The organism is Thiohalomonas denitrificans (assembly GCF_900102855.1).
Taxonomy (GTDB): Bacteria; Pseudomonadota; Gammaproteobacteria; order Thiohalomonadales; family Thiohalomonadaceae; genus Thiohalomonas; species Thiohalomonas denitrificans.
Genome location: NZ_FMWD01000003.1, coordinates 386,825 through 440,385 on the forward strand (window position 1 = coordinate 386,825; position 53,561 = coordinate 440,385).

Here is a 53,561-nt window from a genome sequence, read left to right on the forward strand (position 1 = left end):
CCAGTCGAGCGAGGCGTGAGCATACCCGTTGAGATGGACGATGTCGGGACGAAAGCGTTGTTGAACGGTTTTCAGCCAGCGACCGGCCGCAGCAACATCGCCCCAGGGATCGTCCATCCATTCCAGTCGATAAAGGCTTTCGTATATCTGCAGGCGAGGAATACCCTTGACCTGCTGCCACTGCGGCCCGGAAAGCGGCGCCCCCATGGTGGCAAGGGCTACTTCCGCTCCGGCCTTGCACAGACTCTCCGCGAGATCCACTGAATAGGTCCAGACTCCCCCGACGGTGTCGCTGGTCATCAGTATGCGAAGCCCATTCGGCACCATCAATCAGCTCCCGCGCTGCTGCCGTTCTGTGACAGGGCTGGTGGGCCGAAGTCCGGGTGAGTGGGGTTGTTCGACATTCGTACTCCGGAAGTTTCCGTATTGTTAACGATGGGTTCCGGTCCCGGACCCGCCTAGACTCTGGATCTCCATCCGCTTCAACGGAGGTGTGCCATGCCCGGAGAAAACCACGTGACGACCAATCACGAAGTGATTCAGCGTTGGGCCGAATCGCGCGGTGGTCACCCCGCCTTTGTTCAGGCTACGGCCTCCGCCGGCGACCCGGGAATCATTCGCATCGATTTTCCGGGTTACAGTGGAGAACAGAGTCTTTCGCCCACATCCTGGGATGAGTTCAGAAAAGAACCTCGCCTTTGTCTATCAGGACAAAACCGCCAACGGTGAAACCAGCCGATTCTTCAAGCTGGTGGACCGAAATTCGATCCACTGACGTGTTCCGTTCCGCTTGTTGACACCGTGGTTGTCCGGGCGGCGAGTTCAGCCGTCCGGGCAGCATCAAATCCTTCCAGAATGCTTTCCACCTGTTCAGCACGCCGCGAATAGGTGTGCTCCGCCAGTACCCGGCGACGTGCAGCCTCACCCATGGCTCGAGCCCGTTTACGGGTGAGACCGTCCAGATGAGCCGCAACATCTTCGGCACTGTGGGCCACCAGCACCTCCCGCTCCGGCTCCAGGAAATCCTCAATCCCGAGCCACCAGTCGGAAATGAGGCAGGCACCGGCCCCGGCAGCCTCGAAGATGCGGGTCGCCGGTGACCAACCGTTTTTCGCCATGCTGTCGCGGTTCACGTTGAGTACTGCGCGAGGTGTGCAGTTGAAGGTGTTGTGGTCCCGGGTATAGATGTGTCCGAGATAGTCGACGTTGCCGGGCATGGGCTTGTCCTGCCAGCCGTTACCGCCCAGCAGGAAATGCAGGTCAGGGCGCAGGGCGGCTGTTTCCAGAAAAAACCGTTCGACCCGCGTCTCCCGGTCCGGAAGACGGTTACCAAGAAAGCCCAGGTCGGCGTCAAACCTTGGATCGGGCTCGACCGGGTGGTGTGTTTCGGGATCGACGGCATTGTAAACCGGTATGCATTCACGAGCCCCAAGCTCAAGGAAGGCATCGATGACCGGTTGACCGCCACCGTAAGTCAGCACGAGATCGTACTCGGGGATCAGGTTGCGCATCGGGTCGCCCGCATCGGCGGCAATGCGACCAAGAGTGGCGGGGGCGTCCACATCCCAATAGATGCTGACCGCATCGGCGCGTTTGATCTGCGGTACCGCGGCCTCGAGCAGTTCATCGAAGACACCGACGCCGCTTGCCTTGACGATGACGTCGGCGTTCGAGCCGTCGGCGAGCGCCTGCCATGCACCCTCTTCGGTTGGTTTGTAAACGAACACCCGTGCCCAGTCCGGATCGGCAATGTCGCGGTGTATCTGCCGGTCGTAGGCGTCCGGCTCATAGAACGTAACCCGGTGTCCTCGCCGTGCAAGGGCATGGATAATCCCGCGGTAATAGGTGGCGGCCCCGTTCCAGTAGGCCGAGACCAGACTGGAGCCGAAAAAGGCGATATCGAGTCCGACTTTCATGATTTTGTTTCCCCTTGGTGTACTGCTTCATGCTAAATAGCGCTTTCAGAGCCCTCCGAAAGCGCCAGGACAAGGCGCAGCGCGCAGGCAATGGTTTTTCCCTTGTCAAGCGCTGCAACGCCGTAATGGCGTTTTCGGGGGGCTCCCCCTGGGCGAGCCGCTGGCCGGCCATCTGCGGCGTTGCGCTTGCTTGAAAGGGGCCCGCCATTCCTGCGCAAGCGCGCCTTGCATGTGGCCGGCCAGTGACTCGCTGAAAGCGCTATTTAGCATGAAGCAGCACACTGGTTGCGAAAGACATCGGTCATGCCCAGTTCGCGGCAGATATGCAGCAATTCATCGACGCGATGGGCACAGGTATGACGTTCGAGCAGGGTCCGGTGCCCCTGCATGCCGAGTTCCGAGGCCATGGCGGGGTCGTGGATCAGGTCGCGGAGGTGACGGCGCATTTTATCGCCGCTGCTTGCCACCAGATAATCCGAACCGGCATGAAACAGGCCTTCGCTGTCTTCCCAGGGCGAGGTCACCAGAGGTATGCCGCACGCCATGGCCTCGAACGGGCGGATAGTGGGGATGCCCGGCAATGACTCCACGTAAGGCCGCCGTGGGATATGCACCGTAACCTTGTTGCGCGCGAAAGCCCGAGGGACATCGAAGTTGGCGAGCCAGCCGCCATAATCGATGCCGCAGGCATCCAGTTGTTCCAGTGCTGTTCGTGGGTAGCGAACGCCATGGATACGGGTACGAAGACCCAGGTCGGACGCCGGTTCGAAAAGAAACTCTGCCAGTTCCGATGTGCGCTCGTCGTCTCCCCAGTTGCCGACCCACACCAGGTCACCTTCCAGTGGCTCATTGACCAGGGGTCGAAAGACCCTGGTATCCGCCGCCTCATGCCATGTCCAGGCCCTCTCGCACCAGCCGTGCTCGAGATAACGGTCGCGAATCACCTCACCGAATGCCAGCACACCATCGTAGTGGCGAAGATCATACCGGGCGATGTCCGCGTGTCTGGTCAGGGAACGGTGGTGCGTGTCGTGGAAAAGCAGCCGATAGCCACCGTTGCGCGCCCGATGTTCACCGATGCGGGCCACCAGATCGTGTTCATTCCATTCGTGCACGATGACCAGGTCAAAACCATCCAGCTCCTGCTCGAGGTCCAGTACCTCCGGCCGGTAGAGTCGTGGTTCCAGGTTGGGGTATATGCGCGAAAACGCGGCGAGGGCATCCGGCCCTGCATCCTGCAGCAAATTGGCCACACTCCAGGCGTCTTCGGGTTCGAAGGTTTGCACCGTATGCCCTTGCGCGATCAGCTCCGAGGCCACGCCCCGTAAAAAATGGGCGTTGCCGTGATTCCAGTCGGAACGGATCGAGTGATAGAACAACGCGATGCGCATTCGATTTCCCTTGCAATACCCTACAGCGGACGAGGCAGCTCCAGCTCCTCCAGCGGCAGCGGCTGCTGTTCCTGAATGTCGGAAAACTCGCCGTACCTATCAATGTAGTAGCTGACGGCGCGTTCCCAAGCTTTTTCGTCCGGGAAGCCGAATCGGTGGACGTAACCGGGTGAACCGGGGTAGGGAAACATGGGAACCGGTTTGTTGGCCCAAACGCCGTACTCGAGGACTTCCTGACGCCATCTTTCGACGGCATCGAGGTCTTCACCGCCTGAATCAATCAGGCTGGCTTGCACGAAAGGAACACTCTTTTTGGCGTGGATGAGTCGGTCGCGCAGCTGCGCACCGGAGAGTTTGCAGCGCTTGTTGAGCAGGTCGCGCCCATCATCGGAGATGCTTTCGACGCCGGCTTCGATGGAGACACAGCCCGCCTCACCGAGGCGGTCGAGCATGTCCGGTTTCCACAGATCGATTCGGGTCTGCACGCCGAACTCGATGTCACGCTCTTCAAGCGCATCCAGCAGTGCACCGTCGGGGAGCAGGATTTCATCCACAAAATAGACGTAACCGACGCCCTGCTCGATGAGTCCATCCAGCTCGTCCAGTACCGTTTCCAGAGGGCGGCGCCGGTACTTGTCCCGGTAATTGTCCTTGGCGCAGAAGGTGCAAGCGTAGGGGCATCCCCGGGAAACCTCCATTTCGGCGCCGAGGCCGTGTCCTCCATCGTCGAAACGGTGGTGGTGGTGCTCGTGGAGCACTTCGCGAGGCCAGCGAAGTGCCGGCAGTGATGCCATATCGACGGCCCGGGGACCGCCGTTGACGTGAATGCGGCCGTCGTTGCCACGAAGGGCAAGGCCCTCCATCGATGACCAATCCCTGCTTTCGGCAAGCCGTGGCAGGATCGCTTCGCACTCCCCCATCACTGCTGCATCCGCGTCGACCTTGTTCAACAAGGCTCGTGGAGTCGTCGACCCGTGGGGGCCGACCAGAACAATACGGCCCGCGCTCTCCCGTACCGCCTCGGCCACCTCTTGCGGAACACGCAGTTCCGGAGGCGGGCAGCGCCAGAACAGGTAGGTGGGAGCTGTCCCGATCACAGTGATGTCGGGGCCGTATCCGGCCACAGCGGCTGCCAGCACTTTCGTCGACCAGCCGAAGGCGTGAGTATCGAATAGTGCCGCGTCGTGCCCTTCCGCTTCCAGCAGGGCCTTTGTATAGCCCAGTTCCAGGGGTAGATGCCGTTCGTGACAGCCGAAATAGATGCTGCCATCGAAGCGCCAGGGCGGATTGATAAGCGCATACCTCACAGGACCATCCTCTTTTGCCGTGTCGGGACGAGCCCGCTTTGGGCGGCAAGCCAGTCGTAGAGCCGGTTGAACCCTTCCACGACAGGGATTCGAGGCTGCCAACCGGTCGCTTCAGAAAACTTTTCCACGTTGGAAACGTAGTAGCGCTGATCGCTGGTTCGCCAGTGTTCGAAGCGGACTTCGGGCGGCTCTCCCTGCCGCTCTTCCAGTAAGGTCAGTAACTGCTTCAGGCTGAGAGTGTTCGAGGGGCCGCCGCCGATGTTGAATGCCCTCCCGGAAATTCGGGGCATGTGTCGGTGTGCCAGCAGTATGGCGTCGATCAGATCGTCGACAAAGAGCACGTCGCGAACCTGCAGGCCGTCGCCGTAGATGGTGATGGGCTGCTGACGAAGCGCGCGAATGAGAAAATGAGCCACCCAGCCCTGGTCTTCGGTACCGAACTGACGTGGTCCGTAGATGCAGCTCATGCGGAACACGGCCGCGGGGAGCCCGTAGGTGCGCGCGTAATCCAGCACATACTGGTCGGCACTTCCCTTGGAGCAGCCGTAAGGGCTGCAAAACTCCAGTTGTCGCTCTTCACCCACTCCCGAGTGGCGGATGCTCCCGTCTTCGGGCTCATAACCGGTATCGGTGGCGCGGAGCGAAATGTCTTCCAGGCCGCCGTACACCTTGTTGGTCGAAGTAAAGAGCAGTGACGGCGGATCGGAGCGGGCCCGGAGTGCTTCAAGGAGATTCAGGGTTCCGCGACTGTTGACCTCGAAATCGTCGAGTGGGTCATCCAGACTGGTGGTCACTGCCACCTGTGCTGCGAAGTGATACACCTGATCGGCACGATCGACGACCTCCCGGACGGTATTCGCATCACGTACGTCGCCGAGCCGGAACTCCAGCGATTCAGGATGCCGTTCCTGAAGCCATTTCAGGTTCTGTTCGGTACCGGGGCGCGCCAGGTTATCGAGAATCAGCACTCGCCGCCCCTCCGAAAGGAGTCGGTCGGCGACATTGGCGCCGATAAATCCGGCACCACCAGTCACCAGCGCAATTGGGTTCCCATCCACTGGCTTCATAGCGCCAGTCCCCGTACGGTCAGCTCGCGGGTCGCCTCGGCCACCCGGTCCTCCGCATTCTGATCCTCCAGCCACGCGCTCAGTGAACGAATACCGGCATCAAGTCGGATCTTTGGTTCAAAACCCAATTGCTCCTGTGCCAGGGAGATATCGGCGAAACAGTTGCGGATGTCTCCGGTGCGGTACTTGCCGGTTACCAATGGTTCGATGTCGCGACCCAGTGCCGCCGCCACCCGTTGTGCCACTTCGGTCACCGTGACATCGTGGCCACTGCCGATATTGAAGGCCCGGCCAACGGCCTCATCCCGCTCAAGGGCGAGAGCACAGGCATCGGCAACATCATGAACACTGACGAAGTCGCGGCGCTGGTGGCCATCCTCGAAGATTTGGGGAGGGTTTCCGTTCAGCAGGCGTGAGGCAAAGATGGCCAGCACGCCGGTGTAGGGATTGGAAAGCGCCTGACGCTCGCCGTAGACATTGAAGAAACGCAACGCGGTGGTCGGGATGCCGTAGGTCTCGCCCAGCATCAGGCTCATGCGCTCCTGATCCAGCTTTGACATGGCATAGATAGACGCAATAGAGGGCGCTTTATCTTCGGTAGTGGGGACCGGGCTCAGTGGTTCTCCTTCGGGACCATAGGCTTGCCAGTCGCCTTTTTGCAGGTCTCCGTTTTTGCGGCTTCCCTCGACCAGTCGGCCATCATCCGTGCGATACATGCCTTCGCCGTAGATACTCATGCTGGAGGCCATTACCAGCCGGTCGACAGGGTGTCTCATGAGGGCTTCGAGTAAGACACCGGTGGCGGTTATGTTGGTGTTCAGATAGTCGGCCACCTCGTACATGCTCTGGCCGACTCCCACCTTGGCGGCAAAATGAAATACCGCATCGATCCCCTCCAGCGCCTGTTTGACCGTATCCGGATCCCGGATGTCGCCAATGATCAGGTCCACTTCGGGGTCGAGATAGTCGGGGCGTTGTCGCTGTTCACCGTGAACCTGCGGCGAGAGGTTATCGAGCGCGCGTACCCGGTAACCTTTCGCTAACAGACGGTCCGCCACGTGCGAGCCGATGAAACCGGCACCGCCGGTGATCAGAACGTGTTTGCTCATGATGGTAACCGTCCTATGGTTTTTTCGTCCCTGGATACAATTTCACACAATGGGTCGTTTCGGCCGCTGTGGGCCTGGAAGTCGCCGACCAGTTTCGGTGAAACAGGAATGGAGTAGGGGAGGAGCGTGTGCGGAACAGCAGTTCTGTGCGTATACCGGGAGGTGGTCCCGAGCATTTCGGCTTCGGCAAAATCGTCCACTGCATTCCCTTGCCTGGCAGCTGGCGGCTCTCCACCGCGTGTTCATGATGAAGCTGTTTTAAAAGGTAGCTGCAATAATTGGCTTTGCAACAGCCGGTTACAGCAGCAGGACGGTAACCACGATAAGGGCGACGACAAATGCGAGGGTCCAGGTTGTGCTCCGATGGGTCACCATCCAGAACTGAAGACTGCGCTCTTTGGCACTCTCGTCGAAGGGGCCGTAACGGCCGAAATCCCCCCGGGCGGGATGAAACAGATTGTCCGGGCGCTCCTCGTCCAGCGGCCAATCGGTCATCTGTCCACTGTAGGCCTTGTCTGCCAGATAGCGGTCCAGATACCCGGACAGGAGCCGACTTCCGATGATGGTCTTGAGTGTGGGTCCCCCAACCCATAACTCCCGACGCTGATGGTAAGCGGCAAAAACAATCCCGCGCGCTGCCAGTTCCGGCTGGAAGATCGGTGGTAATGGCTGGGGGTGCCGGTCGATGTGGGTCCGTGACCACTGGAACTGGGGAGTGTTGAAGGCCGCTAGCTGGACCATGGTGATGTGGACAGGAGAATGGTCATGGATCAATTCACTGCGCAGCGAATCGGTAAAACCCCGGATGGCGAACTTTGCACCGCAGTAGGCGGATTGCAGCGGAATGGACCGATAGGAGAGTGCCGAGCCAACTTGCACGATGGTGCCCCGGCCGTGGCGCTTCATCCTCCGCAGTGCGGATAGCGTGCCATGCACGGTGCCCAGATAGGTCACTTCGGTCACGCGGCGTATCTCTTCGGGCGTCAGGTCGTCGATGGCCGAGAACACCGTTACCATCGCCGAGTTGACCCAGATTTTGATCTGCCCCAGCTCCCCCTCGACCCGTTGCGCGGCACTCTCCACCTGTTCCGGATCGGAGACATCCGCAGGAATGACCAGGGCTGAACCACCGGCGTGAACTACTTCGTGTCGAGCACCTTCGAGGCCTTCGATACCCCGTGCCAACAGTGCGACGCGGCAGCCGCGGCGACCGAACTCGATGGCGGCCGCCCGACCTATTCCGGCGGAGGCGCCGGTGACTACAACGACATCGGAACGCGCCATTCACCTATCCCTGTGCAAACTGGAATCCGAAGCCGAACAGTATCCCGGGAACGGGCCGTGATCGACATTCTGTAGCAGCGGAATCCATGTTTTTCCGGTTTCCGGTTTCCGGTTTCCGGTTTCCGGTTACCGGAAGAGTAGCAACTCGAGCGGCCCTGCCGAGTTCCTATTGCTGATCCTATTCCTGTTTCCGTTTCTCGAACTCCGTCGGGTAGGGGCGTATGGATCGCACCTTGAGATGCAGCGCCGCCTTCGCCAACAGGTGTGCACTGACCGGAGCGGTCATGAACAGGAACAGGGCCACCAGCAGTTCGTGTAGGCTGAGCTGCCCGGTCTGGACAGAAAAGTAAATCATCGAGGCGATCAGCATCCCGCCGATCCCGAGTGTCGTGGCCTTCGTCGGACCGTGCAGGCGGGTGAAGAAGTCGGGCAAGCGTGCGAGGCCGATCGAACCGATCAGCGCAAAGCCGGCACCGATCAACAGGAACAGGGAAACCAGAATCTCGATGAACATGGGATTACCTATTCAATGATGTCGCCGCGTAACAGGTACTTGCAAAATGCAGCGGTACCGATAAAGCCCATCATGGCCAGGACCAGTGCCGCTTCGAAGTAGACATTGCTGTCGAAGTAAATACCCCCCAGGACCAGCAGCGCGATGGTGTTGATGAACAGCGTGTCCAGCGCGAGGATGCGATCCGGCGTATCAGGCCCACGCAACAGACGCCACAGACTCAGCAGCATGGCCAGGCTCATCATGGCAAAGGCGATGAAGATTGCGGTCTGCAGGATCATTTGAAGATCTCCTTCAGCGGCGCCTCGTAACGTGTGCGAATTTGACGGCAGAGGGCATCCCGATCGGATACGTCGAGGCTGTGGATGAGCAGGGTTCGTCGGTCGATGCTGAGATCGGCGGACACCGTACCCGGAGTCAACGATACCGTGCTCGCCAGCACGGTAATGGCAAACTCATCGGTCAGTTCCAGCTCATACTCGATGAATGCAGGGCGCAGGTGTTCGCGGGGACCAAGCACCAGGCGTGCCACCTGAAGGTTCGCCGTGATGATATCTTTTGCCAGAGATAGCAGATAGCGCGCCAGTAAAAGAGGTCGTTGCAAGTGCGGACGCTCGGGCCAGTACTCGCTCGTGAAGTGGGGGATGAGAAGCCCGAACAGCGCACCCAGAAGCAGTTGCCCGAAACCGAAATCATTTACCAGCAATAGCCAGACAAGCGTCAGGGTCAGACTCATCAGCGGGTGCGGCAGCCAGCGATTCATGGCGATGCCTCCTGCGGAATCGAGGCGGTAGGGGCAAGCCCGAGAACGGCTTCCACATAGGCTGTTCCATTGAGTACCTGCAGGGCGGTCGCCTCGGCAAATCCCGAAACGGCACCGCCGAAGGCTACGAGCAACGGGCTGGTGCCGATCAGCAGTGCGGCCGGAAGAATGCGCAGGGTCCCCCGGTTGGTGCCGATGGTGTCGCCATGCCAGAACAGGGTTGAGCCGGCGCGTGTCAATCCCACCAGCACGAACAGGCTTGAGCCGAGAATGGTTGCCCACACCCAGACTGCCCAGGGGGAAGTCTGCGCAGCGGTCAGGATCAGCAGCTTGCCTATGAGACCGCTGAGTGGCGGCATGCCGGCAATGGCGATCGCGCCCAAAAGAAACAGGACACCGATTACGGCGCTGTCGGGCGGGCGCGGGCCCAACACGATCCGGCTTCCGCGGGGGCGTCCCCGGGCGATCACATCGGCAAGCAGGAAGAGGCCGCCAGTCACCAGGGTGGTGTGGATCAGGTAGTAGAGGGAGCCGGTCAGACCGGTCTCGGTACCGAGACCGATACCCACAAGCAGCATGCCGACCGAGACGATGATCAGATAGCCCACCATCTCCCGCAGATCGCGGCTGGTGGCCACCCCGACGGTGCCAATCACCAGGGTCAGCAGGGATGCCGGAAGCAGCCACGGACCGGCCACATCAGCCAGTGGACCATCGCCGTAGCCGAAGACCAGTTCGAACACCCGTACGATCGCGTAGATCCCGACTTTGGTCATGATGGCGAACAGAGCGGCCACCGGCGCGCTGGCGTTGCCGTAGGCATGGGGCAGCCAGAAATGCAGCGGCAATACCGCGGCCTTGAGCCCGAAAACCACCAGCAGCAGCAGGGCGCCGGCGCCTGCGAGTGGTACATCGGCGGCATCAAGTGTGGCGAGTCGCTCCGCCAGGTGTGCCATGTTCAGCGTTCCGGTAACCCCGTAGATCAGTCCCAGGGCGATGAGGAACAGCGAAGAGCCCACCAGATTGATTACGACATAGTGCAGGCCCGCACGGGTGCGTGCCGCCCCGCCGCCGTGCAGCAGCAACCCGTAGGAAGCCAGTAGCAGGATCTCGAAGAAGACGAAAAGGTTGAACAGGTCACCGGTAAGAAAGGCGCCGTTCAGACCCAACAGCTGGAACATGAACAAAGCGTGAAAACCGGGGGCCGTGCGGTCGGTCCCGAGCATGCCGTAGGCCAGGGCTCCGACCGCCAAAATGGCCGTCAGCAACAGCATCAGTGCTGCCAGCCGATCCAGCACCAGCACAATACCGAACGGGGCCGGCCAGTTGCCCACCAGATAGGCTTCGACGCTGCCGTCACCGCTATGCAGGAGCAGGCGCACTGCCACGATCAGCATCAGCATGGTAGCGCCTGTGCTGATGGCCCGGTGCCAGTGCAGTTTTCGTGAGGCGCCTACCAGCAGCAGCGCTCCGGCCAGCAGCGGTACGACGATGGGTAGAATCAGCATCTCACTCACTGTTTCTCTCCACGGCGCGGGCCGTCCACCCGGTCGGTGCCCAGTTCGCCGCGGGCGCGCAGGGCGAGTACCAGCACGAAAGCGGTCATGGCGAAGCCGATGACGATGGCGGTAAGCACCAGGGCTTGGGGCAGGGGATCGGTGTACGGGCCGCCTTCGGTGATCAGAGGCGGTCGGTTGGTCACCAGCCGACCCGACATGAACAGGAAAAGATTCGTTGCATAGGAGATCAATACGATGCCGAGGACCACCGAAAAGCTGCGCGCGCGCAGCACCAGGTAGACGCCGCAGGTGACCAGCAGGCCGATAACCGAAGCCAGCAGGATTTCCATCAGCGCAGTTCCTCCGGTTCGGTAGGCGGTTGTGCCGACTGTTGTGTGCTAAGGCGCCCCAGGTTTTCCAGAATCAGGATCACCGTTCCCACTACGGTGAGGAATACGCCGATGTCGAAGCCCATGGCACTCGCCAGCTCCACCTCCCCGATGAGGGGCAGCTCCAGATGCAATACCGCCGAGGTGAGGAACGGCCGTCCGAAGAGGAGCGCTGCGAGTCCGGTAGCCGAGGCCAACAGCACGCCGCCGCCGATAAGGGTGAAGTAGCTGCGCTTCATTCGTTGCTGGGTCCAGTGCAGGCCGCTGGCCAGGTGCTGCAGGATCAGGGCGGTGCCGGCTACCAGTCCGGCGATAAAGCCCCCGCCGGGGGCATTGTGTCCGCGCAGCAGAAGGAATAGCGAAACGAGGAGGGCAAGCGGAAGCAAGGGGCGGGAGACAGCCGCCATGATCAGCGGATGGACATCGGCCGCCCACTGTCGCTTGCCGAAACCGGGTTCGGGCAGCGGAAGGCGCAGACCGCGAAGCAGCATGAAGATCCCGGCGGCGGCGATGGCGAGCACAGTGATTTCACCGAGCGTATCGAAGCCGCGGAAATCGACCAGGATGACGTTAACCACATTACTGCCACCGCCGAGTGGCTTGGCATTCTCCAGGAAGAAATCGGAAATGGGAGCATGCGGGCGGGTCATTACACCAAAAGCGAGCAGCGCAATAAGCAACCCGCTGGAGCCGGCCAACAGCAGATCCCGCACCCGACGTAGCGGCGAGATCTCCATGCGTTCTCCTCCCGGAAGGAAATAGAGCACGAGCAGGAGCAGGATAGTGGTCACCACCTCGACCGAGAGTTGGGTCAGCGCCAGGTCCGGGGCCGAGAAATGGACGAAGGTCAGCGTGACGATAAGCCCGACCAGGCTGGTCATGATAAGCGCAGTGATTCGTTGGTGGCGCATTCTCACGGTCGCGATGGCTGCAACGGCCAGAATCAGAGCGGCAGCGACGCTGACTCCGTCTATCGGCATGAGATCGACGCCACCGTGGAGGACGATGCCGCTGGTCAGTGGTACCACCCCCAGGATCGCGGCAACCGCGATTAACCAGGCTAGATAGCGCTGTAGTGATCCGTTGTCGAAGCTCCGCATGAAGCGGCGGGCTGTCCGCAGTAGTTTCCTTGAGAACCGGTAGAAGAGTTCTTCACTGCTGACGCGTGGCAACCAGCGATCGTGGATTCTGAAAAGCTGGTGGCGCAGGGCATAGACTGTGGTTCCTCCGGCAAGGGCTACCAGGCTCATCAACATCGGCAGGGACCACCCGTGCCACAGCGCCAGGCTATAGTAGGGCACCTCACCGAGGACACCCGTAACTGCCGCATCGAGCAGCCCCCGTACCATCTGTTCAGGCATTACCCCCACCAAAATGCAAAGTGCCACCAGCACCTCTACCGGTATGCGGATCCTGTGCCCCGGTTCGCGCGGGGAGCGTGGCAGATCGATGGGTTCTCCGTTGAAGAAGACATCGTGGATAAAGCGCACCGAGTAGGCCACCGAGAAGACCCCGGCCAACGTGGCGGCTGTGGGTAGAAGCCAGTCCAGTGCCCCCAGCCACTCGTGGTGCACGGTTTCGGCAAAAAACATCTCCTTGCTGAGAAAGCCATTGAGCAGGGGAACCCCCGCCATCGCCGCTGCGGCAACCATCGCAAGCGTGGCGGTGTAAGGCATGTACTTCCAGAGGCCGTTGATGCGCCGCATGTCGCGGGTGCCGGTCTCGTGATCTATGATACCCGCCGCCATGAACAGGGATGCCTTGAAAATGGCGTGATTGACCAGATGGAAAAGTCCGGCCACTGCCCCCAGGGGCGTACCCAGGCCAAATAGCAGCGTGATGAGGCCCAGGTGACTGATTGTGGAATAGGCCAGGAGCCCTTTCAGGTCGTGCTTGAAAAGGGCGGTATAGGCCCCGAACAGCAGTGTGGCCAAGCCTATGCCGCCGACCATATAGAACCACGCCTCGGTTTCTGCAAGCACGGGAAAGAGGCGGGCCAGCAGGAATACTCCGGCCTTTACCATCGTGGCCGAGTGCAGATAGGCGGATACCGGGGTTGGCGCTGCCATGGCTTTGGGAAGCCAGAAATGCAGTGGCCACTGGGCCGATTTGGTGAATGCCCCCAGCAGGATGAGCAGGAGAGTCGGAAGATAGAGGTCGTGTCCCCGCACCCGATCGCCGGAGGCCAGGACCGTCGACAATTCGAAGCTACCGGCAATATGTCCCAGCAGCAGCAGACCGGCCATCAGCGCCAGGCCGCCTCCGGCTGTCACGATGAGCGAGGTCTTGGCCCCCTTGCGGGCTTCTGATGAGTGCGGATGGTAGGCGATGAGCAGGAATGAACTCAGGCTGGTCAGTTCCCAGAAAATGAGCAGCAGCAACAGATTGTCGGACAGGACAATCCCCAGCATTGCGGTCTGGAACAGCAGTAGCAGGGCATAAAAGCGCCCCAGACGGTCAGATTTCGGCAGGTAATAATGGGCGTAGAGGATTACCAGCAAGCCGATGGCCAGCACCAGAATCACGAACAGCAGGGCAAGCCCGTCCAGTCGCAAGGAAAGGTTCAACCCCAGTTGAGGTATCCAGGACCAGCTGACGTGGGCTTCGGAGCCCCGGGTGAGCGGCAGTGCCTGCCACAGCGTCAGCGCAAGGGCCAACCCGCTCGCGCTCCCCGCCGACCATGCCGCGACACCGCGTCCCCGCTGTGCCGCCAGAGGAGATAGAGCCGCACCGAGCAGCGGGAGCAGGATAATCCAAACGAGAAACATCGGTAGTGCAGATTTCCAACCAAAGGCCCTGGAGGGCGTGAACTGAAAAAGAAATCAGCCAATTGAGGCGCGGGAGTCGGGCGTGAAGTTTTTCCGTACCCGACAACATGTCGGCCCCTGGAAACCCGCGTCGGTGGCCCAATAGCCGGTCCCGAGGCCGAAAAAGAGCCTCCGGCTTTCCTGTTTTTTCTTGATCATCGAGGTCCGACAGGTTGAATGCAGTATAGAAGTGGTTCCCCTGCATCTCTACACCATGCGGCGCACGCCACCGCGCTGGCCCACTCTCGAATCACTAACGTGAATCGTATCTCAAATGACAAAAGGCCGGAAGTGGCCGGCCCTTCGCTTTAGCGGCTAACGGTTTTCGGACCAGGCCGATCGCGGCTTGAGCAGGCGGGATCCGCCGAACTCCTCTTGATCACTCGAGGCGCATAGCCTGGCCGCACAAGGAGGAATCGAAAAGTCCGGCGAATCCGTTATTCAGCGGTCGATCGAGCCTGCCCGGAGACGACTAATGGGCAGAATCAACCATGCCCATCACCTTTTCCCGCAACTTCGGGTTCTGGTCAAGCTGAGTAGCGACGTTGTTGTATTCCTCCACACTCATGCCACTCTGCTGAACGGCTTCGACCATCTGCTCCTGAACTTGCTGTTGCATTGCCCGAGCCTCTTCGTCGGACTCGACGCCCTCGAGCTGACTGGCAAAGTCCTGTTGCAGATTCATCACTTTCCCGAAGGCGTCGGCGAACGTATCGAGCGTGGCGTCATCGGGCATTTCGGCCGCTTGCCCGGTCGGGGGCGGGGCATCGGGCGCCTGTTGCGCCAGTGTGGGGAACGCGACGGTGAACAGGGCGGCGGCGGATACAGCCATGAACCATTTCATTGCTTTTGGCTTATGCATTCAGAATCTCCATGTGTCAATGAGTACGCCGGAAAGGGTTGCAAAGTGCGTGCCGGATGAATTGCCGCGTCCGGTGCCGGTTCAGACCGGAGGAACGGAATTAATATGTGCCGATACGACACATGTCGCGCGAGGAGTCAATCATGACGGTCACCCGTCCTCTTCGAGATAACGATAGAGAGTGCGGCGACCGATGCCCAGCTGGTGGGCGGCACGACGCTTGTTGCCTCCGAGCCGATCGAGGACATGTCGGACGTAATGCCGCTCCACCTCGCGCAGGGAAGCCAGCGACTCATTCCCAAGGCCGGGGATGGCGCCGGCATCGTCAGGGGCACGGTCGGCATTGCGATGCCCGATGCGCTCGGGCAGGTCCCCCACATCGATCTCCCCCTTGCTGCAGAAGGCGACCGCGCGTTCTATGGCATTGGAGAGCTCCCGTACATTGCCCGGGAACGGGTGAGCACGAAGGCGGGTCATGGCAGCCGAGCTGATTGTATCGACAGGAGGATTCGAATCAGCTCCAAAACGGGAGATGAAATGGGCTGTGAGCAGATCGATATCGTCTTCCCTATCCCGCAGGGGAGGCACCTCCAGCGCAAAGGTCTCGAGGCGATAGAAGAGATCGGCGCGGAAGCGTCCTTCCGCGATCTCTGTTTCCAGGTCGCGGTTGGTGGCTGCAATCACCCGTACATCAAGGCGGGTCTCACGGTCGACGCCGACGGGCCGGAGCCGTCCGTCCTCGAGAATGCGCAGTAGCTTGGACTGCATCATCGCCGGCATCTCGCCGATCTCGTCCAGCAATATCGAACCGCCCTCTGCCTCGGCGAATAGTCCCTTGCGTGCCTTCTGGGCGCCGGTAAATGCCCCGGCGGCATGTCCGAACAGTTCACTCTCCAACAGGTCGGCGGGTATGCCGGCACAATTGACCGCCACGAAGGGCCGGTGTCGGCGTTCGCTCTCTTCGTGAAGTGCACGGGCCACCAGCTCCTTGCCCACCCCGCTTTCCCCGAACAGCAGCGCGGGGCCAGAGGCGTGGGCAATGCGGCGGATCTTTTCGAACAGCTTCCGCATCGGCCTGCTCCGGCCGATCAGACCATGGAAATCACCCTTTTCGAGCACACTTTGGTAGTGTTCAATCTGCCGCCGCAATTCGCGCCGCTCTAGCGTCCGCTCCACGCAGAGTCGAAGGTGATCCAGCTTGAGCGGCTTGGTGAGGAAATCATCGGCGCCGCGCTTGAGGGCAGCCACTGCCTGCTCCACCGTCCCGAAGGCGGTGATGATGATGAATCCGGGCGCGACCGGGCGGTCACGTACCCGGTCAAGCAGTGCCATCCCGTCTTCCCCCGGTAGACGCAGATCGCTGATCACCAGGTCGGGTGAAAGTTCGTCAATGCGCCGCAGGGCGGTCGGAACATCGGCGGCTTCGGTGAGCCGATAGCCCGCCTCTTCTAGTTCCTCGCGAATCAGTTCGCGCAGGGCGGCATCGTCTTCGACGACCAGAACCGATGCTTTCTCCGGATTCATTGAGCGGCCTCCTTATCGGTGAGGGGGAGAATCAGGCGCAGCCGGGCGCCTCCCGATGCACTCTCTTCGACATTGATGCGGCCGCCGTGGTCGCGGGCGGCCGCATGCGCCACGGCCAGACCCAATCCTGTCCCTTCCCCCACTCGTTTGGTGGTGAAAAACGGCTCGAAGATCTGGGCATGCAACTCCGGGGGGATCCCCGGTCCGTCATCGTCGACCACGTAATGAACGGCGTCGGTATATCGTTCCAGGCCGACCCGGACGGTTGTGCGGGCAACTTGTTGCGCGTTGTTGATGAGATTGCCAAGGGCCTGTTGCAGCCGGATGGAGTCGACCGCAATCTCAGGCACCTCGGGAGGCTTGTCGAAGACGATACGGATTCCGCGTTCCGCTGCCTCGGAAGCGGCCTGCCTCAGGGCCGTCTGCAGGGGTTTGTCGGCGGGCATCCGACGGCGGTGCAGAGGGTTGGAACGGCCGAAGTCGAGTAACTGACGGATGATTCGCTCCATGCGGCCCGCTTCCCCCCGGATGGTGTGCATTGCCGCGGCTACAGGTTGCGAAAGGTCGTCTTTGCGCAGCAGCCGTTGCGCCTTGCCATCGATGGTACTCAGGGGGCTGCCCAGTTCATGGGCAACACCTGCGGCAAGCTGCCCGACTGCGGCCATTTTTTCCGACTGGTGCAGGCGTTCTTCCAGTTCGGCCTCGCGCTGCTGCTGTTCGGAGAGCTCTTTGCGGGAGAGGAGAATGGCACTGGCCATCCGATTGACTGCAGCCGCGAGCATTCGGAGTTCCCGTGGACCGCGCAGCGGTAGCCGGTGGTTCAAATCACCGTTGCGGATACGGCCCAAACCGTCTTCGATGGCGGAAAGGTGGCGGCCCACCGTCCAGCGGTGCCCGAAGAAAATGATCAGCACCAGAGAGAAGCCGGAGAGGGCCACCACGGTGAGTGTATGGGTGCGAACAGACTGGATGTAGCTGTCAAAGTCGCTACCGTGGCGGGTGACCTGCAGTAATCCGGCGATGCGTCCGCCGCTGTCGGGCAGCGGCACAAAATAGGAAAAAACCTCTTCACTTCCCGCTTGTCGGAACTCGCCCTGGGTCTCCCCGCGACTGGCAATTCGGGCGGCCCGGTCGGTGCCGATCGGGGCATCCCGGGTTCCGCTCCTGGCGAGCGGATGACCATCGCGATCGTACACGTAGACGCCAAAGACCCTATCGATGCTGAAGGCCGAATCCAGGGCGCGCTGGACGGTGCGCTCATATCCCCGTTCCAGAGCATGGCTGAGCGGGAGACGGATAGCGCGGGCTACCAGTTCAATGTCCTCCTGCATGCGCGATTCTGTGCGTTCCTCGAGGTAGTCGACGCTGTACCAGGCGGTCATCGCCGTTGCGGTAAGGAAGGGGAGTAGTACGGCCCCGACCAGCGCGGCACGCAGTGATACGATGCCGGAGCGGGGCATCGGAATAATGGTCTTAAATTGGCGCATGGGTCATATTGATACAAGTTTTTTGGTAGTCAATGCAAGCCTGGATCCCGCTTTGAAGGGACGCCGGTCCGCCTTAGCGCTCTGTCGCCTGACTGGTATAACCATTGCACAGGTTCAGACCATGGAAGCGGATGTCCCGTTACCCTGAATAACGCAAACAACGTACCGGAGTGGCTATGCGCCAGCTAATTGGAGCGATTTTGATGGTGATTCTCTCGGGCGGCGTGCAGGCTGCATGCCTGCACGTTACCGAGAACGGCTTCGAGGTGGATGAGCGTGAGGTTGCCTCCTCCGTCTCCTGGCATGCCGTCATCGAAAATGAGTGCGAAGTTCCTTACGATGCCGATCTAACCGTTGTTTTCAACGACGAAGAGGGAGAACATCTCTATGATGTCCAGGACCTGGTAACGGTTGGCCGGGGTGAGGCCGTTGAAGCAGGCAAGAAAATCTACATGCCGAGCCAATATCTTCCCCGCATAGCAGAAGTGGATATCAGCATCGAGGAGCGTGAGCGCCCGTTCTGACCAAGGTACGGATTCACTCGCCTGAAGGTCTCCAGCATTTCACTTCTGAATCCCTGACCCGAGCATTCTTCAATCCCGGTCCTCGAGGGTAGCCACTCCCGGCTGCCGGAAGGGGTTCCCGGACCACCAAGCATGTAACAGTGCACTAGACTTCCGGTGAACCGCATTCGGAAAAGGAGGTCCGGGTGAAGTATCTGACGGGAGCGGTTGTCCTTTTGCTGGTTCAGGTGCTGGTCGGGCTGGGGCTGCTCTATTCCGGCATCATAAGCGTTGCCGCCAGCGAGCCACATTCGTCACTGGTACGTTGGGTCCTGGACACCGGCAAGGAGCGGTCGATTCGCAACCACGCCAAGGGGCTGCGACCTCCCGGTCTGGAGCTGGCGGGGCAGGCAGAGGAGGGATTTCTCGCGTACAACCAGATGTGCGTGATTTGCCATGGTGCACCAGGCGTGGAGCGTTCGGAGCTTGGCAAGGGACTCCGTCCCACCGGACCGGATCTGTCGGAAAGCGTCCGTCACAGGAAACCGGAAGAGCTCTTCTGGACGGTCAAGCACGGGATCAAGTTCACCGGGATGCCGGCCTGGGGCGAGACCCACAGCGATGAGGAGCTGTGGGCGATCGTCGCCTTTATCGATCAGCTACCATCCCTCTCTCCGGATGAGTATCGCCAACTCGTGCGTAATGCCGCAGAAGGGGGAGCGGAACATGGACACGACTCCGTTCAGGAGAGCGCTCCGTGAACCTCTGGGGCAGTGTGACCGCGGCCGTATTCGCTGCCGCGGTAATCCTTTCGGGTCTGGTGGGACGGCGAATTCATTTATGTGCCGGCAAATAACCAACCTGGCGGCGGTCGGGGGGATCGTCGGTGCACTACTGCTTGGCATCGTCGGTTTCACTGTCGCCAGCGGCTGGGCGCCGCTGCCGTATCTGGGCCAGTTCGCAGCGGCAGGGACTTCGCTTGCCGTATTCGCCGCCGCAGGTATCGGGTTTTCGATCGGCGCCCTGATCGGTGCCCTCGTTGCGGTGGTGCGACTGCCGCGGCGCGTGTAGCACCACTGAGGCCTCACCGTTAATCGCCGCGCCCCAAGTACGCCTGAAGCGCATGGATAGCCGACCATGGACGGTTTTATCGAACTGCTGTTTCCCTGGGAGACCTCGCCACTGATTCTGGTGGGAACCGGGGGCGCGGTTCTGATGTACGGCATCGGTTTGGCCAGGGGGGGATCACCCGGACGCTGGCGGGCGATCAGTTTTGTTGCGGGCGTGGCTCTGTTCTACGCAGTGACGCAGACCCACTTTGATTACTATTCCCAATACCTCTTCTTTGCTCATCGCGGCCAGCACCTGGTGCTGCATCACCTGGCCCCTTTTCTGGTTGCGCTGTCGGCACCGGGGCCGGTGCTGGCGGCTGCGCTTCCGGGTTGGCGTATATCCAGCAGTGCGCTTCGGCGCGCCAAACACTCCGTGGCGAAGCTCTATCGAGGTTTCCAGAACCCGTGGCTGGCCGGCATGCTGTTTGTCGGCCTCATTGCATTCTGGCTGATACCGGACATTCATTTCGACGCCATGCTGAGCCGCCGTCTCTACTGGATCATGAACTGGAGCATGGCCCTGGATGGACTGCTGTTCTGGTGGCTGGTCTTTGCCCGCAATCCTGCCGGCGCGACACCCCATCTGACCTTCGGTAGTCGCGTATTGCTGCTGATGTTGATTATTCCGCCGCAAATGCTGATCGGCGCTACTCTCGCGTTTAGCGAACAGTCGCTGTTTGACGTATACGATGTGTGCGGGCGGGCGTTTCCGATTGCGCCCATGGACGATCAGCAGCTGGGCGGACTGATCACCTGGATACCGGCGGTGATGATGAGCATGGCAGGAGTGTTGATTCTTCTGGTCCGGCAGTTGGGCGACTTTTCGGACGAAAGGCCCGGCAAGGACGAGCCCGGGGCACCCTGCCGAATTCGTCACGGGGACCACGGAGAGCACCGGGATCACGGAGTGCAAGGGGGAAAGCGATGGTGAAAGAGGTACCAGGGACGGAGGCTTGCCAGCCGCCGATCCCACAGCGGGGATACGCCCGTTCGGAGTGGCGGTACGGTATTCTTCGGCTGTGTACCGTGTTGCTGATGTTCCTTGGGACCAGCTGCATCAATGAGGCCTGGCAGACCAAGGATATCTCCGGACTGATGCCACCGCTCGAGTTGCAGTTAACGGCTGCCGACGGGGAGGATTTGTCGGAGGCGGACCTGCAAGGACGGGTCGTGCTACTGGTTTTCGGTTATGCGTCCTGCCCCGATATCTGCCCAACCAACCTGGCCCAACTCGCCGCGCTCAAGCGGCACCTGCCCGCGAGCCGGGCCGAAGCGGTACAGATACTCTTCGTGTCGGTCGACCCGCAGCGGGATACCCCGAACCAGCTCGCCGCGTTTACCGACTATTTCGACGCAGATATCATCGGTGCAACCGGAACGCCGGATCGACTGCGGGCGCTGAGCCGCCGCTATCGCACCACCTTCAGTTATGGTGAGGCCGATGCGGACGGCTTTTACGAAGTGATCCACTCGAGCGGTGTCTACGTCTTCGATCCAAACGGCGAGGTGCGCCTCCTGTTTCGACCGAGTGATACGGTCGAGCAGATGGCGGCCGATCTCACCAGGCTGCTGAAGTGATTTGTGCGGACGCGGATGTGGCAGGGAGATGCCGGATTGAATGGCGATGGATTCGCCCGAGACCTTAACGATACATCCCGAATCGCGGAGCTTTGAGGAATGGGAGTTCAAGAGGGGGATGGAGTGGGGGCTCGACCGCTGCCTGCATACAGCCCCGGCCGTGCCCCCATACACTCTTGGCAGCTTATGACTTCTTGGGAGCAGCCTTCTTTCTACTGGAGTTCTTCTTCTTTGCGGTACTCGCTTTCTTGCGGGTAGCAGCGGCTTTCTTCTCGTACTCCCGCAGTGCTTTGGTCACTTCGCGTTGACGCTGTTGTTCCAGCTTGCTTTCAACCTTGCGCACCGTGTCGAGCCGGCCCTTGGCAATACGGAGTTCCTGTGCCGCCTGCTTCGCGGCTGCCTTGGCTTTCTGAACTTCCGCCTGGCGCGACTGAACGGCGTTGCGGGCGTTGACGACGCTGGCTTGCTTGGGTGTCTTCGCCTTGGCACGAGCCGTTTCCAGACGGGCTTTCACGTTGCCCAGCATCTGTTCGGCTTTCTCGCGTTGACGTTCGGCCTGGTCAGCCGTTTTTTCAGCGGCGTTATACGCCTGTTGGGCCTGTGTCATTTCAGCCGATGTGGAAACAGCCGGCGCGGCCTTGCGTTTCGGTGCAACCGTTTTCTTTGCGACCGCTCTCTTTGCACTCTTTTTCTTTGCTGCCATTGCTTACTCCCTAATCGGTTTTATCATGGGCGTAGTTATTGTGTGACAAAAAGCAGGTAAAAAGAAAATTTTTCTTGAATAAAATGCGTTTTTTTGTCTGAAACCGATCCGCAGAAGGAATTATGGCACGCTGAATCCGTTTTTGTTGATCGAAAAAGGCCGTTGCGTTGATTACGTTGAGTCGAACTGCCTCGCTTTGGCTTCCGGATTTTTAGGCCACTCACGTCCGCCGCTTTCGTTCCCGGGGAGGTAACGAATCGGCAAAGATTTGTTCACTGAAAGAGATCGATTTATTCCCGGGAAGGGGTTGGCACTCGTTCCGGTGAACGTGATGTGTTCAGAGACAACACCAAAGCGTCTACATCGAACGGAAGTGTCGAGCCATTTCGATCAGGGCCATCAGGATAAAAAGAAGTGCCACCAGGACCGGTCCGAAGGGTTGATCGAAATAGAGAGCGAGGGCGAAGGCCATCAGGTATCCGAGGGTGCCTGTTACCAGCGCGATGATCAGTGTGCCACGCCAGCTTGGTGCGGTTCGAAAGGCCAGCCAGGCAGGGAGGAAGACCAGGGCGAATGCGCCCATGAGGCCAATGGTCCCGGTCCCGACCGCCATTCCCAGTGCCGCCAACAGATCAAACGCCAGAGGCCAACGCCAGGCGAATCGATGCCTCGTGTTGTGTCCGAGAGCGGGGAAAAACTCCGCCCGGATCAGGTATGGCATCAACTTGGGAAGCAGGGCAATGGTCGACAGCAGGAAAAGTGAAGTGGCCAGCAACTGTGCAGTGCCGGCGAAATAGATTTGCCCTTCGATGAGGGCGTGTCCCATTGAACTGCCAAGGATGGTATTGGTGGCCAGCAGCAGGGTGGCACTCCATCCCACCAAAATCATGACGGCGTAAAACGAGTTGCCGCGAAAGCGGCCCAAGGTTTTCAGCAGAGCCCCCGCGACCGCACCCACCGGCGCCCCGGCCACCGCCGGGATACCGAACGCGAGTCCCGCCAGGGCGCTGGCACCCGAGAGGTGGGCGAGGCCGAGTGCCGCCAGCCACTCGTTACGCAGGCGCAGCAGTACGCCGACTATCGGAAGCACCGCCGCGAGGATCAGGCCAACCAGGAAGGGGGTCTGAAACAGCGGATCGATCAGCGCGTCGGGATTCATGGGTTCAACTCCAGTACGCGATCGCAAGCCGCTTCCAGAAAATGGCGTTCATGGCTGACGAGGAGGATCGTTCGCAATTTCCATTCCGCACGCAGGATTTCGGTGAGCAGGTTTTCGCTTTCCGGATCGAGATTGTTGGTGGGTTCATCGAGCAGGATCAGGTCAGCCCGGCCACCGAGTGCTGCCCAGATGTTCAGTAACTGAAACTGCCCGCCGCTCAACTCATCGATACGCCGCTCGAGCCAAGGTTTGAGCCGCTGGGGGGGCGGCTCCCGGTCGGCTTTGGCATAGTGCAGGTACTCCCTGCCGGTGAACGGCATCTCTTCCCTTCGAACGGGACGCTGATTTTGAATAGCCAGGGTGAGCCCCTCCGCCTTGTGGAGCGAGCCGGAAAAGATCCGGGCGTCGCCGACGAGGGCTTTGAGCAGGGTGGATTTGCCGGATCCATTCGGCCCCCACAGCCCGACTACTTCACCGCGCATGAGGGTAAAGGAGAGCGGGCCGGAAACCGGCCCGCTGTAGCCCGCCGTCAGTGCTTCCGCCTTGAGCAGCGGCGCGGTCATGGGCGGCTCGCCGCCAGTGCCGCTACCCACCGATCGATGTGGGCCAGGTAACCCTCGCCGTCCGCTTCCAAAGGCGGCTCGGTGGAGAGCGTAATCCGTTCCCATCCCAGGGTCTGTGCCAGCTGCTGGGGGGCACGGGACGAGTAGTAGGGGGCATGGATCACCACCCCGTCACGTCCCGAAAGGCGGTCCACCAGCGTGCGGATATGCCGGGCCGTTGGGGGAAGGCCGGGCACCGGCTCGATGTAGCCCAGTACCGGGACAACCAGGCGGGGGAACAGGGAATCGGCATCCTTGTGATAGAGCAGGGCGCCGGGTGCATCGGCAACGGCGGCCTCCCATTTCGGCAGGCGTTCCTCCACGGCGCGGGCAAACCCCTCGGCCCGCTTGCGGAACGAGTCTGCATGGGCCGGGGCCAGTTTCGCCAGCCGGCCGGCGAGCGCTTCGGCGATGTCGGCCATGCGCAGCGGGTCCATATAGACGTGGGGATTGCCGGCGGGATGCACATCGCCGTGCGCCCGATCGGCGGGTGCCCCGGCGTCCTCCAACGGGACCTGGGCCGCGGCTTCGAAGTAGCCGGGTCGGCCCGGCAGGATGCCCGGGTTCGCCGCTTGCCCGATGGCAACCGGCAACCAGCCCATCTCCAGTTCTCCGCCGATGGCGACCACCAGATCGGTACGGCGCAGATCCCGGATCATGCTCGGGCGGACCTGAAGGTAATGGATGTCCCGATCCGGCGGTGCCAGTATCCTGAGACCGACCTGTTCCGCTCCCACCGCACGCACCAGCGCACCCATGGAGGAGGAGGTGGCGACCACGTTCAGGGTTTGGGCGTGCGCGCCGCCCAGTATAAACAGGGTCAGAAGGCCCACTATCCAGCGTCTTGCCATCTGTTCGCCTCCCTAAAATTTGTGTGCGCCGTGGGCACCCAGACTCATCGTGTACTGCAGGTAGAGGGTGTTGAAGGAGTCCCGCTCCCCTTCCACGCTCATGTCCGCGATTGAATACTGCAGGCGTAGACGGGAGAACTCGCTGGGTGTCCAGCTGAGGGCAGCGGTCCAGCGGTCGGAGTCATCATACTCCTCCAGCGTTGTACCTCCGCTCTCCTTTACGTTCTCGAACAGGCCGGTGCGGTCGTAGCGCAGGCCCGCCTGCCAGCGCGGCGCGATGCCGTAGAGCCCCTGGATGTAGAAACCATCCTGGGTGAAGCGGCGTCCGGCACCAATCACCTCGGGAGCCTCGGCGTGGACGATATCGAGGTCCTTGCGCTGCCACAGGTACTCGGCCTGGAGCTTGATGTTGCCCGCACCGTAGCCGCGCCCGGCATCGTACTTGTAGACGGTTTCGAGGCCCCACATCGAGGCATCGCCCTGCAGCGCATGCTCGTCCGGCTCGTCGAGTTCGTGCGTCTCCTGATGCTGACCCGCCCAGGCGCCCCAGCCACCGAGCTGCAAGGCATGGCTGAAACCAAGATCGGGAGATAGCTTCACGAAAGCCGTGGTCAGGCGGGGTCCCCTGTCCTTTTCGTCGAGATTCAGGTCATCATCGTGTCCGACGAGCGCCCCCAGCTTTTCCTGCTCGCCCTGCAGCAGTTCCAGCCCGAACAGGGTGTAGGTATCCCAGTCGGGTAGCCAGGTGACCTGCGCCCCGGTATCCCGAAGGCCGTGGTCGCCCAGCAGGTTAAGGTAGGCCAGGTTCTGGTCGGCGAAATCCCATTGGTGGGGGTGCTGATTGTTGGCGTAACCGATATCGGAGAAAAACTTTCCCGCCTTTACCTTCAACCCCGCAGGCAGGCCGCGGGTCTGCAGCCAGGCCTCCTCCAGCTCGACATTTCCATCGGAGGAGACAGCTAGGTTGGCCGTTGCGTCGAAGTAGGGGTCGACCGTGGCCGAGAAAACCAGCTCGGTATCGCTGAGATTGAAACCCTGCTCAAGGCCGCCGTGTTCGTCACCATGGCCATCGTCATGCCCGTGGGCATCGTGGATGCCGTCGGCAGCGCCAAACCGCTCCACACCTTCGCCGTCGATGCTGTCGGCGTAATAATTGCCGTTCAGGATCAGTGAAATCTGCGGGTTGAATTTCGTGCCCGAGGTCACTGCACCATAGGCTGGCTGTTCGTCGGCCTCTGAAGCTTTGTACGCATCCTCCGCTTCGAGCTCGGCGATACGCTCTTCATAGTCGGCTCGCATCTGCTCTAGGGTGCGTTTGATCTCGGCGATGTCCGCCGTTTCGGCGTGAGCACCCACCGGTAGCACCAGCGCTGCAGCAACGGCGGCGCTGATAAGCGTTCTGTTGTTCATGGTATTTCCCTGATGATGGTATCAACGGCTTCAGCAACGGACTAAATGTGGATTCCAAATTGGTGTCCATGCGTGTAGGAGCGACGGGAGTCGCGATAGCGCCGAATCGCGGCTTCCGCCGCTCCTACATGTATTTCGATATGTCGCCAAAGGAGCGTGTTGGACACGATTTCGGAACAGCTATTTAGCCGGATACCGGTGGTGCGCGGCCTTGATAACCGGAAATCCACCGCGCAATCAGGGGCGTTTGCGTCGATGCTTTCGGGGCGACGCCGGAAAGATGTGGAAGGGAATGGGGAGAAGGGGGAGTGGAATGGGTGTGCGCGAGACCGCCGCCCGCCAGGCAGATTTCACAAGCGGCTTCATCGGAGTCGCTGGAGAGGTGTTCCAGTTCATGGCCGAAAAGCCCGGACTGCACCACGAGCAGTGCCGCCGCGAACAGCAGTACCGCCCAGCCACGACGATAATGGCAGCGGGAAGGGGTGTGTCCGGGCGTGTCTGCGAGGCGATTCATTGATTCGGGGCGACTATAAAACGTTATGTTATAACGTGCAATAAATCCTGACAACAGTGACGTGAAGACCGATAGCAAACCACACAAGCCTATCGGTTGTGCTAGTTAAAACGGTACGAGTGAGCAGGGCACGGGGAGACTGAGCGATGCCGGTGGGAGGAGGCCTTGAGGCGTACCGTTAGTGACCTGTTGTGGGTCGTGGTCCTGGGGATCCTTCTTGAAGTGTTGTTTATTGTGCTTGGGGGCCTCCATTGGCTGCAGCAGCGGATGTGTCCGCCTGAACCGGGTTGGTGGTGGAACATTTTGCCGCTTTTTACCGTCTGGGGAGTGCTGCTGGGGTGGTATGCGTATCGGAGCGCTTACAGGGAGCGAGACGCAGTACGTGAACTGAAACGGTTGCGTGAGAGCGAATATCGCTTCATGGAGGTGGTCGGCACGGCGGCGGAAGGACTGCTGTTGTTGGACTCTGATGGCCTTCTGCTGTTCATGAACCAGGAGGCGGAACGTCTGCTCGGTTGGTCATCGGCGGAATTGGCGAACAAAAATATCCATCAGCTCATTCACCTCCATCATCAGGAACCGGTTCCATTGAAGGAGTGCGGCGTTCAACGGGCCTTGGCCGAGGAGGGGACCCAACGAGTGGAGGAAGACACGTTTATCCGCAAGGACGGCTCCCGGCTGCCTGTCTCCTATGCGGCCGCGCCGATGGTGCGGGGAGGAAGGATTACCGGGGTAGTAGTTGTTTTTCAGGACATCACCGAGCGTAAACGGCTTCGCGACGAACTTCGATATCAGGCCACGCACGACGTGTTGACGGGTCTGGTCAATCGGGTTGAACTGGAGCGGTGTCTGGTGCAGGAAATCGAGCGCGCGGAGCGTTATCAGCATTTCCTGTCCGTACTGATGGTGGATCTCGATCACTTCAAGGCGGTGAACGATACCTACGGCCATCGGACAGGCGATGCGGTGCTGAAGGCGTTCGCGACACGCCTGAACGAACACGCCCGCCGCACCGATACTGTGGTGCGTTATGGCGGCGAAGAATTTCTGCTGGTGCTTCCGGAAACTCCGATCGAGGCTGCCATGGCACTTGCTGAACGGCTGCGTGTCTCGCTCAACGAGAAACCGCTTGCGGTTCCTGGCGTGAATCAGACGCTAACCGCCAGTATCGGTGTCGCTGCTTATCCGACTCACGGCACCACCGACAGTGAACTCCTCCGGGCTGCTGACGGTGCCATGTATGCGGCCAAGCAGAGCGGACGTAATCGGATTTGCTCTGCCGTTGATTGAACGTACAGCCGGTCGGATGGGAAGGTTTGGCCATACAGGGAACGGGGTGCCTTTTGATACGTGACGCCACTCCATGGATGGAACATACCGGCACTGCACGTTCCTAATTGTCCTGTTTAGGAGACCCTCTGAAAATTCATTTTTCGTCACTCCCGCGAAAGCGGGAGCCCAGTAAAACCAACGGCTGGATTCCCGCTTTCGCGAGGCTTTCGCGGGAATGACGAAATTATAGAAGTGCCCGTTAAAGCTGCATCCCATAGGCGGAGCACGGTCTTATCGGTAAGATTGCCCATTGTCGAATTTCCTATAGGTATGGCCGATGAATCTGCGGGACCTCGAATATCTGGTGGCGCTGGATGAAGAGCGTCACTTCCAGCGTGCTGCGGACCGCTGCTATGTGAGTCAGCCGACCCTCAGTGGGCAGATCAAGAAGCTCGAGGGCGAGCTAAATGTATCGCTGGTGGAGCGTAGTGGCCGGAAGATCGCCATGACGGAAGCGGGCCTGGCGATTGCCGGACAGGCTCGGCGGGTGCTTGCGGATACGCGCACCATTCGCGAGCTGGCCGCCAGTTTTCGAAACCCGATGGAGGGCGACCTGCACATGGGTGTAATCCCCACCGTCGCGCCTTATCTGTTGCCGCTGTTCATACCGCATCTGCGACGCCGCTTTCCGGGACTCAAGCTCTTCCTTCATGAGCATCAAACGGCCGTTTTGCTTCGGAAACTGCGGGATGCAGAGTTGGAAGTGCTGCTGCTGGCGCTGCCGGTGGAGACCGATGAGTTCGTCGAAAACGACCTGTTTCGGGAGCCCTTTCTGCTGACGGTGGCCGACGACCACCCGCTTGCCGAGCGCGACAGGGCCTCCCTCGATCTGCTGAAAGATCTCGAGGTGATGCTGCTGGAGGAGGGGCACTGCATGCGTGGCCAGGCACTCGATGTCTGCCTGACCGCTGGCGCCCGCGAGCATCGGGGATTCCGGGGAACCAGCCTGGAGACCCTGCGACAGATGGCCGCCGAGGGAATCGGCATCACGCTGATGCCGAAGCTCGCCACCCTGCGGGAGCGAAATCATGAGGGATCGATTCGCTATATCCCGTTTGAGGAACCGGAGCCTACCCGGCGGATCGGGCTTCTTTACCGCAAGGGGAGTTACCGGGAGGAGAGTTTCGCTGCCATCGGGGAAGTGATTCGCGAGGCCGTCACCACCAGCCTCTAACCCTGCCAGAGCGGCCCCTGCCAGCTTGGCGGGCCCCTCATTTTGATCATAGGCACGGCCTATCAAACCCATCGGAACATTCGATTGCAACATTTTTAGACTCACTCTATATTCCATATTGCCCATGCGGGTTATGAACCGATAACAAGGAGTGCAATATGGAACTGAAAGGCAGTAAGACTGAAGAGCATCTCAAAGAGGCGTTTGCAGGCGAGTCCCAGGCCAACCGTCGCTATCTCTATTTCGCCTCCAAGGCCGATATCGAAGGCTTCAACGATGTTGCCACCGTGTTCCGCTCGACGGCAGAAGGTGAAACCGGCCATGCCCATGGCCATCTGGAGTACCTGGAGGAGTGCGGCGATCCGGCAACGGGAATGGCTTTCGGTGCCACCGACGCGAATCTGAAGACGGCGGTTGCCGGCGAGACTCACGAGTACACCGATATGTATCCGGGCATGGCCAAAACCGCCCGTGATGAAGGTTTCGATGAAATCGCCGATTGGTTCGAAACCCTGGCCAAGGCGGAGCGTTCGCACGCCAACCGTTTCCAGAAAGCCCTGGATAATCTGGAAGGCTGATAATGTGCACCGGAGCCCTTTCGGCTCCGGTGCGCCTCTGGAATGCACGTGAGGAGTAAACAGAATGTCTGCACCCACCGAGTCTGTAAAAGAAGGCAACCTGAAGGCGCCGACCCGGCATCCGCTGGATTGGAAGGGGGCTGAATTCTACGACGAAGGAAACCTGTTTCAGGAGATGGAGCGCGTGTTCGATCTCTGTCACGGGTGCAGGCGCTGCGTGAGCCTCTGTCAAAGCTTCCCCACCCTGTTCGATCTGGTAGACGAGTCGGACACGATGGAAGTCGACGGTGTAGCGAAGGACGACTACTGGAAGGTGGTCGATCACTGTTACCTGTGCGACCTGTGTTACATGACCAAGTGTCCCTACGTGCCTCCGCACGAGTGGAATATCGATTTTCCGCACTTGATGCTCCGAGCCAAGGCGGTCAAATTCAGCAAGGGTGACGTCAAAACCCGTGACCGAATCCTCACCAGTACCGATGCGGTGGGTAGCCTGGCGGGCATTCCGGTGGTGGCGGGGGTCGTCAACGCCGCCAACAAGGCGAAGCCCACCCGTAAATTGCTGCAATCGGTTCTCGGCGTCCATGCCGATGCCCGGCTGCCCGAATACCACTCGAAGACGCTGCGCTCCCGACTCGCGGACAATATCGGCCGCACGGCCGAAGGTGAGCCGGCCGGCCCCACCAAAGGCAGGGTGGCCCTGTTTGCTACCTGCTACGGCAATCGCAATGAACCGGTGATTGGTGAAGATCTGGTTGCGGTGTTCGAGCATAACGGTATCCCCGTGACCATGGCCGAGAAGGAGCGGTGCTGCGGCATGCCCAAGCTGGAACTGGGCGATCTCGAAGCGGTCGAGAAGGCCAAACAGGCCAATATTCCGGTACTCGCCCGGCTGGTGGATGAGGGTTGGGATATCGTCGCACCGGTACCTTCCTGCGCACTCATGTTCCGTCAGGAGCTGCCGTTGATGTTCCCTGATGATGAGGCCGTGAAAAAGGTGGCGGCGGCCATTTTCGATCCCTTCGAATACCTGACGCACCGTCATCGGGAAGGCAAGCTCAACACGGAATTCAGAAATCCACTGGGTACGGTGGCCTATCACAGCGCTTGTCACCAGCGTGTGCAGAATGTGGGACCAAAAACCCGCGATATCCTGCAATTGATCCCCGGTACCAAGGTGGAGATGATCGAACGCTGCTCGGGCCATGATGGTACTTATGCAGTCAAGGAGGAGTTTCACCAGGCCTCGATGAAGATCGTCCGGCCGGTGGTGAACCGGGTGAAGAAGGCCGAAGCGGATCATTACGGCAGTGATTGCCCCATGGCCGGACATCACATCGCCCACGGCATGGCCGACGGCAGCGAGACCGAACACCCGATGAACCTGCTGCGCAAGGCGTACGGGATTTAAACTAAACCCCAAAACGGATCAGCCACAGAGAACACAGAGGGTAACTACTCACCCCCTTCGTCATTCCCGCGTAGGCGGGAATCCAGAGGACAAAAGCATGGCTCAAGATGGATCCCCGCCTACGCAGGGATGACGGATTTCCTGGGCCGTGCGCGATCACCTGGGCGAGCAGTTACCACGGAGGAATAAAACAGCCGGTTGAACCGGACGCAGCCAGGCGCAGGCAAATGCCTGCACTTGGCTGCAGGTCCCCCGGGGGGGAATGGAAAGAAACCTCTCTGTGTTCTCTGTGGTTAAAAATGCATTTCCTGGAGGCAGTAATGGAAAAACTGACACGCGAAGACCTGTACAGCCTGGAACGTTACGCAGAGATGCGTCCGGAGTTTCGCTCCAGGGTGTTGGAGCACAAGAAGCACCGGCAGGTTGCCATCGGCCCTAACGCCACACTCTATTTCGAGGACCGGCTTACCATGCAGTACCAGATCCAGGAGATGCTGCGGGTGGAGCGCATCTTCGAGCCCGAGGCGATTGAGGAGGAGCTGGCCACCTACAATCCACTCATCCCGGACGGCAGCAACTGGAAAGCGACCTTCATGCTGGAATACCCGAACGAGGAGGAGCGCCGGCAGAGTCTCGCAGCCCTCCGGGGCATCGAGAAGCAGACCTATGTGCAGGTCGACGGCTTCGAGCCGGTGTATCCGATCGCCAATGAAGACCTGGAGCGTACTAATGAAGAGAAGACTTCATCGGTTCACTTCATGCGCTTCGAACTGACCCCGGAGATGGTTGCGGCAGTGAAGGAGGGAAGCGCAATAGCTATGGGTATCGAACATCCCGACTATCGCTATCACATCGATTCGGTCGCTGTACCGGTGCAGGACGCCTTGGCGGCCGACCTCGGTTGATCGATAGATGCGACGCTGAGCGCCGCTCCCTGAGCGATGAGCCGTGTGGCGGCCATGCCGATATGGGCCCGGTTCTGACAGGAATTACCGTCACACCTTTCTGTCGCGTACCGCTGTCTGTATACTGCCCGCTCATCGCCTGGATCGGCTGAACCAAATCTGGCCGGGCGGTGTCGAACGAGCGGCAGGATGCAAAGAGTCAATGGTGGCCTGCATCGGTCCCCCCGCGACGATAAACCGTGAACCCGGTCAGGCCTGGAAGGGAGCAGCCGTAGCGGTGGACTTGGGCGCCGGGGTGTGGCTGGTGCGGGCCGCCACCCTTCATCATTACCTTCTCTTTATCGGATTACCGTATCGGCGCAGAGGATTCGCTCAGCAGAGCAGTCTGGGCGTTGCTGCTGTCGGCGAAACGCCCGAGTCCGGTGAGGTAGCGTCCCGCACCGCCGACCTCGCTCGTGCTCCCATCTCCGGGCAACCCGAATCTCCGCTTGCTTTGTGCCTGTGTGGTAAATTCATCCGTTTGGCAACCGTGCGTCGAACCGGGTTCTCCGGTAAAGTATCTCCCCTTATTTCCACCCGGTTTCATATCCATGAGCTATCAGGTGCTGGCCCGGAAATGGCGCCCCCGTTCGTTCCCGGAAATGGTGGGGCAGGAGCATGTGCTGCGCGCTCTGATCAATGCGCTGGATAATGATCGCCTGCACCACGCCTTTCTCTTTACCGGGACCCGTGGTGTGGGCAAGACCAGCGTTGCGCGTATCCTGGCGAAGTCCCTGAATTGCGAACAGGGGGTGAGTTCCCGACCCTGTGGTGAGTGCAGCGCCTGTCGGGAGATCGACGAAGGGCGTTTCGTTGACCTGGTAGAGGTCGACGCGGCTTCGCGAACCAGGGTCGAGGATACCCGCGAGCTTCTGGAGAACGTCCAGTACGCGCCGAGTAGGGGGCGTTATAAGGTATATCTCGTGGACGAGGTGCACATGCTCTCGAACCACAGCTTCAATGCCCTGCTGAAGACGCTTGAGGAGCCGCCGCCGCACGTCAAATTTCTGTTGGCGACCACTGATCCGCAGCGCTTGCCGGTGACCATCCTCTCGCGCTGCCTGCAGTTCAATCTCAAGCGGCTGCCGCTTGAGCCGATCCGCGATCATCTTGCCGCGATTCTGGAAAAGGAGGGAGTGGAAGCGGATCCGACGGCGCTTGCGGAAATCGCACGCGCCGCCGATGGCAGTATGCGGGATGCCTTGAGCCTGCTGGATCAGGCCATTGCCTACGGCGCCGGTCGACTGGATGCCGCCGAAGTCCGCGACATGCTCGGCACGGTGGACCGCCATCAGGTCGCCGGGTTGATCGAGGCCCTGGCCGGTGGTGATGCCGAGCAGGTGATTGCCTCCAGCAACTTGCTGGCTGAGCGGGCGCCGGATTTCGGCGGTGTCCTGAATGAGTTGAACAGCCTGCTGCAGCGGATTGCGCTGGCCCAGGTTGTTCCTTCTGCGGTCGATGATTCCGGAGGGGATGCCGCGACGATTCGGGGTCTGGCCGAGCGCATTTCCCCGGAGGACGTTCAGCTTTACTATCAAATCGGAATTGCCGGTCGCCGGGACTTGCCTCTGGCCCCCGATACCCGTAGCGGTTTCGAAATGGTGCTGCTGCGCATGCTGGCTTTTCGCCCTGCCGAAACCGTGCCGGCCGGTGGCGGGGGTGCTGCTGTCGACCCATCCCGTCGCACGGCCCCCACAGCAGGCAACATACCGCCCGTTTCCGCAACACCGCCGCAACCATCGGCCCCAAAGGCCAAACCGCCCCGGTCGAGATCACCAGCGGAGAAAGTCGCCCCTGATCCAGCACCGGCACCGGTTGCACAGCCTCCGGCCGAGCATGCGTCGAGTGCACCGCCGGTGGATCGGGATAACTGGGACGCTCTGGTTGCGGCCCTGCCGCTGGCGGGGATGTCGCAGCAGTTTGCCCTGCACTGCGCCCTGGCCCGACGCAACGGGGACCGTTTTGAACTGGTACTCGATCAGGGCGTCGAACATCTGAGCCACAATTCCAAATGGGAGCAGGCGCTCAAGGAAGCCCTGGAGAGTTATCTGGGACGCTCGGTACAGCTTTCGGTGACGGTCGGTACTGCACCTGATGCGACCCCCCATCAGCTCAAAGAACAGCGTACGGCAGCCTCGCAGAACGAGGCCGAACAGGCGATCCGGAATGATCCGCGGCTTAATGCCTTTCTGGAGCGGTTCGACGGAGAGGTGGACCCGGGAAGCATTCGTCCGGTGGAGTGACTGGATTCCGAACCACAAAGACGCCGTAGCGGTAATGGTCCATCCGACGTCTTTGCGGTGGGCGCTCTTGATAAACTATTTGTTAACTTGAACCGGCGCCGCAGAGGCGCGCAACGATACAGAGGTTGAGATGAAAGGCGGACTCGGCAACATGATGAAGCAGGCCCAGAAGATGCAGGCCGATATGCAGAAGGTTCAGGAAGAGCTGGCCAACATGGAGATCACCGGCAAGGCCGGGGGCGATATGGTCAGTGTCATCATGACCGGCCGGCATGATCTGAAGCGGGTTTCCATCGACGACAGCGTGATGGATGACAAGGAGATGCTGGAAGACCTGGTGGCGGCCGCAGTCAACGATGCAGTTCGGCAGTTGGAGCAGCAGTCACAGGAGAAGATGTCCAGCGTGACCGAGGGGATGAATCTGCCCGGCGGAATGAAGTTCCCCTTCTGAGCTTGAGCCGGTGATGACTTCAAGTCCTCTTATTACGCAGCTGATTGAGTCACTGCGTTGTCTGCCCGGTGTTGGTCCGAAATCGGCGCAGCGCATGGCCTATCACCTGCTCGAACGGGATCGTGACGGTGCCCGGCGTCTGGCCGAGACATTGACCACCGCGGCCGAGCAGGTGGGGCACTGCGCGCGCTGCCGAACCTTCACCGAAGCAGAGATATGCGGTATTTGCAGCGACGAGCGGCGCGACGCGTCGCTGCTGTGTGTGGTGGAGTCGCCGGCCGATGTCCAGGCGCTGGAGGGGGCCATCAATTACCGTGGACTCTACTTCGTGCTGATGGGGCATCTCTCGCCTCTGGATGGGATTGGTCCCGAAGACATCGGCCTGGACAGACTCGTCGAGCGGTTCGATGGGGGAGACATCCACGAGATCATCCTTGCCACCAATCCCACCGTGGAAGGTGAGGCCACCTCCCACTATATCGGTGAACTTGCCCGCGAACGCGGCATCCGTGCCACCCGCCTTGCGCATGGTATTCCCCTCGGCGGCGAGCTCGAGTTCGTCGACGGCACGACCCTCTCCCATGCCTTCCTGGGGCGTCAGTCCATCGAGTAAAGCAAAGCTGAACGACCGCTTTTTTACCACAGAGGGCACGGAGAACATCAACGGTACGGCATTAGGAAATACCTTTTAATCGTTTTCTCCGTGTCCTCAGTGGTTATAGGCAGTTCCTGTTGCCGTCCGCCAAATCAATACGAAGGGGCCTTCTCCGCCACGTTGGCTGCGATTCGCCGAAAGCTGGTGAGTCGCTGGGGCTTGATCTTGCCTGCCTCCACTGCGGCAAGAATGGCACAACCCGGTTCGCTCCGGTGCCGGCAGTCCCGGAAACGGCAGCCGCCGAGAAAAGGATGGAACTCGGGAAAGCCCTCCGCCAACTCCGGTTCACTCATCGGCCAGAGCCGGAACTCCCGTACCCCCGGTGAATCGATGACGTCACCTCCGGAGGGCAGGTGGTAGAGGCGGGCGGAGCTGGTGGTGTGACGGCCGAGGCCGGTCAGTTCCGCCAGGTCGCCGACCGTAATGGCCTCATCGGGCAGCAGGGACTTGGCCAGGGATGATTTTCCGACCCCGGACTGACCGGCGAAGATGCTGGTTTTGTCTTTCAGCGCCGTCAGCAAGTCATCCAGGCCATGGTCGGCCCGCGTTGTGGCGAAGATGACCCGATAACCGATATCCCGGTAGATCGAAAGCTGCGCCTCCACCTCTGCCCGACCCTCCCGGTCCAGGAGATCCACCTTGTTGAAGACCACCACGGGCGTAATACCGCTTATTTCGGCGGCGACCAGAAACTGGTCGAGGGATTCGGTACTGAAGGGTGGTTCCGGTGCGGCCACCACCAGGATTTGATCGATATTCGCGGCCAGCGCCTTCATGTCGCCCGAGAAATCGGGGCGGGCGAGGAGGGTGTCGCGCTCCTCCACCGCCACCACTACCCCGCTGTTATTGTCGGACGACTGCCAGACGACACGGTCGCCGACCACCGGCATGGCCAGATTCTGGCGAAGGTGACAGCGGCGAACCTCGCCCGTCGGGTCCTCGACATCGACGCTGGCACCGTAATTGGCGACGATACGGCCATGTTGTTCCTGACCCAGAGGCCCGGCCTCAGTATCGATTTTGCCCTCACGACGCTTGGCACGCTCCAGACGTTCGTCCTGGACCTTGCGGATGCGCCACGCTTGACGCCGGTTCAGTTTCTGCTTGCCCATGGGCGGGTCGGTATCATCCTGTCAGTGCGTTGACCCGGGCAGCGAGGATGAAGTCGTTACGACTCAATCCATCGGCCGAGTGGGTGGTGAAGTGAACCTTGCCACGCTTGTAGGAGAGTTCCAGATCGGGATGATGATCCTCCCGATTCGCCTCCCAGGCCACGGCGTTGGCGAAGCCCATCGTTTCGTAAAAATTGCGGAATGTGAATTCGCGGACCAGAGTGCTCCCCTCATCACTCACTGTCCAGCCCGATACTTCGTCAAGCAGTGAATCGACTTCTTCCTTGTTCAGACGGGTCGGCTCGGCAGAGCAGTGCTCATTCTCCAGCATTGTATTACTCCTCGAAACGATAGTACCTCTCATTAAGATAGCCGGCGATCGCCGCCACCTCGTCATCGAAAAGCCTCAGCTGCAGGTTGTCCTTGCAGCGGTTCACCTGGCTGTGCAGCCCCTCCAGGCTTTTTACCCGGCGGTCATCGCGCGTATAGAGGGCCGAACCGTCGCCGCCGGCCATTCGCTGGTGACACGCCACACAATTTTCCTGGTAAAGCTCTTCACCTTCAGACGGTTCTGCACTCGCTGTGCCGGTAAGCAGTACAACAGACAACGGAAATGCCAAAATGCTCAGTTTCATATCGACCTCCTTGAGGATTGGTTAACCACAGAGTACACGGAGAACAGCGTTTACCATCGAGGACAGGGGAAATAGCGGTTAACCACTGGGTGAACGGGAATAATAAAACACCTTATCGGGTTCACCCCGTACCCCCGTGTCCCCCCGCGGCGGTGTTTTCGCGCTGTGGGGTCCTGAATAGCTGTTCCGAAATCGTATCCGACACGCTCCTCCGGTGACTTACCGAGACACATGTGGGAGCGGCGGAAGCCGCGATTCGGCGTTATCGCGACTTCCGTTGCTCCTACATCCATGGACACCTAGTTTGGAACACGTATTTAGTGTTCCAGTAGTGATGATCCCTGTTCGCAGCACTCAGCCGGTTTTTGCCGACAGGTGGGCGATCCGCACCGGCGCCGGTGGGTGGGAGTCGTGGTAGGCGGAGTGCCAGGGGTCCGGGGTCAGCGTGCTGGCGTTGTCCCGGTAGAGTTTGACCAGCGCCCGTACCAGGTGGTGGGCGTCGGCCTGCCGGGAGGCAAAATCATCTGCCTCGAATTCGTGGCGCCGCATCACCGCAGCCATCAGCGGCTGCAAGAAGAAGGTGAACACCGGTGCCACGAGCAAAAACAAGGCCAGCGCGCCATGCACGGAAGGTTCAGTGAGCCCCAGGCCCGAATAGAACCAGGGCTGGCCCATCAGGTAGCCCAGGGCGGCGAGTCCCGCCAGGCTGAGCAGGGCGACCGTACCCAACCGTTTGGCGACGTGTCGGCGGCGGAAATGTCCCAGTTCGTGGGCCAGTACGGCCTCGATCTCCTCGCCGTTCAGTGTCTCCAGCAGCGTATCGAAGAAGACGATGCGCTTGCTGTTGCCGACGCCGCTGAAATAGGCGTTGCCGTGGCTGGAGCGACGCGAACCGTCCATGACGAAGATACCTTTGGATTCGAATCCGCAACGCTCCAGCAAGGACTCGATGCGCTGCACCAGTTCGCGGTCCTCAAGCGGCGTGAACTTGTTGAACAGCGGGGCGATGATGCTGGGAAACGCCCAGAGCATTAGCAGGTTGAAGCCCATCCACACCGCCCAGACATAGAGCCACCACCCTTCGTTGCCGTAATCGGCGGCCACGGGATTGCGACCCGCATCCATCAACCACAACACCAGAGCCGCCAGCGGAATACCGAGTGCCAGGGCAATCAGGGCCTGCTTGAGCCGATCGGAGAGAAACAGTCCCGGCGTGCTGCGATTGAACCCGAAACGCTTTTCGATCCCGAAGGTGCGATAGAGGGTAAACGGCAGATCCAGCACGGAGAAGAGCAGAAACAGGCTGACGAGAAAGCCGGTGCCGGTCACCAGTGGACCCAGTTCCCACTGCTGCCAGAAGCCGTTCAGCCACGACAGCCCGCCCCCCAGGGTCCAGATCAGCAGCAGGCCCGCCCCGTACAGGTTCTCAGCCGCGGAGAGCCGCGTGCGGGCGGTGGTGTAGTCGGCGCCCTTGCGATGGAGCTCCGGGGTGATCCGCTCCGCGAAAGCTTCCGGTACCGTATCGCGGTGCATGCGCACGTGCCGTATCTGCCGGTAATCCAGATAGAGCTGAATGCCCATGGCCAGCAGCAGCGCGGCCAGGAAGACCTGAGTGAAAATTTCCATGGAAATCCTTGAACTTCAGCGGGAAGGGCGAAGGAAGGTTAGCCTCTGATAGAATAGTTCGCAAGCGACCACGGCGTAGAGGCATATGGCAAGAAACCCTGACAATCTCATTTGGATCGACCTGGAAATGACCGGTCTGGACCCCCAGGGTGACCGGATTATCGAGATCGCCACCATCATCACCGATGCCCACCTTCAAGTGCTTGAAGAGGGGCCGGTTCTGGCCATTCATCAGAGCGAGGCTGTACTGGCCGGAATGGATGAGTGGAATACCCGTACGCATGGTGAGTCGGGCCTTTTGGAGCGTGTGCGCGCCAGTAGTCTCTCCGAACTCGATGCCGAGGTAGTGACACTGGAGTTTATCGAGAAGTATGTGCCGCCGGGTGCTTCACCGATTTGCGGCAACAGTATCTGTCAGGACCGACGCTTCCTGGCTCGGTTGATGCCGAAGCTGGAGGCCTACTTCCACTACCGCAATCTGGACGTCAGTACCCTCAAGGAGCTGGTGCGGCGCTGGGCTCCGCAGCTTGCCGCCGGGTTGAAGAAAAACGGCTCGCATCAGGCACTCGACGACATTCGGGAGTCGATCAACGAACTTCGGTACTATCGCAAGCACTTTCTCAAAGTCTAAATAGCTGTTTCGAAATCGTGTCCAACACGCTCCTTCGGTGACGTGTAGGAGCGGCGGAAGCCGCGATTCGGCGTTATCGCGACTTCCGTCGCTCCTACATGCGCGGACACCAATTTGGCTCACTAACTTTTCTTCCGAAGGCTTCGGTACCGTAGCGGTGGATGCGGATCGTATCGGACCAGTATTCGGACGTGAGGCCGGCCTTCAGTTTCAGTTGTCGAAGGAAGTGCGAGGGTTCGGGGAGTGCCTCCCACACGATGGGCAGAAAGGTGGAGCGATAGTGCTGCTCCTCCAATACCAGTCCATCGATGCCCGGTCGCAGTTGCGCCAGCAGATCCGCCTCCGAGCGAAAGGTCATCGGTTCGGCCGGACCGAGCACGGATATTTCCAAATCGAGCTCATCCCACTGCTCGCGGCTGAGGGGTAGAAAGCGCGGGTCACGAAAAGCGGCAGCGAAGGCATTTTCCGCGACATCTTTCACCAGGGGGCGGTGCGGCTCCAGGGAGCCGATGCAGCCTTGCAATTCACCTCGCTGGTGCAGTGTCACGAAGCAGGCGCCCGGCTGCCGCAGGCAGTGTTCGAAGGAGTCGGGGTCGATGGAGTTGCCCCCGGATTCGCTCCACCCCTGCCAAATGGAATCCTCCGCTACCGTTAGTAGTATTTCGCGCTGATCAGGATTCAACATCGGTAAAGCTCCAGGCGCCGTAACCGACCACACTGTCACGCGGGCCCGCGGCATCGGCGGAATTGCCGAGTTGCAGGGTTTTCACAGTGAGTCCCCGTCGTTTGGCAGCCAGCAGTAGCCCGCGGATGGGATTGCGTCCGCAGGCATCCTCATGGCCAATCGCCGAACAATCCAGCTGCTCGATGGCATCCCGGGTAGAGCGATCCAGCCGCTGCGCAGTGGCATAGTCGTGGAAGTGCGACAGATCGGAGCTGATGACAATCGCCGTTTCCTCACTGCCCCAAAGGTGCTCGAGCACCTCGGCGGTCTCCTCGGGCGTGGCATCGCCGACCACCAGGGGTACCAGCCTGAATGACCCGAGCAGTCCCTGCAGAAACGGCAGATGGACCTCCAGACTGTGCTCCATCTGGTGAGCGGCATCCAACCGCTTGACCTGAGGCAGTGCTTCCACCGAAGCGATACTGACCCGGTCGAGGGGAATGTCTCCGAGCGGAGTATGGAAGAAATCGGCACCGGAGGTGGCCAGCCCGAGCAGGGGAACGCGATGAGAAGGGCCCAGCAACACCACGCGCGTAATACGCTCCCGGGCGGATGCCAGACAGGCATAGGCACGAGCAGCGATCGCTCCGCTATAGGGGTATCCGGCGTGGGGCGCGATGATGGCCTTGGGGACCGAAGACCCGGGTTCCGGTGCAGCGTTCAGCAGCTCCAGGACCAGCTCCTGCAGTTCGGTGGGATCCGAGGGATAGAAGAGGCCGGCGACGGCTGGTGGTCGAGTCGATGTCATGCATAAACCTCTTGAGAGCTGCTGTTCCACCACGAAATCATCCCGGGGATGTCCCGTTTCACGATCTCTGTGTATCGGAAAACCCTTATTCAATGCAATGTCTGACCATTTCGGTGGTCTCAAGGTTCATGGTAAACAAATTCAGTGACCTAACGGAGAAAAGCCGGGTGTCCGAAGCCACCGAACTGACCGAGACGCGCTACTGGCACGCCCTTGAGGATGCACGGGTTCAGTGTGACCTCTGCCCGCGCTACTGCAAATTGCGTGAAGGGCAGCGGGGACTCTGTTTTGTTCGCGCCAACATCGGCAATCGTATCGTCCTGACCACCTATGGCCGCTCCAGTGGTTTTTGCGTGGACCCGGTCGAGAAAAAGCCGCTGAATCACTTCCTGCCCGGAACGCCCGTCTTGTCGTTCGGCACGGCGGGCTGCAATCTGGCCTGCAAATTTTGCCAGAACTGGGACATCAGCAAGTCACGGGAGATGGATACGTTGATGGACCGGGCTTCGCCCGAGATGATTGCCCGGGCTGCGGAGTCCAACGGCTGCCGAAGCGTGGCCTACACCTACAATGACCCGGTGATCTTTCACGAGTACGCCATCGATGTGGCGCGTGCCTGTCGAGAGCGGGGGATCAAGTCGGTAGCAGTAACGGCCGGATATGTGGCCGAAGCGCCGCGCCGGGAGTTCTACTCCTATATGGACGCGGCCAACGTCGACCTGAAGGCATTCAGTGACGCGTTCTACTACAAACTTACCGGCGCCCACCTGAAGCCGGTACTGGAGACGCTGGTCTACCTTCGCCAGGAGACTGATGTCTGGCTGGAGCTGACTACGCTGGTGATCCCGGGTCGCAATGACAGCGAGGAGGAGCTGGATGCCATGACCCGCTGGGTGGTGCAGGAACTGGGAGCAGAGGTGCCGATGCACTTCACGGCATTTCACCCGGACTGGAAGATGCCCGACGTCCCGCCTACACCTGCAGCGACCCTCCACCGGGCTCGCGAGATCGCCATCAACAACGGTGTCCGTTACGCCTATACCGGCAATATCCATGATGAGGTGGGCGGCAGCACCTGGTGCCACCACTGTGGAGAGCGAATCATCGGCCGGGACGGGTACGTGATCACGGACTGGAACCTCACCGATGATGGCCATTGCCGCCGGTGTGGAACCCGGTGTGCCGGTGTTTTCGACGGTCCGCCGGGTGACTGGGGGGCGCGGCGAAGGCCCGTGCGTTTGCAGGACTTCGCTGCATAAGGCTGGTCAGGCCATTGGAAGAGAGCCGGTGCCTTTTGTTAGAATTCCGGTTTTTCTTGTCTGGTAAAGCGATGCGTACTGCTGGATGCCTTTTGCGTGCGGGGGTGTTTCTGGTCCTTGGGGCCGCGCAGGCAAGTTGGGCGCAGGAGGCCGGCACAGGGTCGAGCGGGGGCTGGAGCGGTGAAGCGGAAGTGGGGTTCATGGCGACCTCCGGCAACAGTGAGACGGAGAGTTTCAATGCTCGCGTTGTGCTCCAGAACGAGTTGTTTCCCTGGCGGCACGATAGCCGGCTGGAGACCCTGCGCAGTTCCGATGAGGACCAGACCACGGCGGAGCGGTACCTGTTCGCCCACAAGACCGATTACCGGTTCGACGAAAACAGCTACCTGTTCGGGACTCTGCGCTACGAGGACGACCGCTTCAGCGGATATGACTACCGGGTCTCCGAGACGGTCGGTTACGGCCGCCGGGTCTATGAAACGCCGGATCTGTCACTCGATCTCGAGGCGGGTATCGGTGGTCGCCACTCGCTCCTTGAGACGAGTGATGAGCGTGATGATGAGTTGATTGTGCGTGGTGCGGGCAGTCTGGAGTGGGAGATCAGTCCCTTTGCCCGGTTTACCGAGGAGCTGTTCATCGAATCCGGTGACGAAAACACCTTCACGGAATCGATCTCTGCGCTGAAACTCAAGATCAACGGCAATCTGGCCACCAAGCTCTCCTATACGGTCCGTCATAGCAGTGATGTTCCCGAGGACACCGAGAACACCGATACTATCGTCGCCGTAACCCTGGTGCTGGATTTTGAGTAACCGCAAAGAGGCCGGGTAAGGTTTTTGAAGGGGCTGCTCGCCTTCTCTGGCGCGAGAGCATGGCCCTGGCTGTTTTCCTTGTGTCCTGGCACCTCTCATTTCACCCTCGTATCCCGCTCCCGGAATCTTTATAATGGCGGTCGGGTTTCTTTTGCGGGAGCAGCTGTTCATGGGCGAGAAGGCGCGCATCGGGATCGTTACTGTTTCGGACCGGGCCAGTCGGGGCGAATACGAGGATCTGGGCGGTCCGGCCATTCGCGAGTGGCTGGAGCGGGCCCTTACCAGCCCATGGGAAGCCGTTGCCCGTCTGGTTCCGGATGAACAGGCGCAGGTGGAGACCGCACTGCGCGAGCTTTGCGAGGGCGAGGGGTGCGGACTGGTGGTCACCACCGGCGGCACGGGTCCGGCGCCGCGTGATATCACCCCTGAAGCCACCGAGGCCGTATGCGACAAGCTGCTGGACGGGTTCGGTGAACAGATGCGGGCGGTCTCCCTCAAAATTGTTCCCACCGCCATCCTCTCCCGACAGATAGCGGGTATTCGCGGTCAATCGCTGATCATCAATCTGCCCGGCAAGCCTTCGGCGATCGCTGACTGTCTCGACGCGGTATTTCCCGCTGTTCCCTACTGCATCGATTTGATTGAGGGGCCCTACCTGGAGACTGACGAGTCGGTCGTCAAGGCGTTTCGTCCCAAACATGCCAAAAAGGGCGGTTAACCACTGAGAACACCGAGTGAAATGACGGTATTCTCTGTGTCCTCCGCGGTAAAATGCATGAACATTGACGAAGTCGTCGAAACACTGCTTACGGCCCGGGACCTGATCCGTTGGGGCGCGAGCCTGTTCAACCGGGAGGGACTCTTCTTCGGCCATGGCACCGATAATGCCTTTGACGAGGCGGCCTATCTGACCCTGTTCGTGCTCCACCTGCCGCCGCAGATTCCGGAGAGCTGGTTCGACGCCCGACTACTGGCGGAGGAGCGTAGCGCGGTGGCAGAGCTGATCGCACGTCGCGTTCAGACGCGCTTGCCAGCCCCCTACCTCACTAACGAGGCGTGGTTTGCAGGCCTGCCGTTCTATGTCGATGAACGGGTCCTGATTCCCCGCTCGCCGATAGCGGAACTGATCCAGGAACGGTTTGAACCCTGGATCGATCCGGAGCGCGTAGGGCGGGTGCTGGATCTCTGCACAGGCAGCGGCTGCATCGCCGCGGCCTGTGCCCTGGCGTTCCCGGCTGCGACGGTGGATGCCGGTGACATCTCCGAAGAAGCCCTCGAAGTGGTCCGTATCAACATTGAAAAGCACGGGCTGGAGGAGCAGATGCAGCCTGTACGTTCGGACCTGTTTGACGGATTCAGGGGCGAGCGCTACGACATCATTGTCAGCAACCCGCCCTATGTGGATGCCGAGGATATGGCCGCGCTACCGGATGAGTACCATCACGAGCCGGCGCTGGCCCTTGAGGCCGGACACGACGGCCTCGACCTGGTGCTGCGCATGCTGAGTGAGGCACCCGACCACCTGGAGCAGGAGGGCATTCTGGTGGTGGAGGTGGGCAACAGCGCAGCGGCCCTTGAAGAGCTCTTGCCCGAGGTGCCGTTTGTCTGGCTCGAGTTTGAGCGTGGAGGGGAGGGCGTCTTCCTGCTAACCGCCGAACAGGTCACCGAGCATCAGGCCCTGTTCGCCCGGCACGCAGCCACTCGCCAGCGGCTTTAGAGGGAAACCCGCAGAGACGCAGAGTTCAGGGGAATTCGGATTGGCAGGATCAGGAAGAAGATCTCACTCTCACGAGGGCTCCTTCGTCCCTCGTGTACTCTGCGTTTTCGTGGTGAATTCGTTGTGGATCTTGCCTTTGCGTTTTGGCAGTGAATATTCCGGGCTACAATGCCCGCTCGCAACCATTTCGGCCACAGGCCGTCCAAGTCGGTAGCAGACCGTCCAAGTCAATAGAGAGAGTATTCATGTACAGCGTTCAGCCCAAGACTGCCGAAGAATACGTTCGGCTTGTCGAACAGGCGCTTATCGAAATCGACGAGCTGCGCGCCTGTTTCGAATTCGATATGGAGGATGCCGGTGGACAGCTCGGCTATCTCGAGCCGCTGGAGCAGGGATTGAAGGAGCTGCGCGCCTCCATGGCGGACGGCAGTTACCATTTCGAGAACCGGGATCTGGCTTTTATGGAGATCGCCAACAAATATAAGTCGCAGTTGCCATTCGCGCACCTGTTGGCGGTGATCAATCACACCCATCGCAATGGTCTCGCAGTCGACGAAGCCTGAGCCAACCCGTACCCGTTTAGGAGGTCCGATGACCAACCAGAGCATCGAATTCGACATCGATTTGATCAAGCGTTACGACAAATCGGGGCCGCGCTATACCTCTTATCCGACGGCGGTTCAGTTCCATGAGGGCTTCAGCGAAGCCGAATACCGCAAGTGGGCGCAAAAGAGCAGGGAAAGCGGTCGTCCGCTCTCCCTGTACTTTCATATCCCCTTCTGCGATACGGTCTGTTTCTACTGCGGCTGCAACAAGGTGGTCACCAAGAATCGCAAACGGGCCGCGCCCTATCTGGAGCGGTTGCACCGCGAAATCGAGATGCAGGCCGAATTGCTGGACGGCTCCCGGCCGGTCAATCAGCTGCACTGGGGCGGCGGCACGCCCACCTTCATCAGTCATGACGAAATGACGGCGTTGATGGACAAGACCCGCGAATGCTTCAATCTGCATGATGATGACAGCGGCGAGTATTCCATCGAGATCGACCCGCGGGAGGTGCAGACCGATACCGTAGCCTTGCTGCGGAAGATCGGCTTCAACCGCATGAGCCTCGGAGTCCAGGACTTCGACCCGCGGGTACAGAAGGCGGTCAACCGGATCCAGACGGAAGAGCAGACTCTGTCGGTGCTCGAGGCCGCGCGGCGGGAAGGCTTCAAGTCGATGAGTATCGACCTGATCTACGGGCTTCCCTTTCAGAGTACCGAGAGCTTCGGTCGCACCCTCGACAGGATCCTCGAGATCTCCCCCGACCGCCTGGCGGTATTCAACTACGCGCACCTGCCGGAACTGTTCAAGCCGCAGCGGCGCATCGAAGCCGGGGACCTGCCTTCTCCGCAGGAGAAGCTGGACATTCTCCAGTTGACCATCGACAAGCTGACCCGCAACGGCTATCTCTACATCGGCATGGACCACTTTGCCAAACCGGATGACGAGCTGGCGGTGGCCCAGCGTGAACGTACGCTTTACCGCAACTTCCAGGGCTACTCGACCCACGCCGACTGTGATCTGGTGGGACTTGGCAGCACCTCGATTAGCCAGGTGGGCGACACTTACTCCCAGAACCTGAAGGGGATGGAGGAGTACTACGAGCGCATTGACGCCGGGCGACTGGCGGTATTTCGCGGCTACGAGCTGAATGAAGACGATAAGCTGCGTCGCTCCGTCATCACCAATCTCATCTGCCATTTCGTGCTGCACAAGGCGGAAGTGGAAAAGACCTTCGGCATCACCTTCGACGAGTACTTTGCCGCCGAACTGAATGAGCTCAATGAGATGGAGAAAGATGGCTTGCTGGAGCAGCATCCCGACCGCATCGAGGTGAAACCCGCCGGGAAACTGCTCATCCGCAATATCTGCATGGTGTTCGATCGCTACCTGCGCGAGAAGGCCAACCGCAGCTTTTCGAAGGTAATTTGACGGATATTTAGCCACAAAAGATACGGAGGATATAAACCACGGGGAGCACGGGGCACACGGGGTTTGTCTTAGCCCGGATTATTCATCGCAGAGGCGCAGAGTACGCAGAGGACTGAAGTTGCTTGAGATCGTGCGCTGCTGAGTAGTTATGAAATGTTCTCGTAGGTCACTCCCCGTGATCCCCGTGTCCCCCGTGGTTGGCATTAGTAATTCCCCGCAGGTCCGCGCCCTGACGCAGCAGTTCGCGCTGCACATCGTCGACCGCCAGTTCCCGCGGGGTGACTCCCTTCAGTGCCGCGAGCGCCGCGCAGACACCGCCGGCCTGACCCAGGGACATCGCGACCGGCATTACCCGATAGGAGGAGTGTGCCTCGTGGCTGCCGGAGATACAGCGACCGGCCACAACGAGGTTTTCCACATCGCGCGGCAGCAGGCAACGTAGCGGTATGTCATACGCTTCGCCGGGTGGTACTCGCGTAAGGGTGGTGCCGCTACCGCGCGGATTGTGGACGTCGATGGGATAGGCGTTGCGTGCCACCACGTCATCGAACTTGCGGGCGGAGAGGACGTCGTCTCCGGTAAGTCGGTAGTCCCCCAGGATGCGCCGCGATTCGCGGACCCCCACCTGCGTACCACTCTGCACGGGATAAGACTGCTCGAAGCCGGGGACATAATGGCGGAAGAAGGCAACAATCTGCCGCATTTGATGTCGTGCGGACCACTCTGCGTAGCTCAAATCCCATACATCGGTCCCGAACAGCGGGACTGCCCTTGTGACACGGGTACTGTTGACGCTGACTTCCCGGGGATGGGGAGTGGCAAAGAAGAGGATATCTTCCCGGGGCAGGTCCAGTTCTCCCTCTTCGGTGGCCCGGCGGACCAGATCCCAAAGGCCGTGTACGCCCCGCCAGTCCTGGGGGTGCCGCCGCGCATAGTTTTCGAATGCGGCTTTTTCGAATTCCGCCATGCGGAACATCAGCGTCATGGGCTGCACCAGCCCATCGGTATCGCGGCCTGTCTCATAGGGGGCACCGGCATTGAAGGCGATATCGCCGTCACCGGTGCAATCGACGACCGTGCGTGCATGGATGACCACCGGGCCCGATTTGGTTTCGAAGATCACACCTTCGGGCTGTTCATACCCGAGTATGCCCGACGCGAAGGCGTGAAACAGGAACTGCACACCCGCTTCATCGAGCATCTCCATCGCGACCTGTTTCAGGATCTCCGGATCGAACGGCACCGTATACCCGGTCTCCTGAGAAGGCAGAACGGCTCCACCCCGCTCCAGGAGTCTTTTGACGAACTGCCTGAGAACACCTGCCAATACCGGCTCGCCGGGACCGTGATCGGTCGGCAGGAGCGTATGGCTTCCCAACCGTTCAGGGCGGTGGAACTCGGTGAAATAGGACATGAAGGGCATGACCAGTGCAGCCGTCGCATTGCCGCCCAAGAAGCCGTAGCGCTCGACCAGAATCGTGTGAGCGCCGGTGGCCGCCGCACCCAGGGCCGCCCCGATTCCCGCTGGTCCGCCTCCGACCACCAGTACGTCACAGCTGCCTGCCACCCGGGCGGTGCGAGGCGGAAGGGGTACAGAGTGGATTGCGTCGGGGCGGGGTAGTACCGGCATGGGAGTCTCCTTATCCGGGGTGATGACGTTGCAGGAGTTCCATCAGAATCCGGTGAGACTCGCGGGCGCGATCCTGCAGCATCGGAACGGTACGGTCGATGCGGTTGGCCAGAGAACGGCGTCGATCCCAGGAACGATCGATGTGGGCGAGCAAGCGGCCGGCATTGACCCTGTCTATTGGAGGCATCTCCGCCCCGATCTGTTCCAGAAAACCACCCACTTTTGTGGCGTAGGGCAGGGCGACAAAGGGCACCCGGCCAAGGGCCGCCAGTATGAGGAAATGCAGCCGCATGCCGACGGCGAAATCGAAATGGCCAATCAGGGTCAGTAGTTGACCGGAGGTGTATTCTCCCTTGAGTACGGTCGCGCTTTGAGGGCAGAGCATTTTTGAGATAACGGCATGGCTGTGCTGCATATCGAGCACGCCGCGCTCCATGGGGATGAACACCACCTGAGCACCAAAACGGTCCACCATGTAGTCGGCCGCATTGGCGAGTAACTGGTGGTAGACGTCCTGGCTGACGTCGGGTGCAGCGGCGCCCGGTTCGCGTACCGACATACCCACCATCGGGCCGTCCTGTTTCAGGTTTTCGCTAGCCAGGGCCTGCCTGGGCAGTGGTTCGGGTTTCAGAAGCAGCGCCGGGTCCGCCGTGACCTGAATGTCGTGTCGGACACCGGTCTCTTCCAGCACCTGGCGTGCGGCGGCTTCCCGCACGGTGATGACTTCCGTGCGATCGAGCACCTCACGTACGGCTGTCTGGACCGCAGCATCCCGTAGTGGCCCGGCTCCTATGGCATAGACCATGACGGGAACGCCCAATTCCTGGGCCAGAGTGGCTTCGCGTAAAAAGGTCCGCGCTTCGGCGTCGAACAGGAGCCCGCCTCCGCCGACGATCAGCAGATCCAGTCCCTCCACCAGCTTGCTTAGTTCATCTCGGGAGAGTCGTCGTGTCGAGATGGCATGATCCACAGCATGACGCTGGCGAGTGTCCTCCCTATCTCGAGAGAAGACCGTGATCTCCGCTTCTGTGGATTCCCGCAGTTGGGTGACGATGCTTTGCAGGATGGCTTCATCTCCAAGATTAAGCCCACCATAGGATCCGGTGATCCCTATCCGGTACTTGTACTGATTCCTGGTCATGTCGCCTCCCTGCGCTCACCGCAAAGATAGCTGTTCAGCGACTCCGGAAAGCAATAACACGTGGCGAACAGGGCAGCCGACGTGGTGACGATGTAACCGGGATCGGGTTTTCGGGGACGACGGTGCAATCGGCAGCATGGGATAACCACAAATTCCGAAGAAAGGATTCGTCGCTTGTTCCCGGGTAGTCTCGGAAGAATTTTCCGTCTGCGGACGGAAGGGCAGGGGACGCCACCCGATTAAATCGCTACAATAGCGGCCATGTCAGGAAATAGCATCGGCAAACTGTTTACCGTCACCAGCTTTGGAGAGTCCCACGGGGCGGCCATCGGCTGTGTGGTGGACGGCTGTCCTCCGGGGCTGGAGCTCAGCGAAGCAGACCTTCAACAGGATCTGGACCGGCGCCGTCCGGGCAAGACGCGGCACACCACCCAGCGTCGCGAGCCCGACCAGGTGCGAATCCTCTCGGGTGTGTTCGAAGGCGTCACGACCGGCACCCCTATCGGACTGCTGATCGAGAACCAGGATCAGCGCTCGAAGGACTATTCGGATATTGCGGATACCTTTCGCCCGGGCCATGCCGATTACACCTATCAGCAGAAATACGGACTGCGCGACTATCGGGGTGGCGGCCGCTCGTCGGCCCGGGAGACCGCCATGCGGGTCGCGGCCGGAGCCATTGCCAAAAAATACCTGGCTTCGAAGGGCGTACAGATCCGCGGCTACCTGGCGCAGCTCGGGCCCATCGCTGCCAGGCGGCACGACTGGGGCGAAGTGGAGGAGAACCCCTTTTTCTTCCCGGATGCCGAGCGGGTAACTGAACTTGAGGCCTATATGGACAGCCTTCGCAAGGAGGGGGATTCGGTCGGGGCCCGGGTCAATGTCGTGGCCGGGGGTACTCCGGTGGGTCTGGGTGAGCCTGTCTTCGACCGTCTGGACGCAGAGCTCGCCCATGCCCTGATGAGCATCAATGCCGTCAAGGGAGTCGAGATCGGTGCCGGTTTTGCCAGCGTCGAGCAAAAGGGCAGCGAACACCGGGACGCCATCACACCCGAAGGTTTCGTCGGCAACCATGCGGGCGGTGTGCTGGGGGGAATCTCCACCGGCCAGGATATCGTGGCTTCGATCGCCCTCAAACCCACCTCCAGTATCCGTGTTCCCGGTACCAGCATCGATCGCTCCGGCAGCCCGACGGAGGTGGTCACGAAGGGGCGTCACGATCCCTGTGTGGGCATTCGTGCGGTCCCCATCGCCGAGGCGATGACTGCCATTGTGTTGATGGATCACTACCTGCGCCACCGGGCCCAGAACGCAGACGTGCAATCTGAAACTCCGATCATCACCGGCTGATATTCATGGGAGATGCGCACGACGAAGGGCGAGGGCCTCGGTCCGAGCCGGTAGCCGATCGCGCTGACTCGAACCTCTCCCCTCGCGGCTCACCCCTTCCGTACTGGCGTCTGTCCGGCTTCTACTTCTTCTATTTCGCCACGCTCGGCGTGCTGGTGCCGTACTGGGCGCTCTACCTGAAGCACCTGGGATACGGTTCGGTGCAGATCGGCCAGCTGATGGCCGTACTGATGGCCACTAAGATCATTTCGCCCAACGTCTGGGGGTGGATTGCTGATCATACGGGCCGGCCGATGGCCGTCGTCCGGCTCGGGTCACTGTTGGCCCTGGTGACTTTTCTGGGCGTATTCCTGGTTCAGGGCTTCTGGAGCCTCGCGGCAGTGATGCTGCTGTTCAGCTTCTTTTGGAACGCTGCACTGCCGCAGTTCGAAGCGACCACCCTCAGCCATCTGGGGCGCGACACCCATCGCTACAGCATCATCCGGCTTTGGGGCTCGATCGGTTTCATTGCCACGGTCGCGGGCCTCGGGGCGGCCATGGAGATCTGGGAGCCGGACATCCTGCCTCCAGTGCTGCTGCTGCTGTTTGCCGGCATCTGGTTGTCGACCCTCAGTGTCCCGGAAAGGGGAGCAACCCACGGGGATAGTGGCGAAGGCTCTATTCTGAAAGTCCTGCGGCGCCCGGAAGTGATCGCGCTGCTCGTGGTCTGCTTTTTGATGCAGGCGAGCCACGGTCCCTACTACACCTTTTTTACTATCTACATGGAAGACTACGGCTACGGTCGCGGACTCATCGGGCAGCTCTGGGCCTTGGGGGTAGCTGCCGAAGTGGGGATTTTTCTGCTTATGCACCGGCTCGCGCCCCGTTTCGGGCTGCGGGCCCTGCTGATCGCGGCACTGATGTTGACGACCTTGCGATGGATGCTCATCGGCTTCATCCCCCAGAATCTTCCCACCATGCTGTTCGCCCAGACTCTTCATGCGGCCAGCTTCGCGATCTTTCATGCCGTCGCCATCGCCCTCTTTCACCAGTTCTTCACCGGTCGCCATCAGGGGCGCGGGCAGGCGCTCTACAGCAGCCTCAGTTTCGGTGCCGGTGGTGCTATCGGAGCCCTCTACAGCGGCTGGGTGTGGGAGGGTATCAGCCCCGAAGCGACCTATTACATCGCGGCTGTTCTCAGCCTCGCGGCGACGCTGATCGCCTGGGCCTGGGTCCGGGAGCGTTAGTCCGGGATCCGGGACGGCTGACAACCACAGAGAACACAGAGGACATCGAGAGCACTGAGGAGAATCGGGTCAGGGCAACCGCATACTTTTCTGAAGGGATGTAAGTCCCTGAAAGCGGGTCGTTTGCTGTAGGGACGCAGCGATCGAGCCTACAGGGATGTATTCACGGTGTACCCGATTTCAAGGACTTACATCGCTTTTCTCCGTACCGCAATGTGATTATGCGTTCACCTTGGGGGGGCAGAGAAGACCTGGGTTTCTCGTCCCTGGAGAACTCCGTGTCCTCTGTGGTTGACCCGCTGTTATCCAAAGGTATCGCTATGGTCGAAAGGACCGGGTCGGTAGGAAGGGGCGCTGCGCTGCAGCTGGGCGGCAACGGCGGCGGTGGTGAGCAGTTGTTGCAGGCCAAGCGGTGGATGCGGTTGCCGGGATAGCGGCAGGTGGCGCAGCAGGGCATTGCGGCGCATGGTCAGGAAGTAGTCACCCGGTGCATAGAGATCGCTCGCCGCAGCGAAAGCCGTTTGCAGCTGTTCGTGGGCGCCCGCGAGCCGCCGGCTCATCAGCAGTTGGCCGTAGATCTGGCGTGCCAGGATCCGTTCGTGGGCCCCTGCACAGGGCTCCTCCGCGAGCCGCTCGAACTCCCCTTCGATATCGAGCTCTAACCAGAAATGGGCAACCATCCGCATTAGCCGGCAAACCCGACACGATGCCCTGTGCCGCGCGAGCCGCGTCTGCCGGGAATCGGCTGCCTTCAATAGCTGCTCTGCAGCACTTCTTTCCAGTGGCTCTGCAAACCAGCAACCAAGGATGCCGTGCGGCGTGTCATCGAGCGGATGCATAAAAACCATGGTAACGCTGATGCGTGGAAGCAACCACCGGGAACACAGGGACGAGTGGTTGACTACGGGAGCACGGGAGATACGGGTATTTGTTTTTCAATTTCCCCGTGTCCCCCGTGTCCCCCGTGCTCCCCGTGGTTCAAGCTGTTGTGTTCCTCCGTGGCTGAACATCAAGCCGTTCAGCTATGATGGAGGCGCAATCCAAGAAGAGGTGATTACATGCTGCTCAGGATCCCGGGCGTACTCTCGCCGGAAGAGTTGACTACGGTAGCCAACGCCGTCTCCAGGGCCCGTTTCGTGGATGGCAGACTCACCGCCGGTAAAGCCGCCGAGAAGGTCAAGAATAACCTGGAACTGGATCGGGGATCGGAGGTTCGCGATCCGTTGAATCGTGCCCTGGTGGGCAGCCTCTACCGCAGCGAACTTTTCCGAAACGGTGCGCTGCCGCATCGGGTCGCCACGCCCATCATTGCCCGCTACACGCCGGGCATGCGCTACGGCGATCATATCGATGACCCGATCATGGGGCCGGACAGCGGCCGTTACCGTACCGATGTTTCCTGCACCATCGCCCTGAGTGGTCCCGAGGAGTACCAGGGTGGTGAATTGGTGATCCGGACTCCATTTGGTGAGCAGTACATCAAGCTGGATGCCGGCGACGCGGTCATCTATCCGTCCGGTACGCTGCACCGGGTGGAAGAGGTGACTGCGGGTGAACGCCTGGTGGCCGTCCTCTGGATCCAGAGCCTGGTGCGCGACCCGGAGAAGCGCGAACTGCTGTACAACCTCAGCCAGGCGCGGGAGAGTCTCCTCAAGCGTGAGCCCGGCTCCCCCGAATGCGACGCCGTCGACCATTCCTATATCAACCTGATGCGCATGTGGAGCGAGCTTTGAATTTGAAATGTTAACCGCAAAGGCCGCAAAGGATCGCGAAGATCAGAACCCGATCTCCGGCCATACCTCGACGTCATTCAGACGGAATCGGCTTCCGATAA

At 60.4% G+C, this 53,561-nt stretch carries 54 protein-coding genes and 1 other RNA gene (1 of these 55 cut by a window edge); 24 read left to right on the forward strand and 31 right to left on the reverse strand.

Going from position 1 to position 53,561, the window contains the following annotated elements:
* The 16 genes from BLP65_RS06430 to BLP65_RS06510 form a co-directional block, all read right to left on the reverse strand.
* On the reverse strand, positions 1 to 327 hold the start of the coding sequence (locus tag BLP65_RS06430) for a glycosyltransferase family 4 protein (RefSeq protein WP_092994179.1). It extends 819 nt beyond the left edge of the window; 327 of the gene's 1,146 nt are visible here — the first part of the coding sequence; the start codon lies at positions 325 to 327; its stop codon lies beyond the left edge, outside the window.
* A 416-nt stretch (positions 328 to 743) separates the two neighbouring features.
* Complete coding sequence (locus BLP65_RS06440; RefSeq protein ID WP_092994182.1) at positions 744 to 1,916, reverse strand: CgeB family protein; 1,173 nt, start codon at positions 1,914 to 1,916, stop codon at positions 744 to 746.
* Between the two features lie 263 nt (positions 1,917 to 2,179).
* On the reverse strand, positions 2,180 to 3,307 hold the full coding sequence (locus tag BLP65_RS06445) for a CgeB family protein (protein WP_092994185.1): 1,128 nt from the start codon (positions 3,305 to 3,307) through the stop codon (positions 2,180 to 2,182).
* 20 nt (positions 3,308 to 3,327) lie between these two features.
* Positions 3,328 to 4,614 (reverse strand): TIGR04295 family B12-binding domain-containing radical SAM protein, encoded by a 1,287-nt coding sequence (locus tag BLP65_RS06450; RefSeq protein ID WP_092994188.1) that lies wholly within the window; start codon positions 4,612 to 4,614, stop codon positions 3,328 to 3,330.
* Positions 4,611 to 5,681: an SDR family NAD(P)-dependent oxidoreductase gene (locus tag BLP65_RS06455; RefSeq protein WP_092994191.1), complete on the reverse strand. Its 1,071-nt coding sequence runs from the start codon at positions 5,679 to 5,681 to the stop codon at positions 4,611 to 4,613. Before BLP65_RS06455 ends, BLP65_RS06450 begins: the two co-directional genes overlap by 4 nt.
* Positions 5,678 to 6,790 (reverse strand): NAD-dependent epimerase/dehydratase family protein, encoded by a 1,113-nt coding sequence (locus tag BLP65_RS06460; protein ID WP_092994194.1) that lies wholly within the window; start codon positions 6,788 to 6,790, stop codon positions 5,678 to 5,680. The genes BLP65_RS06455 and BLP65_RS06460 overlap by 4 nt, the downstream gene beginning before the upstream one ends.
* Positions 6,791 to 7,087: 297 nt before the next feature.
* Positions 7,088 to 8,074: an SDR family oxidoreductase gene (locus BLP65_RS06465; protein ID WP_092994197.1), complete on the reverse strand. Its 987-nt coding sequence runs from the start codon at positions 8,072 to 8,074 to the stop codon at positions 7,088 to 7,090.
* A 178-nt stretch (positions 8,075 to 8,252) separates the two neighbouring features.
* Positions 8,253 to 8,588, reverse strand: coding sequence for a Na+/H+ antiporter subunit G (locus BLP65_RS06470; RefSeq protein ID WP_092994200.1), 336 nt, complete (start codon positions 8,586 to 8,588; stop codon positions 8,253 to 8,255).
* An 8-nt stretch (positions 8,589 to 8,596) separates the two neighbouring features.
* Complete coding sequence (locus tag BLP65_RS06475; RefSeq protein WP_399351249.1) at positions 8,597 to 8,869, reverse strand: K+/H+ antiporter subunit F; 273 nt, start codon at positions 8,867 to 8,869, stop codon at positions 8,597 to 8,599.
* Positions 8,866 to 9,351 (reverse strand): Na+/H+ antiporter subunit E, encoded by a 486-nt coding sequence (locus tag BLP65_RS06480; RefSeq protein WP_092994202.1) that lies wholly within the window; start codon positions 9,349 to 9,351, stop codon positions 8,866 to 8,868. Before BLP65_RS06480 ends, BLP65_RS06475 begins: the two co-directional genes overlap by 4 nt.
* Entirely contained in the window at positions 9,348 to 10,868 is a 1,521-nt protein-coding gene (locus tag BLP65_RS06485; RefSeq protein WP_175452471.1) for a monovalent cation/H+ antiporter subunit D, read from the reverse strand. The genes BLP65_RS06480 and BLP65_RS06485 overlap by 4 nt, the downstream gene beginning before the upstream one ends.
* Positions 10,865 to 11,200 carry a Na+/H+ antiporter subunit C gene (locus tag BLP65_RS06490; RefSeq protein WP_092994205.1) on the reverse strand — a complete coding sequence of 112 codons (336 nt, stop codon included), beginning with the start codon at positions 11,198 to 11,200 and terminating at the stop codon, positions 10,865 to 10,867. Before BLP65_RS06490 ends, BLP65_RS06485 begins: the two co-directional genes overlap by 4 nt.
* Entirely contained in the window at positions 11,200 to 14,007 is a 2,808-nt protein-coding gene (locus BLP65_RS06495) for a monovalent cation/H+ antiporter subunit A (RefSeq protein WP_092994208.1), read from the reverse strand. Before BLP65_RS06495 ends, BLP65_RS06490 begins: the two co-directional genes overlap by 1 nt.
* A 511-nt stretch (positions 14,008 to 14,518) precedes the next feature.
* The gene (locus BLP65_RS06500; protein ID WP_092994211.1) at positions 14,519 to 14,908 is read right to left on the reverse strand and encodes a DUF4168 domain-containing protein; all 390 of its coding nucleotides are present in this window, start codon (positions 14,906 to 14,908) and stop codon (positions 14,519 to 14,521) included.
* Between the two features lie 150 nt (positions 14,909 to 15,058).
* Positions 15,059 to 16,432: a sigma-54-dependent transcriptional regulator gene (locus tag BLP65_RS06505; protein ID WP_092994214.1), complete on the reverse strand. Its 1,374-nt coding sequence runs from the start codon at positions 16,430 to 16,432 to the stop codon at positions 15,059 to 15,061.
* Positions 16,429 to 17,919, reverse strand: a complete 1,491-nt coding sequence (locus BLP65_RS06510; protein WP_092994217.1) for an ATP-binding protein — start codon at positions 17,917 to 17,919, stop codon at positions 16,429 to 16,431. Before BLP65_RS06510 ends, BLP65_RS06505 begins: the two co-directional genes overlap by 4 nt.
* A 176-nt stretch (positions 17,920 to 18,095) precedes the next feature.
* On the opposite strand from BLP65_RS06510, the gene BLP65_RS06515 reads away from it, so the two are divergent.
* From BLP65_RS06515 to BLP65_RS06535, 5 genes are all read left to right on the forward strand, one after another.
* A complete protein-coding gene (locus tag BLP65_RS06515; RefSeq protein WP_092994220.1) occupies positions 18,096 to 18,443 on the forward strand; it encodes a hypothetical protein in 348 nt (115 codons plus the stop codon).
* A gap of 185 nt (positions 18,444 to 18,628) precedes the next feature.
* Complete coding sequence (locus BLP65_RS06520) at positions 18,629 to 19,183, forward strand: c-type cytochrome (RefSeq protein WP_092994223.1); 555 nt, start codon at positions 18,629 to 18,631, stop codon at positions 19,181 to 19,183.
* A gap of 79 nt (positions 19,184 to 19,262) precedes the next feature.
* Positions 19,263 to 19,493, forward strand: a complete 231-nt coding sequence (locus BLP65_RS06525; RefSeq protein ID WP_092994226.1) for a hypothetical protein — start codon at positions 19,263 to 19,265, stop codon at positions 19,491 to 19,493.
* Between the two features lie 66 nt (positions 19,494 to 19,559).
* Positions 19,560 to 20,465 (forward strand): cytochrome c oxidase assembly protein, encoded by a 906-nt coding sequence (locus BLP65_RS06530; RefSeq protein ID WP_092994229.1) that lies wholly within the window; start codon positions 19,560 to 19,562, stop codon positions 20,463 to 20,465.
* Positions 20,459 to 21,112, forward strand: coding sequence for an SCO family protein (locus tag BLP65_RS06535; RefSeq protein ID WP_245688252.1), 654 nt, complete (start codon positions 20,459 to 20,461; stop codon positions 21,110 to 21,112). The genes BLP65_RS06530 and BLP65_RS06535 overlap by 7 nt, the downstream gene beginning before the upstream one ends.
* A gap of 184 nt (positions 21,113 to 21,296) precedes the next feature.
* Here BLP65_RS06535 and BLP65_RS06540 read toward each other — a convergent pair whose 3' ends face one another.
* The 6 genes from BLP65_RS06540 to BLP65_RS16640 form a co-directional block, all read right to left on the reverse strand.
* Positions 21,297 to 21,815 carry a hypothetical protein gene (locus BLP65_RS06540; RefSeq protein ID WP_092994232.1) on the reverse strand — a complete coding sequence of 173 codons (519 nt, stop codon included), beginning with the start codon at positions 21,813 to 21,815 and terminating at the stop codon, positions 21,297 to 21,299.
* A 358-nt stretch (positions 21,816 to 22,173) separates the two neighbouring features.
* On the reverse strand, positions 22,174 to 22,974 hold the full coding sequence (locus tag BLP65_RS06545) for a metal ABC transporter permease (RefSeq protein WP_092994235.1): 801 nt from the start codon (positions 22,972 to 22,974) through the stop codon (positions 22,174 to 22,176).
* A complete protein-coding gene (locus BLP65_RS06550; RefSeq protein WP_092994238.1) occupies positions 22,971 to 23,537 on the reverse strand; it encodes an ATP-binding cassette domain-containing protein in 567 nt (188 codons plus the stop codon). Before BLP65_RS06550 ends, BLP65_RS06545 begins: the two co-directional genes overlap by 4 nt.
* The gene (locus BLP65_RS06555; protein WP_092994241.1) at positions 23,534 to 24,427 is read right to left on the reverse strand and encodes a metal ABC transporter substrate-binding protein; all 894 of its coding nucleotides are present in this window, start codon (positions 24,425 to 24,427) and stop codon (positions 23,534 to 23,536) included. Before BLP65_RS06555 ends, BLP65_RS06550 begins: the two co-directional genes overlap by 4 nt.
* 12 nt (positions 24,428 to 24,439) lie before the next feature.
* Positions 24,440 to 25,837, reverse strand: a complete 1,398-nt coding sequence (locus BLP65_RS06560) for a TonB-dependent receptor (protein ID WP_092994244.1) — start codon at positions 25,835 to 25,837, stop codon at positions 24,440 to 24,442.
* 184 nt (positions 25,838 to 26,021) lie between these two features.
* Positions 26,022 to 26,351, reverse strand: a complete 330-nt coding sequence (locus BLP65_RS16640) for a hypothetical protein (protein ID WP_139181439.1) — start codon at positions 26,349 to 26,351, stop codon at positions 26,022 to 26,024.
* A gap of 165 nt (positions 26,352 to 26,516) precedes the next feature.
* On the opposite strand from BLP65_RS16640, the gene BLP65_RS06570 reads away from it, so the two are divergent.
* The 9 genes from BLP65_RS06570 to recR all read left to right on the forward strand — a co-directional run bounded on the left by BLP65_RS06570 (position 26,517) and on the right by recR (position 35,097).
* Positions 26,517 to 27,641 (forward strand): sensor domain-containing diguanylate cyclase, encoded by a 1,125-nt coding sequence (locus BLP65_RS06570; protein WP_139181440.1) that lies wholly within the window; start codon positions 26,517 to 26,519, stop codon positions 27,639 to 27,641.
* 319 nt (positions 27,642 to 27,960) lie between these two features.
* Positions 27,961 to 28,857 (forward strand): DNA-binding transcriptional regulator OxyR, encoded by an 897-nt coding sequence (gene oxyR / locus BLP65_RS06575; protein WP_092994256.1) that lies wholly within the window; start codon positions 27,961 to 27,963, stop codon positions 28,855 to 28,857.
* 158 nt (positions 28,858 to 29,015) lie between these two features.
* Positions 29,016 to 29,435 carry a rubrerythrin family protein gene (locus BLP65_RS06580; RefSeq protein ID WP_092994260.1) on the forward strand — a complete coding sequence of 140 codons (420 nt, stop codon included), beginning with the start codon at positions 29,016 to 29,018 and terminating at the stop codon, positions 29,433 to 29,435.
* A 64-nt stretch (positions 29,436 to 29,499) separates the two neighbouring features.
* The gene (locus tag BLP65_RS06585; RefSeq protein WP_092994263.1) at positions 29,500 to 30,846 is read left to right on the forward strand and encodes a heterodisulfide reductase-related iron-sulfur binding cluster; all 1,347 of its coding nucleotides are present in this window, start codon (positions 29,500 to 29,502) and stop codon (positions 30,844 to 30,846) included.
* Positions 30,847 to 31,145: 299 nt separating this feature from the next.
* Positions 31,146 to 31,751, forward strand: coding sequence for a DUF3501 family protein (locus BLP65_RS06590; protein WP_399351263.1), 606 nt, complete (start codon positions 31,146 to 31,148; stop codon positions 31,749 to 31,751).
* A 213-nt stretch (positions 31,752 to 31,964) separates the two neighbouring features.
* An RNA gene (ffs, locus tag BLP65_RS06595) (signal recognition particle sRNA small type) lies at positions 31,965 to 32,061 on the forward strand.
* 280 nt (positions 32,062 to 32,341) lie between these two features.
* Positions 32,342 to 34,033 carry a DNA polymerase III subunit gamma/tau gene (gene dnaX, locus BLP65_RS06600; protein WP_092994267.1) on the forward strand — a complete coding sequence of 564 codons (1,692 nt, stop codon included), beginning with the start codon at positions 32,342 to 32,344 and terminating at the stop codon, positions 34,031 to 34,033.
* 130 nt (positions 34,034 to 34,163) lie between these two features.
* The gene (locus BLP65_RS06605; RefSeq protein WP_092994270.1) at positions 34,164 to 34,484 is read left to right on the forward strand and encodes a YbaB/EbfC family nucleoid-associated protein; all 321 of its coding nucleotides are present in this window, start codon (positions 34,164 to 34,166) and stop codon (positions 34,482 to 34,484) included.
* Positions 34,485 to 34,497: 13 nt separating this feature from the next.
* The gene (gene recR / locus BLP65_RS06610) at positions 34,498 to 35,097 is read left to right on the forward strand and encodes a recombination mediator RecR (protein ID WP_092994273.1); all 600 of its coding nucleotides are present in this window, start codon (positions 34,498 to 34,500) and stop codon (positions 35,095 to 35,097) included.
* A 134-nt stretch (positions 35,098 to 35,231) separates the two neighbouring features.
* Here the strand turns inward: recR and rsgA are convergent, their stop codons facing one another.
* The 4 genes from rsgA to BLP65_RS06630 form a co-directional block, all read right to left on the reverse strand.
* Positions 35,232 to 36,251 carry a small ribosomal subunit biogenesis GTPase RsgA gene (gene rsgA / locus BLP65_RS06615; protein WP_092994276.1) on the reverse strand — a complete coding sequence of 340 codons (1,020 nt, stop codon included), beginning with the start codon at positions 36,249 to 36,251 and terminating at the stop codon, positions 35,232 to 35,234.
* A gap of 13 nt (positions 36,252 to 36,264) precedes the next feature.
* Positions 36,265 to 36,582, reverse strand: a complete 318-nt coding sequence (locus BLP65_RS06620) for a 4a-hydroxytetrahydrobiopterin dehydratase (protein WP_092994279.1) — start codon at positions 36,580 to 36,582, stop codon at positions 36,265 to 36,267.
* A 4-nt stretch (positions 36,583 to 36,586) separates the two neighbouring features.
* On the reverse strand, positions 36,587 to 36,886 hold the full coding sequence (locus tag BLP65_RS06625) for a c-type cytochrome (protein ID WP_092994282.1): 300 nt from the start codon (positions 36,884 to 36,886) through the stop codon (positions 36,587 to 36,589).
* A gap of 354 nt (positions 36,887 to 37,240) precedes the next feature.
* Complete coding sequence (locus BLP65_RS06630) at positions 37,241 to 38,512, reverse strand: M48 family metallopeptidase (RefSeq protein WP_092994285.1); 1,272 nt, start codon at positions 38,510 to 38,512, stop codon at positions 37,241 to 37,243.
* 85 nt (positions 38,513 to 38,597) lie between these two features.
* On the opposite strand from BLP65_RS06630, the gene orn reads away from it, so the two are divergent.
* Positions 38,598 to 39,143, forward strand: a complete 546-nt coding sequence (gene orn / locus BLP65_RS06635; protein WP_092994288.1) for an oligoribonuclease — start codon at positions 38,598 to 38,600, stop codon at positions 39,141 to 39,143.
* A 94-nt stretch (positions 39,144 to 39,237) separates the two neighbouring features.
* Here orn and amrA read toward each other — a convergent pair whose 3' ends face one another.
* Both amrA and amrB read right to left on the reverse strand, forming a co-directional pair.
* Positions 39,238 to 39,828: an AmmeMemoRadiSam system protein A gene (gene amrA, locus BLP65_RS06640; RefSeq protein ID WP_092994291.1), complete on the reverse strand. Its 591-nt coding sequence runs from the start codon at positions 39,826 to 39,828 to the stop codon at positions 39,238 to 39,240.
* Positions 39,815 to 40,615 carry an AmmeMemoRadiSam system protein B gene (amrB, locus tag BLP65_RS06645; protein ID WP_092994294.1) on the reverse strand — a complete coding sequence of 267 codons (801 nt, stop codon included), beginning with the start codon at positions 40,613 to 40,615 and terminating at the stop codon, positions 39,815 to 39,817. The genes amrA and amrB overlap by 14 nt, the downstream gene beginning before the upstream one ends.
* 167 nt (positions 40,616 to 40,782) lie before the next feature.
* Between amrB and amrS the strand changes: the two genes are divergently transcribed.
* From amrS to hemN, 6 genes are all read left to right on the forward strand, one after another.
* Entirely contained in the window at positions 40,783 to 41,874 is a 1,092-nt protein-coding gene (gene amrS / locus BLP65_RS06650) for an AmmeMemoRadiSam system radical SAM enzyme (RefSeq protein WP_245688253.1), read from the forward strand.
* Between the two features lie 71 nt (positions 41,875 to 41,945).
* On the forward strand, positions 41,946 to 42,686 hold the full coding sequence (locus tag BLP65_RS06655; RefSeq protein ID WP_092994297.1) for a DUF481 domain-containing protein: 741 nt from the start codon (positions 41,946 to 41,948) through the stop codon (positions 42,684 to 42,686).
* 133 nt (positions 42,687 to 42,819) lie between these two features.
* Complete coding sequence (mog, locus tag BLP65_RS06660; protein ID WP_245688254.1) at positions 42,820 to 43,404, forward strand: molybdopterin adenylyltransferase; 585 nt, start codon at positions 42,820 to 42,822, stop codon at positions 43,402 to 43,404.
* A gap of 57 nt (positions 43,405 to 43,461) precedes the next feature.
* Positions 43,462 to 44,403, forward strand: a complete 942-nt coding sequence (gene prmB / locus BLP65_RS06665) for a 50S ribosomal protein L3 N(5)-glutamine methyltransferase (RefSeq protein WP_092994300.1) — start codon at positions 43,462 to 43,464, stop codon at positions 44,401 to 44,403.
* A gap of 245 nt (positions 44,404 to 44,648) precedes the next feature.
* Entirely contained in the window at positions 44,649 to 44,966 is a 318-nt protein-coding gene (locus BLP65_RS06670) for a hypothetical protein (RefSeq protein WP_092994303.1), read from the forward strand.
* Between the two features lie 28 nt (positions 44,967 to 44,994).
* The gene (gene hemN, locus BLP65_RS06675; RefSeq protein WP_092994306.1) at positions 44,995 to 46,380 is read left to right on the forward strand and encodes an oxygen-independent coproporphyrinogen III oxidase; all 1,386 of its coding nucleotides are present in this window, start codon (positions 44,995 to 44,997) and stop codon (positions 46,378 to 46,380) included.
* Positions 46,381 to 46,546: 166 nt separating this feature from the next.
* On the opposite strand, the gene BLP65_RS06680 is transcribed toward hemN, so the two are convergent.
* Together BLP65_RS06680 and BLP65_RS06685 are read right to left on the reverse strand one after the other, a co-directional pair.
* Positions 46,547 to 48,010, reverse strand: a complete 1,464-nt coding sequence (locus BLP65_RS06680) for an FAD-dependent oxidoreductase (RefSeq protein WP_092994309.1) — start codon at positions 48,008 to 48,010, stop codon at positions 46,547 to 46,549.
* Between the two features lie 10 nt (positions 48,011 to 48,020).
* Entirely contained in the window at positions 48,021 to 49,151 is a 1,131-nt protein-coding gene (locus BLP65_RS06685) for a polysaccharide pyruvyl transferase family protein (RefSeq protein WP_092994311.1), read from the reverse strand.
* Positions 49,152 to 49,412: 261 nt separating this feature from the next.
* On the opposite strand from BLP65_RS06685, the gene aroC reads away from it, so the two are divergent.
* Both aroC and BLP65_RS06695 read left to right on the forward strand, forming a co-directional pair.
* Entirely contained in the window at positions 49,413 to 50,501 is a 1,089-nt protein-coding gene (gene aroC, locus BLP65_RS06690) for a chorismate synthase (RefSeq protein WP_092994314.1), read from the forward strand.
* Between the two features lie 5 nt (positions 50,502 to 50,506).
* On the forward strand, positions 50,507 to 51,727 hold the full coding sequence (locus tag BLP65_RS06695; protein ID WP_092994317.1) for an MFS transporter: 1,221 nt from the start codon (positions 50,507 to 50,509) through the stop codon (positions 51,725 to 51,727).
* 302 nt (positions 51,728 to 52,029) lie between these two features.
* Here BLP65_RS06695 and BLP65_RS06700 read toward each other — a convergent pair whose 3' ends face one another.
* A complete protein-coding gene (locus tag BLP65_RS06700; protein WP_092994320.1) occupies positions 52,030 to 52,413 on the reverse strand; it encodes a hypothetical protein in 384 nt (127 codons plus the stop codon).
* 372 nt (positions 52,414 to 52,785) lie between these two features.
* Here BLP65_RS06700 and BLP65_RS06705 point away from each other — a divergent pair, with 372 nt between their 5' ends.
* The gene (locus BLP65_RS06705; RefSeq protein WP_092994323.1) at positions 52,786 to 53,460 is read left to right on the forward strand and encodes a Fe2+-dependent dioxygenase; all 675 of its coding nucleotides are present in this window, start codon (positions 52,786 to 52,788) and stop codon (positions 53,458 to 53,460) included.
* Positions 53,461 to 53,561 lie beyond the last annotated feature (101 nt).

Excerpts from the sequence above, each read along its gene's own strand:
- BLP65_RS06440 (WP_092994182.1), bottom strand. The coding sequence starts at position 1,916 with ATGAAAGTCGGACTCGATATCGCCTTTTTCGGCTCCAGTCTGGTCTCG.
- BLP65_RS06445 (WP_092994185.1), bottom strand. The coding sequence starts at position 3,307 with ATGCGCATCGCGTTGTTCTATCACTCGATCCGTTCCGACTGGAATCAC.
- BLP65_RS06455 (WP_092994191.1), bottom strand. The coding sequence starts at position 5,681 with ATGAAGCCAGTGGATGGGAACCCAATTGCGCTGGTGACTGGTGGTGCC.
- BLP65_RS06460 (WP_092994194.1), bottom strand. The coding sequence starts at position 6,790 with ATGAGCAAACACGTTCTGATCACCGGCGGTGCCGGTTTCATCGGCTCG.
- BLP65_RS06465 (WP_092994197.1), bottom strand. The coding sequence starts at position 8,074 with ATGGCGCGTTCCGATGTCGTTGTAGTCACCGGCGCCTCCGCCGGAATA.
- BLP65_RS06470 (WP_092994200.1), bottom strand. The coding sequence starts at position 8,588 with ATGTTCATCGAGATTCTGGTTTCCCTGTTCCTGTTGATCGGTGCCGGC.
- BLP65_RS06475 (WP_399351249.1), bottom strand. The coding sequence starts at position 8,869 with ATGATCCTGCAGACCGCAATCTTCATCGCCTTTGCCATGATGAGCCTG.
- BLP65_RS06480 (WP_092994202.1), bottom strand. The coding sequence starts at position 9,351 with ATGAATCGCTGGCTGCCGCACCCGCTGATGAGTCTGACCCTGACGCTT.
- BLP65_RS06490 (WP_092994205.1), bottom strand. The coding sequence starts at position 11,200 with ATGGAAATCCTGCTGGCTTCGGTTATCGGCCTGCTGGTCACCTGCGGC.
- BLP65_RS06495 (WP_092994208.1), bottom strand. The coding sequence starts at position 14,007 with ATGTTTCTCGTTTGGATTATCCTGCTCCCGCTGCTCGGTGCGGCTCTA.
- BLP65_RS06500 (WP_092994211.1), bottom strand. The coding sequence starts at position 14,908 with ATGCATAAGCCAAAAGCAATGAAATGGTTCATGGCTGTATCCGCCGCC.
- BLP65_RS06505 (WP_092994214.1), bottom strand. The coding sequence starts at position 16,432 with ATGAATCCGGAGAAAGCATCGGTTCTGGTCGTCGAAGACGATGCCGCC.
- BLP65_RS06510 (WP_092994217.1), bottom strand. The coding sequence starts at position 17,919 with ATGCGCCAATTTAAGACCATTATTCCGATGCCCCGCTCCGGCATCGTA.
- BLP65_RS06515 (WP_092994220.1), top strand. The coding sequence starts at position 18,096 with ATGCGCCAGCTAATTGGAGCGATTTTGATGGTGATTCTCTCGGGCGGC.
- BLP65_RS06525 (WP_092994226.1), top strand. The coding sequence starts at position 19,263 with ATGTGCCGGCAAATAACCAACCTGGCGGCGGTCGGGGGGATCGTCGGT.
- BLP65_RS06530 (WP_092994229.1), top strand. The coding sequence starts at position 19,560 with ATGGACGGTTTTATCGAACTGCTGTTTCCCTGGGAGACCTCGCCACTG.
- BLP65_RS06535 (WP_245688252.1), top strand. The coding sequence starts at position 20,459 with ATGGTGAAAGAGGTACCAGGGACGGAGGCTTGCCAGCCGCCGATCCCA.
- BLP65_RS06540 (WP_092994232.1), bottom strand. The coding sequence starts at position 21,815 with ATGGCAGCAAAGAAAAAGAGTGCAAAGAGAGCGGTCGCAAAGAAAACG.
- BLP65_RS06545 (WP_092994235.1), bottom strand. The coding sequence starts at position 22,974 with ATGAATCCCGACGCGCTGATCGATCCGCTGTTTCAGACCCCCTTCCTG.
- BLP65_RS06550 (WP_092994238.1), bottom strand. The coding sequence starts at position 23,537 with ATGACCGCGCCGCTGCTCAAGGCGGAAGCACTGACGGCGGGCTACAGC.
- BLP65_RS06555 (WP_092994241.1), bottom strand. The coding sequence starts at position 24,427 with ATGGCAAGACGCTGGATAGTGGGCCTTCTGACCCTGTTTATACTGGGC.
- BLP65_RS06560 (WP_092994244.1), bottom strand. The coding sequence starts at position 25,837 with ATGAACAACAGAACGCTTATCAGCGCCGCCGTTGCTGCAGCGCTGGTG.
- BLP65_RS16640 (WP_139181439.1), bottom strand. The coding sequence starts at position 26,351 with ATGAATCGCCTCGCAGACACGCCCGGACACACCCCTTCCCGCTGCCAT.
- oxyR (WP_092994256.1), top strand. The coding sequence starts at position 27,961 with ATGAATCTGCGGGACCTCGAATATCTGGTGGCGCTGGATGAAGAGCGT.
- BLP65_RS06580 (WP_092994260.1), top strand. The coding sequence starts at position 29,016 with ATGGAACTGAAAGGCAGTAAGACTGAAGAGCATCTCAAAGAGGCGTTT.
- BLP65_RS06585 (WP_092994263.1), top strand. The coding sequence starts at position 29,500 with ATGTCTGCACCCACCGAGTCTGTAAAAGAAGGCAACCTGAAGGCGCCG.
- BLP65_RS06590 (WP_399351263.1), top strand. The coding sequence starts at position 31,146 with ATGCATTTCCTGGAGGCAGTAATGGAAAAACTGACACGCGAAGACCTG.
- dnaX (WP_092994267.1), top strand. The coding sequence starts at position 32,342 with ATGAGCTATCAGGTGCTGGCCCGGAAATGGCGCCCCCGTTCGTTCCCG.
- BLP65_RS06605 (WP_092994270.1), top strand. The coding sequence starts at position 34,164 with ATGAAAGGCGGACTCGGCAACATGATGAAGCAGGCCCAGAAGATGCAG.
- recR (WP_092994273.1), top strand. The coding sequence starts at position 34,498 with ATGACTTCAAGTCCTCTTATTACGCAGCTGATTGAGTCACTGCGTTGT.
- rsgA (WP_092994276.1), bottom strand. The coding sequence starts at position 36,251 with ATGGGCAAGCAGAAACTGAACCGGCGTCAAGCGTGGCGCATCCGCAAG.
- BLP65_RS06620 (WP_092994279.1), bottom strand. The coding sequence starts at position 36,582 with ATGCTGGAGAATGAGCACTGCTCTGCCGAGCCGACCCGTCTGAACAAG.
- BLP65_RS06625 (WP_092994282.1), bottom strand. The coding sequence starts at position 36,886 with ATGAAACTGAGCATTTTGGCATTTCCGTTGTCTGTTGTACTGCTTACC.
- BLP65_RS06630 (WP_092994285.1), bottom strand. The coding sequence starts at position 38,512 with ATGGAAATTTTCACTCAGGTCTTCCTGGCCGCGCTGCTGCTGGCCATG.
- orn (WP_092994288.1), top strand. The coding sequence starts at position 38,598 with ATGGCAAGAAACCCTGACAATCTCATTTGGATCGACCTGGAAATGACC.
- amrA (WP_092994291.1), bottom strand. The coding sequence starts at position 39,828 with ATGTTGAATCCTGATCAGCGCGAAATACTACTAACGGTAGCGGAGGAT.
- amrB (WP_092994294.1), bottom strand. The coding sequence starts at position 40,615 with ATGACATCGACTCGACCACCAGCCGTCGCCGGCCTCTTCTATCCCTCG.
- BLP65_RS06655 (WP_092994297.1), top strand. The coding sequence starts at position 41,946 with ATGCGTACTGCTGGATGCCTTTTGCGTGCGGGGGTGTTTCTGGTCCTT.
- mog (WP_245688254.1), top strand. The coding sequence starts at position 42,820 with ATGGCGGTCGGGTTTCTTTTGCGGGAGCAGCTGTTCATGGGCGAGAAG.
- prmB (WP_092994300.1), top strand. The coding sequence starts at position 43,462 with ATGAACATTGACGAAGTCGTCGAAACACTGCTTACGGCCCGGGACCTG.
- BLP65_RS06670 (WP_092994303.1), top strand. The coding sequence starts at position 44,649 with ATGTACAGCGTTCAGCCCAAGACTGCCGAAGAATACGTTCGGCTTGTC.
- hemN (WP_092994306.1), top strand. The coding sequence starts at position 44,995 with ATGACCAACCAGAGCATCGAATTCGACATCGATTTGATCAAGCGTTAC.
- BLP65_RS06680 (WP_092994309.1), bottom strand. The coding sequence starts at position 48,010 with ATGCCGGTACTACCCCGCCCCGACGCAATCCACTCTGTACCCCTTCCG.
- BLP65_RS06685 (WP_092994311.1), bottom strand. The coding sequence starts at position 49,151 with ATGACCAGGAATCAGTACAAGTACCGGATAGGGATCACCGGATCCTAT.
- aroC (WP_092994314.1), top strand. The coding sequence starts at position 49,413 with ATGTCAGGAAATAGCATCGGCAAACTGTTTACCGTCACCAGCTTTGGA.
- BLP65_RS06695 (WP_092994317.1), top strand. The coding sequence starts at position 50,507 with ATGGGAGATGCGCACGACGAAGGGCGAGGGCCTCGGTCCGAGCCGGTA.
- BLP65_RS06700 (WP_092994320.1), bottom strand. The coding sequence starts at position 52,413 with ATGCGGATGGTTGCCCATTTCTGGTTAGAGCTCGATATCGAAGGGGAG.
- BLP65_RS06705 (WP_092994323.1), top strand. The coding sequence starts at position 52,786 with ATGCTGCTCAGGATCCCGGGCGTACTCTCGCCGGAAGAGTTGACTACG.